Raw genomic sequence first — 56789 nt, forward strand, 5'->3', positions numbered from 1 at the left:
TTCTTCGGCCGCGCCGCCGAGCGGAACACCTCGTTGCCGTTCAGCGTGTCGCGCACCTTGGTGAAGATCGTCTCCAGTCCCGGCGATGCCACCGCCTGAAGGTTGCTCTTGACGTTGCGCGCATAGCGACCGGCGGTGCGCTTTCCATCCTCGTATTCGAGCTTCTCGGCGGCCTCTCGCAAGGCCGCCGTTTCGTGGGTGTCAAGGGCGTTTCCGATGACGATCATCATGGATTCACTCTGCCCCGAGGGAGGCCAGTTCCATTCTTGCCGCTGCCGCGTAGAGAATGGACGGATCCTTTTCGTAATCTCCCTGTCCCTGCAGATCACCGAACGCGGAACCTGCCGCCTCGACCTGTTCCACGATCGCCGCCGCCGCATCCGACGCCTTGGCGTCGTCGCTTGCCGCAAGTTCGCCTGCCTCGGCCTCGATCACCCGCATGAAGCCCCAGGCATCATGGTATTCCTTTACATTCGCCAGTGTTCCGCCTTCGACCGCTATTGCGTATTCGTCGGCCGCGACACGGGTCAGCGCCGCAAAGGATTTCAACTGATCAGCCGCGTCGAAATTCGTCCGGACCTCTTCATGCGTCTGGCGCACCTTGCCGAACATTTCCGCAATCTTCTCATAGGAATCTTCCGCCTCGGCCGCTGCGGCAAGCGCCGAGATCTGTTCCCGCAGATCGCCATATCCCAGTTGGTCAAGCCGCTTGGCGACGGCTTCGTACTTCTCTTCGATCGGATGGCCCATATGCGTCTTTGCCGCCGACAGATCGCCCGCCTCGTACAGCGCAAGCCCCGCGCGCAGATGGCCTTCCATGAAGCCGAGATCGGTCAGAAAGGCGACATCGGGATCGATTGCGGCGCCGCCGCCTTCACCCTCGCCCTCGCCGCCTCCTTCGCCTTCGGAAGCGGCGGCTTCACCCTCGCCCTCGGAAGCGGCAGCTTCACCCTCGCCTTCGGAAGCAGCGGCTTCACCCTCGCCTTCGGCGGCAACCGATCCCCCCTCGCCTTCGCCCTCGGCGCCCTTGCCCTCGCCTTCGGCGGCTGACGCTTCACCCTCGCCCTCGGCATTGACCGGCGCTTCGGCCGCGCCCCCCTCTCCTTCGCCCTCGGCTTGCGCGATGACATAGCTCGAGCGGCCCTCGATCCGCTCTGCCTGGGCCATCAGCGGCGTGCCGATGACCATGGCCGCGGCGCCGCCCAGGGCGACGATCCGCTTGGGGGTGATGCTCCGAAAGGTCCGTTTGTTCACGTCAGGCATATCCGACTCCTTTACTCAACTTTCGACGCGTTATCAGGGAAGTTTCTGAACCTGTCAATGCGCGATGTCGGCGAAGCGGAAAGGCAGCGCCGCCAGCGCCTTGCACGCACCGGCACGCCCTGCCGGGGATCAGGCGCCTTTCCCCTTGCGGGCAAGCTGACGCGACCGGAAAGGGATCGTGCAATCCAAGGCCGGGACAGATCGCAGAGGCAAGGGAAGGCGGCCGCCGAAGCGACGCACCGGCACAGGCGGCGGCTGAAAGGCTAGGCTTTCGGCCTTCGCGGGGCGGCGGGCTTGCGCGCCGGTCTTGCGGCGGAGCCGCGTTTTTTCGTGGCCGCCTTGCCATTGGTGGCGCCAGAGCTTGCCCCGGCCTTCCCGGATGCGGAGTCGCTGGCCAGGGGTTTCGCCGATCCCGGCTTCGCGACGGCTTTTTTCGCGGCGGTTCGGGATGCGGCCGCTTTCCGCCCGGTCGCGGGCCTTGCCGAAGCCGTCTTGCCGGTCGATCCCGCGGCCTCTTTCGCCGCAGCGGACTTCGCCGCGTCCGGCCTTGTCGCCCGCTGGCTGCGGGTCGAGGATTTCCCGGGCGCGGCACTGTCCTGCGCAGTCTTTCCGGAGCCGGATTTCTCGGGTTTCGCCGACCCCGCCCCTTCGGTGATCCACGAAGTCGCCGCCTGCATCGCGTCGCCGGGAAAGACCGCAACCTCGCCCGGCATCAGCGGCGCGAACATTTTCACCGATCGGGTGATCCAGCCGATATCGCTGACCACCGCGACCTTTTCAAAACTGCGCCAATGGGTCAGGCCCAGCCGCGCGTCGTCCCACATCGCGCCGGTCGTATAGGTTTCGAAATCCGGGCCAAGCTGCATCAGCAGCCGCAGCTTTCCATGTTTCCGTTCCATCTTGCGCACCAGCGGGATCAGCCGATCCTCGTAATCGCGCGAGGTGACCTCGCCCACCGCGCGGATGGCGATCACCTCTTCGGGGAATCCCTCCAGCAGAACGTAACCCTCGGGCTCCTTCTCGGACGAGCCGGCCCAGGCGATCGCCTGTTCCTCTTGGCTGACATCGAAATGGCGCACCCGCGCCCGCACGAAAATGTCGGCGATATTGGGCAGCATCGACAGGCCCATGGTGTCGGTGACAAGCGCCACCCGAGGCAGGACGGCGGCATGTTTGCGCACCACGTCGAAATGCGCCCGCAGAGCCGACAGGCCCTGCCATTGCGGCAGGCCGTTCAGCCGCACGACAAGCCCCGGCATCCGGTCGTTTTCGTTGGCGTAATCGTCGATGGCGCGTCCCAGAGCCTCGAAATCCGAGGCCGGGATCGCTCCTTCGGGTCTGGCGGTGACGACATTGCGGCCGGTATCCACGTCGATGTTCAGCATCTTGCGTCCTTCCCTTCGGGGCCGCCCGGCCTTGCTAGAACGGCACGTCCTGTTCGCCCTCGGCGGGCTGCACATAGGCGGCCTTGATATTCCTGAAGCCCGCCGCGAATTGCACCGTCAGCGTATCCTCGGCGATTCCCATGATCCGGCCCTCGCCGAATTTCGCGTGTTGCACCGTATCGCCAACGCTGAACCGCGCCGCCGGTTCGGCGTCGATGGTGACGGGCATCCGATGCACGGGCGGCTTGCGGTCGGCCGCCCGCGCCTGCATCCGCTTCCATCCCGGAGAATTGTAGACGTCGGCGCGGGCCGCGCGGTCATGCATCTCGGTGCCGGCATTGGCCCCGGCAAAGGCCATCGCGGCGCCGTAGCCGCCGCCATAAAGTCCCGGCGGAGTCAGAACCTCGACGTGATCCTCGGGCAGTTCATCGACGAAACGCGAGGGCATCGAGGATTGCCATTGCCCGTAAAGCCGCCGGTTGCCCGCGAAGCTGATCGTGGCCAGCCGCTCGGCGCGGGTGATGCCGACATAGGCCAGCCGCCGTTCCTCCTCCAGCCCCTTGGTGCCCTGCTCGTCCATGGCGCGCTGGTTCGGGAACAGCCCGTCCTCCCATCCCGGCAGAAAGACCAGCGGAAATTCCAGACCTTTCGCGGCGTGCAGGGTCATGATGCTGACTTCTTCGCCAGCCTCGCCGTCGTCGCGATCCATGACCAGTGCGACATGCTCCAGGAATCCCTGAAGATTGTCGAATTCCTCCAGCGCCTTGACCAGTTCCTTCAGGTTGTCCAGCCGCTGCGGCGCATCGGGCGTCTTCTCGTTCTGCCACATCGCGGTATAGCCGGATTCGTCCAGAAGCCGCTCGGCCAGTTCGACATGGCTTGCGGCGCTGTCGATGGCGTCGGCGTGCCAGCGGCCGATGCCGCCCACGAAATCGCGCAGATTGGCCAGCCCCTTGCCGCCCAGCTGCTTTTCCTCGACCACGATCCGCGCGCCTTCCAGCAGGCTGACACCGCTGCGGCGCGCGACCGCCTGGATGGTCTGCACCGCCTTGTCGCCAAGCCCGCGCTTGGGCGTATTGACGATCCGCTCGAAGGCCAGATCGTCCTCGGGGCTGACCACCAGGCGGAAATAGGCCATGGCGTCGCGAATCTCCTGCCGCTCGTAGAAGCGGGGGCCGCCGATCACCCGGTATGGCAGGCCGATCGTCATGAAACGGTCCTCGAAGGCGCGCATCTGGTGAGACGCGCGCACGAGGATCGCGATGTCGTTCAAACCGACGCGGCCGAACGCGGCGCGATGTCCGCCTTGAAAAGCCTCGATCTCCTCGCCGATCCAGCGCGCTTCGGCCTCGCTGTCCCAATGCCCGATCAGGCGCACCTTCTCGCCGTCCTCGGCATCGGTCCACAGGGTCTTGCCCAGCCGCCCGGCATTGGCCGTGATCAGCCCCGAGGCGGCCGCCAGAATCTGCGGCGTGGACCGGTAATTCTGTTCCAGCCGGATCACCCGGGCGCCGGGGAAATCGGCCTCGAAGCGCAGGATATTGCCCACCTCGGCCCCGCGCCAGCCATAGATCGACTGATCGTCATCGCCCACGCAGCAGATGTTGCGATGCCCCTGCGCCAGCAGCCGCAGCCACAGATATTGCGCGACGTTGGTGTCCTGATACTCGTCCACAAGGATATGGCGGAACCGGTCCTGCCACCCTTTCAGCACGTCGGGATGGGCCTGGAACAGCGTCACGCAATGCATCAGCAGATCACCGAAATCGACAGCGTTCAGCGTCAGCAGCCGGTCCTGATAGGCCTGGTACAGCCGCCCGCCCCAGCCGTCGAAGGCCGCCGCCTCGCCGCGCGGCAATTGCGCGGGGGTCAGGCAGCGGTTCTTCCAGCCATCGACCAGCCCGGCCAGCTGCCGCGCCGGCCAGCGTTTCTCGTCCAGATTTTCGGCCTGGATCAACTGCTTCATCAGTCGGATCTGGTCTTCCGTGTCCAGGATCGTGAAGCTGGGCTTCAGATGCAACTCGCCATTGCCGACCAGTTCGGCATGGCGGCGCAGGATCTTGACGCTGATGCTGTGAAAGGTGCCCAGCCAAGGCATTCCCTCGACCACCTCGCCCAGCAGGCGGCCGATCCGCTCCTTCATCTCGCGCGCCGCCTTGTTGGTGAAGGTCACTGCCAGGATCTGTCCCGGCCGGGCCTTGCCCGACATCAGCAGATGCGCGATTCGCGTGGTCAGGGCCCGCGTCTTGCCGGTTCCCGCCCCCGCCAGCATCAGGACGGGTCCGTCCAACGCCTCGACGGCGGTACGCTGCGCCGGGTTCAGACCGTCCAGATAGGGCGCGGGCCGCGCGGCCATCGCCCGCTGTGACAGCGGGACCCCATCGAAATCGTCGGAATCGTCCAGAAGTTGCATCAGGTCAACATAGGGCCGGCGCTGGCACAAGGAAAGCCTTGTTCACCTTGCGTTCCTGAATTTGTCTTGGTGACAATATCCCGCAGGGGGTCCGGGGGACGCGAAGTCCCCGGCCGTCGCGGGACGCAAGCCTAAGCCCGCATTCCCGCGAAGGTCATCGGATCCAGAGAGGATTGGGCGAAGGTCGACCCCTCGACCAGCAGGCTGACCGCATCGTGGGAATGCAGCGATTCCTGATGGCTGGCGACGACCCGGAAATCGCCGATCTGCGGATTGTCCAGCAATCCCTTGGCAAAGGCCCGCACCGCGTCCTCGACGAATATCGGGTTCGCGGCGTTCAGTTCGGCGAAAGCCTGTTCGTCCTCGCGCTTGACCATGACCTGCGTCTCGGTCGGCACGGCGCGGCGACACATGTCGACCATATCCTCGAACCAGACCTTTTCCGGCCCCGTCATCACCGCTGATATCCGCGCGATCGAGCGTTGCGAATGCGGCGTCGCCAGCCTTCCACGCGCCTCGCGCGCATGTTCCGACAATTCCAGCGAACAGGGGCAGGTCGAGGAATAGACATAATCGAAATGCATGATCCGCAGACGCTGACCCCGATGTTCGGCCACTTCCAGGGCGATGTCGTAATACTGCCAGCCGGACAGGCCCGAACGCAGCGAATCGACCCGGATCGGGTAGGAGCAGCGCATCAGGATCCGTGCGTCGAAGGCGTCCAGATCGGTCTTGTAGTCGTCCAGCGCCGCCTCCAGCACCCTGAGGCTGAACAGGTGGCCGGAATGGGCGTAGAAGGACCGCATGATCCGGGACATGTTGATGCCCTTGCGGTCGGCCTCCAGCGAAACGGTGCCGGTCACGCTGGTTTCCAGCACGATCTCGCCGCCGTCGCGGGTCTGATAGGTGATCGGCAGCCGGAAATTCGAGATGCCGACATGCTGGATCGGCGCCCGCGCGCCCACGATCAGGCTGGCCGGGCCGTTCTGAAGATCGGGCATTCCCTGCCTGTAATCGGCATCGGCGCGGAATTCGGCGTCATAGTCACGGCTCAGCGCCGGATAGGCCGGGATCATCGGACGGGCTTCGGTCATGCAGGACATTCCCCTTGAGCAGCCCCGGAAATATGGGGCCGGGCGGTGCCATTCTAAAGGTCCGGATGCGACAAATCAGCCCCGGAACCGGCAACGGCGCGGAATCACCCCTCCAGGGCCTGGACCAGATCCGCGATCAGATCCTGCGGATCCTCCAGCCCGACCGACAGGCGCAGCAAACCGGACGTGATGCCCAGATGCGCACGGGCCTCGTCCGAAAGGCGCTGATGGGTGGTCGTCGCCGGATGGGTGACGATGGATTTCGCATCGCCCAGATTGTTCGAGATCTTCACGATCCGCAGGCGGTTCAGCGCCGCGAAGGCGGCGTCCTTGCCGCCGGCCAGCTCGATCGCGATCATCGTCCCGCCGGATCCCATCTGCGCCATGGCCAGATCATGCTGCGGATGATCGGCAAGGCCCGGATAGATGACCCGTGACAGGGCCGGGTGGCCTTGCAGAGCGCCGGCGATGGTCCCGGCCGCCTCGGCCTGCGCGCGCACGCGCAGGTCCATCGTGGTCAGGCCGTTCAGCATCAGCCAGCTGTGGAACGGGCTGATCGCGCCGCCGGTATGCTTCAGATAGGGCTCGGCCGTTCCCCTGATGAAATCGCGCGTGCCGCAGATCACCCCGGCCAGGGCACGTCCGCCGCCGTCGATATGTTTGGTCGCGGAATAGACCACGATATCGGCGCCCAGTTCGACCGCGCGCGAAAAGACCGGGGTGGCGAAAACATTGTCCACCACGACCTGCGCGCCCGCCGCGTGAGCCAGGTCGGCCACAGCGGCGAGGTCGATCACCTCAAGCCCCGGATTCGAGACCGATTCGAAGAAGACGGCCCTGGTGCCCGGCCGGATCGCGGTTTTCCATTGCTCCAGGTCGGTGCCGTCCACGTAGCTGACCTCGATCCCGAACCTGCGCAGCAGGTCCAGCACGTAAAGGCAGGATCCGAACAGCGCGCGGGCGGCGACCACGTGATCGCCCGGCACGCACAACGAAAACATCGCGCCGTTGACCGCCGCCATGCCGCTGGCCGTGGCAAAGGCATCCTCGGTCCCTTCCAGCGCGGCGATCCGGTCCTCGAACATGCGGCTGGTCGGATTGCCGTAGCGGGCATAGATGAATTCGTCAGGGCCGGATTCGACAAAGCGACCCGCGGCCTGTTCGGCGCTGTCATAGACGAAACCCTGCGTCAGAAAGATCGCCTCGGCCATTTCGCCATACTGGCTGCGGCGGGTGCCGTGATGAACGGCCCTGGTGCGGGGGCGAAACGCGTCCTGGCTCATGATCGTGCTGCCTTTCGATGTCCTCGAGGGGTTAAACCCGCGCGCGGACGATCGCAAGACAAAGGCCCACCAGAGAGCCCGTGCACCCGACAGTTGACCATAAGGACAAGTTGTTCTCCCACCGGATTTGCTGCATTTGCTCAATCACCGTCCGGCGGGTTTGCGGATGGTAGCGTGGGACCGGTTGGTGTTGTCCGTCCCCTTCGGCCCTGTCGGCCGGATCGGGGGAGGATCGTTTGACGAGTATGGTTCGCGCGTCCCTGCAAGATGTGTTTGTGACCCGTGTGCTGTTACCAGCAGGGGAAGGGGAGCTCCGGGGGCGAAGACCGCCCCCGGTTCAAATCCGCCTACAGGTAATCCCCGCGCTGCAAGCCGTATTTGGCCATCTTCTCGTTCAGCGTCCGGCGCGGCAGGCACAATTCGTCCATCACCCCGGCGATGCTGCCCTTGTGGCGGCGCATGGTATTGTCGATCAGCATCTTCTCGAAACTTTCGACATATTCCTTCAGCGGCTTGCCCTCGGTCGTGGTCGCCTGCTGCGTATCCTCGCCATCGGCCATCAGCAGCGAGGCGATGGATCCCGACCCGCGCCGGTTCTGCAGCACCGCCCGTTCGGCCACGTTGATCAGCTGGCGGATATTCCCGGGCCACGGCGCCTGCAGCAATTGCGCGGCTTCCTGGGCGCTGACCTGCGGCGGCTCGCAGCCGTATTCCTCGCTGAACTGTTCGGTCATGCGGGTAAAAAGCTGCAAGATGTCCTCGCCGCGCGCGCGCAGCGGCGGCAGCGCGATCTTCAGCGCCGACAGGCGATAGAACAGGTCGGGACGTAACGAATCCTCGGCCTTGCGGCCCTCGCCTCGGGCGTTCGAGATGGCGATGATGCGGGTCTCGGCCGGCGTTCCCTGTTCGCTGATGAATGCCAGCAGGCGGGCTTGCAACCCTTCGGACAGCGCCTCGACATCCTCGAGGCACAGGGTGCCGCCGCGCGCTTCCTCGACCGCCGGCAGGCCGTCCTCCATCGGACCGAACAGCCGCGCGGCCAACGCCTCGTCGTTATAGGCGGCGCAGGAGACGGGAACGAATTTCTTCGTTGCGCGCGGACCCACCGCGTGCAGGGCATGGGCGACCAGCGTCTTGCCGGTTCCGGTCTCGCCGTCGATCAGGACGTGCCCATCCGCCTGCCCCAGATCCAGGATATCCTCGCGCAGGCGTTCCATGACCGGGCTGGATCCGATCAGCTTGGACATGACCTGCTGGCCCTCCGACAGGTCGCGGCGCAGGGCGCGGTTGTCCAGCGTCATCCGCCGCGCCTGAGTGGCCTTCTTGGCCAGCTGCGTCATCTTGTCGGGATTGAACGGCTTTTCCATGAAGTCCATGGCGCCCAACCGCATCGCCTCGACCGCCATCGGCACATCGCCGTGGCCGGTGATCAGGATCACGGGCAGCGCCGAGTCCAGCCCCATCAGCCGCTTCAGGAACGCGATCCCGTCCATGCCGGGCATGCGGATATCGGACACGACAACGCCCGGCCAGTCCGCCCCGATGACCTTCAGGGCATCTTCGGCACTGGCATAGGTTTCGGTGTCGAATCCCGACAGGACCAGCCACTGGCTGATCGATTCCCGCATGTCGGGTTCGTCGTCAACAATCGCAATCTTCAGCTTGCGGGACATCGGGCATCCTCTCTCTTTGTTCTTATTCGGCGGCCATCGCCTCGCGCGATCGTCCGGGCCGGTGCAGGGGCAACTCGACCTGAAAGACGGCGCCGCCCCCGGTTTCGTTATGTGCGGTCAGGCGCCCCCCGAAATCCGCCACGATGGTAGAGGAAATCGCAAGGCCCAATCCGGTTCCTTCACCGGGCTTCTTCGTCGTCCAGAACGGTTCGAACAGCTTTTCCAGGTCGGAAACACCCGGTCCGTTGTCACGCACGGACACATAGGCGTGAGAGCCGCTCTCGACCGAGATGTCGATCTGCGCCTCGCGGCGGTCCCTGACCGCATCGATCGCGTTCCGCAGCAGGTTGATGATGACCTGTTCCAGCCGGATACGGTCGGCCAGCACCATCACGCGGCCGCGCGGCAGGTTGCGATTGACGCGGATCGTGCGCGCGCGAAGCTGAGGTTCCATCATCGTCAGCGCACTGCTGACCGCGGCGCGCAGATCGACCGGCTCGACCGCCTCGCCGCCCTTGCGGGCGTAGGATTTCAGCTGCCGGGTGATCGCGCCCATCCGCTCGATCAGATCGTCGATGCGCTGGAAGCTGGACAATGCCTCTTCGCCGCGGCCGCGTTGCAGCAGCAGCCGCGCGCCGGCCAGATAGGTCTTCATCGCGGCCAGCGGCTGGTTCAGTTCGTGGCTGACACCGGCCGACATCTCGCCCAGAGCCGCCAGTTTCGAACTTTGCTGGACCGTCTGCTCGGCCACCCGCAGCTCTTTCTGAACCCGTTCGCGTTCCGTGATCTCTCGGGTCAGGCGCAGGTTCAGGGCCCGCAGATCGGCCGATTCGCGCATATAGGCGGCCGATTGCCGCCGCGCCCGACGCGACAGGACGTAGAAGGTGCCCGCCAGCAGGATCGCAAAACCCATGATTTCCAGCGCGAGGACGGCGTTCACACGCTCGCGGATCGAAACATAGGTGGTGAAGCTGACCATCCGCCAGCCCCGGAACGGGATCCGCGATTCGTTGCGCATCACGGCGCGGCCCTGAAGATAGGCGTCGGCGGGGGGGCTGGTCCAGTCGGCCGTGACCTGGAATGCCCGCTGGATCGCTGACGGCGCCGATCGCACCGCCAGCGCCTCGGGCATGGTCAGCCCGCGCCAGCGCGGCTCGGTCGCCAGGATGATCGTGCCTTCGCTGTCGGTCACCGCAACGGCGTCCGAGATCCCCGCCCAGGACCGTTCCAGCCGGGTCAGATCCGCGCCCACCACGATCACGCCCAGCGTCTTGCCATCGGCCACCACCGCGCGCGAATAGGTGAATTCGAAGGCACCGGACCCCTGATTCGAGACCGTGAAGACCGTGTCGCGCGAGCGCAGCGCCTCGACATAATAAGGTGCCAGTGCGTTGTTGCTGCCAAGCTGATAGCGGTCGGTCGAGCCGACCGTGCGCCCGGAAGCGTCCAGAAGCCGGATCGAGGCCGCGCCGATTTCCTTCTGCGCCTCGATCAGCCGTGCCGAGGTCATCGAGAATTCGTTGCCCTGCAGCGACTGGATCAGCGTGGGGTCGCGCGCCAGCAGCAGCGGAACCACCTGATTGCGCTGCAATTCCGACATCAGATTGCCGGTATACAACGCCAGCCGCAATTCCGATCGGACACGGGTATTTTCGGAAAACCGCTCGGTCAGCCAGGTGTTGGTTGTCCAGATGGAAGCCAGCGCCGTCAGGAAGATCAGCGCGATGGCCAGGCGCAGCCACCACGGATTGGCGGGCTGGGGCCGGCCCGCGCGCGCGCCTTCGTCCAAGGCGCCGCTGTCCTGATCCTCGGTCACGGGTTCATCCGGCGAAAATCCTGTAATCGTCGCAATCTAGGCCCAGAAGGACGATCGCTCAAGTCAGGCGTGAACCAGATGGTCCACCAGCGACCGGAACAGCACCGCGCCATCGGTGCCGCCCAGATCGGGATCGGCGGCGCGTTCGGGATGTGGCATCAGCCCCAGAACGCGGCGGTTTTCCGACAGGATCCCCGCAATATCGGCGATCGAACCATTGATGCCCGGCGCATAGGTGAATGCGATCCGGTCCTGGTCGCGCAGTTCGGCCAGCCCGTTGTCGGTGATCTGATAATTGCCGTCGTGATGGGCCACGGGAATGGTGATCTGCTGTCCGGCGGCATAGCCGGCTGTGAAGGCGCTGGCGGTCGTGGCCACGTTCAGCCGCGCCGGATTGCACAGAAAGGTCAGCCCCCGATTGCGCATCAACGCGCCAGGAAGAAGCCCGAGTTCGGTCAGCACCTGAAAGCCGTTGCAGATGCCCAGCACGAAGCCACCCCTTCGGGCGTGGTCGCGAAGCGGCGCGGCGATGGGCGAATGCGCGGCGATGGCTCCGCAGCGCAGGTAGTCGCCATAGGAAAACCCACCCGGCACGCCGACCAGATCGGTGCCTTCGGGCAACGAATCGTCCTTGTGCCAGACCCGTTCCACGCGGGCCCCGGCGCGTTCCAGTGCGATGGCCAGATCGCGGTCGCAATTGGATCCGGGAAAGGTGATGATCGCGGCTTTCATGACGGGCTCCGGAGGGCGGGACGAGACGGGAATGTCCTTGCTGCGCAGGCGATAGCGGATTTCGTCGCCGTTGGAAAGCGGGCCGCTGTCCGCGCCCGCTATGCGCGGCGGGCGGCGGTGGCTGGCCGCGCGGCCCTGCCCCAGCCGATGCGCTGCCACAGACGTTCGTAGCCCGTGTAGAGAACGATTCCCAACGCCGCGTTGATCAGAGCGATAGACCCGCCGGCGCTGGCCGAACCGGTCACCAAAAGGCCCACCACCGTCATCACGACCAGCCCCAGCATCTGCCAGAGAACGGCCTTGGTCAGGGATCGGCGACGGGTTTCCATGTCCTGCTCCTTCTGTTCGGGATTGCGACAGGGCTATCATCCGGCCGACCCGCACAGAATTCCGAACATTGTTAGCATAAAGGCGCAAAGCGTGATAATTGTCACCACATGAAGAATCTTGTGGACAGGCGCGATCTTGCGCGGCAATTGCGGCGCAGGCTTTCGCGGATCATGGCAGAGACCGGCGAAACGCAGTCAGGTCTGGCCCGTGCGATCGGCGTGGATCGGTCGACCGTGTCGCAATTTCTTGCGGATGAGGGCGGGCGGATGCCCGGCGCGCATCTGGTTGCCTCGGCCGCGCGGCATTTCGGGATCAGCACGGACTGGCTGCTGGGTCTCAGCGAACATCAGCAGATGGCAACCGATCTGGTCGATGCCTCGTTGCAGGTGACGGCGGCCACGCGGGCGCTGATCGACGATCAGCTTTACCAATGGCATCAGCAGGCCGCGGGCTACAAGATCCGCCACGTGCCCACTGGCCTTCCCGACATGCTGAAAACCCATGAAATGCTGCGATGGGAATATGCCCGACACCGGACCCGCAGCACGGAACAGGCGATCGAGGCAAGCGAAAGGCGGCTGGACTGGATGCGGCAGACCGCATCGGACCTGGAGATCGCCATGCCGCGGCAAGAACTCGAGGCGCTGGCGCGGGGCGAAGGCTATTACGACGATCTGCCCGGCGCCCTGCGCGATGCCCAGCTTGACCATGTGCATGAGGTGACCGAACAGCTCTATCCCTCGCTGCGGGTCTGTCTTTTCGATGCGCGGGAATTGTTCTCGGCGCCGCTGACGGTGTTCGGGCCGCTGATGGCCGCCATCTACATCGGTCAGAATTACCTGGTTTTCCGGGACAGCGACCGGGTCCGCATCCTGACGACGCATTTCGACCAGCTCGTGCGTCACGCAGAAACAGGCGCGCGCGACCTGCCCGCTTTGCTGACGGGCCTGCGCGAAGCGAAAGGCCGCGCGGAATAATCCGCGCGGCCTTGCGAAGTCGGCACCCCCGCGCCCGGAACGATCGGCGGGATCAGATGGCGCGTGCGGTCAGGCGAGCGCCTTGTTCAGGTATTCATCCACCTTTTCCAGATAGCCCATCGTGGTCAACCATTCCTGATCCGGCCCGACCAGCAGCGCCAGATCCTTGGTCATGAATCCATCCTCGACCGTCTGCACGGTGACCTTCTCCAGCGTCGTGGCGAAGTTCAGCAATGCATCATTGCCGTCCAGCTTGGCACGGTGCTTCAACCCGCCCGTCCAGGCAAAGATCGATGCGATCGAGTTGGTCGAGGTCGCCTTGCCCTGCTGGTGCTGACGGTAATGTCGCGTGACGGTGCCGTGGGCGGCCTCGGATTCGACGATCTTGCCGTCGGGCGTCATCAGCACGCTGGTCATCAGCCCCAGGCTGCCAAATCCCTGCGCAACCGTGTCCGACTGCACGTCACCGTCGTAATTCTTGCAGGCCCAGACATAGCCGCCCGACCACTTCATCGCGCTGGCCACCATGTCGTCGATCAGCCGGTGTTCGTAGGTGATGCCGGCCTTCTTGAAGCGATCTTCGAATTCCTCCTCATAGACCTTCTGGAACAGATCCTTGAAGCGACCGTCATAGGCTTTCAGGATCGTGTTCTTGGTCGACAGATAAACCGGCAAGCCGCGGTTCAGACCGTAGTTCATGCTGGCGCGGGCGAAGTCGAGGATCGAATCGTCGAGGTTGTACATCGCCATCGCGACGCCGGAACCGGGCGACTGGAACACCTCGTGCTCGATCGTCTCGCCGTCGTCGCCGACGAACTTGATGGTCAGCTTGCCCTTGCCGGGAAAGCGGAAATCGGTGGCGCGATACTGGTCGCCGAAGGCGTGGCGACCGACGATGATCGGCTGGGTCCAGCCCGGTACAAGCCGCGGCACATTCTTGCAGATGATCGGTTCGCGAAAGATCACGCCGCCCAGGATGTTGCGGATCGTGCCGTTCGGGCTGCGCCACATCTTCTTGAGGCCGAATTCCTCGACGCGCGCCTCATCCGGGGTGATCGTGGCACATTTGACGCCGGCGCCGTGCTTCTTGATCGCCTCGGCCGCGTCCACGGTGATCTGATCGTCGGTGCGGTCGCGTTCCTCGATGCCCAGATCGTAATATTTCAGGTCGATATCCAGATAGGGCAGGATCAGTTTCTGCTTGATGAAATCCCAGATGATGCGGGTCATCTCGTCGCCATCAAGCTCGACGACGGGGTTCTCTACCTTGATTTTCGACATGATGCCCCCTTTGGCGTTGGATTCGGATTGCCGCGGTCATACCCCGTCCGGTCGCGAAAGGAAAGAATGTATGCGACTGTATGCAATCAGCGTTCCGCGGGCGTTATTTTTAGGTTAACAACCTGATTTTAATAAATTTTCAAACTCAATCCCCATGCGTTTCCAGGTCGGACGTGATAGCCATCGTCGAGTTTTCAGCGTGGATGGTTTCAAAATGATCGAATACCCGACCTACAACATGATCCATCTGGGCCAGTTCGCGGACATCGATCCTGACGAACGCAGCTTTGCCTCGGAAAAAGCGACACGGATCTTTGCCGGGAAATCCTTCGGCAGCGCCGAGGATCCGCTTTACGGCAAGCTGACCGCCGTCACGATGCAGGACGACAACGGCGATGGTCAGTTGCTGACGAACAACTGGCGGGGCGAGCAGGAAAAGATCAGCTATTCGCTGAACGGAACGCAAACCGCCTCGCACGAGATCGATGGCGCCTTCACCGCCACCGAGGTCGCGATCACCCGCCTATTGCCCGATGGCCGGACCGATACGGTCAAAAGCATGGTCCGCATCTTCCAGGACACATCGGGCAACGTCTTCATGATTCCGCCGCCGGTGCAGGACAGCACGCAGGCCGAGGTCGCGGCCGTGACCACCTATCCCATCGTCTCGATCGCGCTGCCGCGGGCGCAGGATTTCAACGTCAATTACAATGCGGCCTATGCCGGGCGCCATGACATGGCCTCGTTCGCGACCGTCACCCCGCCCTGCTTTACCCTGGGCACGATGATCCTCACCGATCGGGGCGAACGGGCTGTCGAGGATCTGGTGCCGGGCGATCTGGTCTGGACCCGCGATCACGGCTTGCAGCCGATCCGCTGGGTCGGACGGCGCCGACTGGATCCGCCGGCGCTGGCGGCGATGCCGCGGATGCGCCCCATCCGCATCCGCGTGGGCGCCCTGGGCGACGGCCTGCCACGTCACGATCTGGTCGTGTCGCCCCAGCACCGGGTTCTGGTCCGCTCACCCATCGCGCAGCGCATGTTCGGCGCATCCGAATTGCTGGTTGCGGCCAAGCAGATGACCGAGATGCCTGGCATCGAGCCGGCCGCGGATCTGGATGAGGTGACCTATCTGCATCTGATGTTCGACCAGCACGAAATCGTGCTGTCGAACGGGGCCGAGACCGAATCACTCTATCCCGGCCCGCAGGCGCTGCTGTCTCTGGGACCGGTCGCCGAGGAAATCTTTACCCTGTTTCCGGATTTGCGCGATCGCAGCGACGCCTTTCCCGCGGCGCGGCCCTTTGCCACCGGCAAGCGTGCACGCCACCTGGTCGATCGCCACAACGCCAATGCCCGCCCGCTGGTGGTCTGAGTGGCTCAGCCGAACCATCCCTTGATCTCGCCATGCAGCCATGACCAAAGGCCGGGTGCCCCGGCGGCAATCCTGGTTCCGACCCGGGTTTCGATATCGCCCAGCGTGACGGCATATTCGCGCCAGCCGTTTCCGCCCGAGCGCAGGTTCTGCACGGCCGGCTGACAGCGATCCAGGGCCTTTGCGAAAACCGCGTCCGGTGTCGCCGCGGCCTCGAACTCGGTCCACAGCGCCAGCAATTCGGCGGCCTGATCCTGCGGCAGAAGTCCGAAAATGCGGCGCGCGGCGCGGGCTTCGGCCGCCTGAATCCGGGGCGATCCGTGGGCCTGACCCTGGGCCGAATGCAGCGGCACGTCGCCCACATCAATCTCGACCAGATCATGAATCAGCAGCATCCGGATCACCCGGCCGATATCGACCGCGCCCTTGGCAAGATCGGCCAGGACCAGCGCGTAAAGCGCCACGTGCCAGCTGTGTTCGCCGCTGTTCTCGCGCCGCGACCCGTCGATCAGCGTATTGGCCCGATAGACCGATTTCAGCCGATCGGCCTCGGCCAGAAAGGCCAGCCGCCGTGCCAGATCGCCGTCGGGCACGGCGCGGCCCCGCATCAGGGCTTCGGCGGCCGCAGCCGCCTCGGGCCAGTCCTGCCGCAATCGCCTGGCGCGGCCGCCATTCAAGTTGGCCTGTACGATCCGGACGTGATCGGGCCGCGGCGTGGCAGCAGAGACGACCTGAAACAACGGATTTGCGTGATCCATGCGCTTGGCAAAGTTCGCGTCGGACGAGGCGGCCGCCTCGAATTCGGCCCAGAGTCCGCGCAAATCGCCTGAATCGCCTGCAAGCCCGAAAATGCGGTCGGCCGCCCTGGCTTCGGCCCGGGCAAGGGCCGCGGCATCGTGATCCAGATGGATCGGTTGATCGCCTGCATCGATCTCGACCAGGTCGTGCAGCAGCAGCATGGCGATGGCGCGGTCCGATCCGCCGAACACCATCGCCCACAGCGCGGCGTGCCAGGAATGTTCGGCGCTGTTCTCGGACCGCGACAGATCCATCAGCACATTCGCGCGGCGGACCGTTTTCAGCCGATCCGCCTCGCACAGAAAGGCGATCTGGCGGGCGATACGATCCGACACGGCCGTCTCAGCGGCTGCTTTCGGTCAGGCGCCGGCGGACATAGTTCTGCACCAGCCCGATCATCGGATTCATATGCGTCTCGTCGTCGCGGAAAAAGTGGTCAGCGCCCTCGATTTCCTCGTGGGTGATGGTGATCCCCTTCTGTTCGCGCAACTTGCCGACCAGTGTGTGGGTGTCCTTGGGCGGCGCCACCCGGTCGGCGGTGCCATTGACGATCAGCCCCGACGAGGGACAGGGCGCGAGAAAGCTGAAATCATACATGTTCGCGGGCGGAGAGACGCTGATGAAGCCGGTGATCTCGGGGCGTCGCATCAAAAGCTGCATCCCGATCCAGGCGCCGAAACTGAACCCCGCCACCCAGCAATGCTTGGAATTCGGGTTCATCGCCTGCAGGTAGTCCAGCGCCGAGGCGGCATCGGACAATTCGCCGATCCCCTGATCGAATTCGCCCTGACTACGCCCGACGCCGCGGAAATTGAACCGCATCACGGTGAAGCCCATGTTATGGAACGCATAATGCAGGTTATAGACCACGCGGTTGTTCATCGTGCCGCCGTATTGGGGATGCGGATGCAGGACGATGGCGATGGGGGCGTCGGGCTTGCCCGGCTGCGGGTGATAGCGGCCCTCGAGGCGGCCTTCGGGGCCGGGAAAAATCAGCTCTGGCATCGTCGTCCTTCACGAACTTGGTGGTTCCTTGACGCCTTCGCGTCCGGCTTCTAGACCGTATCATCTGGGAAGCCGGCACCGATTGCGCAAGAAACGGGCCTCGGCGGCATAACGCAGCCGTGCGACACCCGTCAATGCGGCGTGCACGGCGAGGGGAGAGCGGGCGATGAAACTGTCGACCAAGGGGCGCTATGCCATCATTGCGCTGACCGATCTGGCGATCGCGCGCCAGGACGAGATGACTTCGCTGGCCGAGATTTCGAAACGCCAGGACATCTCGCTGCCCTATCTGGAACAGCTTTTCGTGCGGCTGCGACGCTCGGGTCTGGTGACCTCGGTGCGCGGCCCCGGCGGCGGGTATCGCCTTGCCCGCGCGGCCGAAACGATCCGCATCGCCGAGGTGCTGGAGGCGGTCGACGAAACCGTCAGCGCCATGCATGTCGGCGCCGGGGCCTCGGGCGGGGTGTCGGGATCGCGGGCGCAAACGCTGTCGAACCGGCTGTGGGAAAGCCTGTCGGCGCATGTCTATGTCTTCCTGCACAATCACACGCTGGGCGACGTGGCCAAGAACCAGCTGCTTCCCTGCCCCGCCTTACCGCAGATCCTGAACGTCGTGGATGAATGACAGGAGGCAGCCGGTCGGCGGCAAGATTTCAAGGCAGGTCTCGCCAGATGCAACCAGCGGCGAAGCACTTGATCTGATGAAAGATGGTGGGCGACCCTGGAATCGAACCAGGCATGGGTCTCCCCGGCGGAGTTACAGTCCGCTGCCGCACCTTGCAGCACGTCGCCCGCCGACAGCCTTCGGCGTGGGGGCGTGATTAGCCGCGACGCCCAAGGCCGTCAAGCGGATTTCCCGCCCTCATCGGCCGGGGCTTGCACAGCCCTTCCGGGACGCGCAAGAGGACAGCATGCGAAAGGATCCGCAGATGGCCGACAGACCCGGAAAACCCAGAAAGCCCGCATGGGTGATTGACAAGGAACGCACCCGCCGCGCGGCGGCGGCCGAGACGGTCTGGCTGTTCGGCCTGCACGCGGTCCGCGACGCGCTGGCCAATCCGGCGCGGGAAAAACTGCGTCTGGTGGCCACGCGCAACGCCGTGGACCGGCTGGGCGATCTGTCCGGCATGACGCCCGAAATCACCGATCCGCGCGTCTTCGCCAAGACCGTGCCGCTGTCCCCCGATAGCGTCCATCAAGGTGCCGCGCTGGAGGTGAAGCCGCTGAAATGGGGCAGTCTCAGCGAAGTCGCGCTGCGCCAGGCACCGGGCGAGGCGCGCCCCCTGCTGGTGGCGTTGGACCGGGTCAGCGACCCGCACAATATCGGCGCGGTCCTGCGTTCGGCCGAGGTGTTCGGCGCCCGCGCGGTGATCGCGCCCGCCCGTCATTCCGCGCCCGAGACCGGCGCGCTGGCCAAGACCGCCTCGGGCGCGCTGGAACGGCAGCCCTATCTGCGGGTGCCGAACCTGGCCGAGGCGCTGTCGCAACTGAAGGCGATGGGCTTCGTGCTGATCGGTCTGGATGGCAGCGGCAGCCGGCCCCTGCCCGATCTGCTGAGCGATCTGGACGGCCGCGCGATCTGTCTGGTTCTGGGGGCCGAGGGGCCGGGAATGCGCGATCTGACCACCAGAAGCTGCGATCACGTGGCGCGAATTCCCTTTGCCGCCGATTTCGGGTCGCTGAACGTGTCGAACGCGGCCGCCGTGGCGCTGTATGCGGCGGCACAACGCTGACTTCACTTCCCTGCGACGATTTGCGTGTGGGCGTTGAGAATCGCCGCCGTCCCTGCCAATGAGGACGGGTCCCCAATATTCGTCCGGCCACATGAAACCCCTGATCCTGTCGCTTCTGCTCGTTTTCGCTTCGGTCATTCCGGCCGCCGCGCAGATCTGGGCGCTTGGCGGATACGATGTGGTCAGCTACCAGAAATCGGGGCGGCCGATCCCTGGCCGGACCGATATCGCGACGATGTGGCAGGGCAAGATCTGGCATTTCGCCACCGAAGAGAACCGTGCCCGGTTCGAAGCGGATCCGCGATCCTATGCGCCCGGTTTCGGCGGCCTCTGCCCTGTCTCGCTGGCCGAGGGCACAAAGCAGAAGGGCGATCCGCGCTATTTCGTCATCATCGGCAAGCGGTTGTATCTCTTGCGCTCAGCGGCGGCCGAAAGGCAGCTTCTGTCGGCGCCGCGCGAGGTCATCATGCAGGCCCGGGAAACGCTGTCGCGGATGCGATGATGCACGCAACGCCCTGTTCGCGGGCCGTCACGCATTGCGGAAACGCGAATCACGAATTCGCGAAAGGGGTGGAACTTTTCGCCGCAGATCCCCATTTGTCTGTCAGAACATGGCCCCGGAACGGTCATGTTCGGATCACTGTCCCTCGTTCCGCGACTAGCGCCCGGCCAGAATTCTGGACCGGGCGCCTTTTCTATGCAATGGGTCTACGACCTGCGGTTGAGGAAGGAGGCTCGCCATGGATATCGACCTGGACGACGACAGGGATATTTCCCGGATCGCCCATGACGCGAAGGTCATCGCCGTCGTCGGCCTGTCGGCCGATGAAACCCGGCCAAGCTGGGGCGTCGCACGCTATTTGCAGGCACAGGGTTTCCGGATCATCCCGGTCAATCCCGGCAATGCCGGAGAGGAAATTCTGGGCGAAACCGTCTATGCCAGCCTGTCCGAAATTCCGCCCGACGCGCGGGTGGACATGGTGGACATCTTTCGCCGTTCCTCGGCCGTGCCCGACATCGTGAACGAGGCGCTGGCGGTGCTGCCCGAGCTCAGGGTGATCTGGACGCAGCTTGGCGTACGCCATGACGGAGCCGCCGATCAGGCCCGGTCGCGGGGCATCACGGTGGTGCAGGACCGCTGCCCGAAGATCGAATTTCCGCGCCACCTGTAAAGCATCAGGGTGCGGCCTCGAATGATTGAAGGCCCCGGCGTGACCGGGGCCTTCTCATTGTCTGTGGCGGCGATCACTCGGCCTGGGCGGTCTGCAACAGATCGGTGATGCGGCGCACCGACGCGCGGCGGTTCGCGCGAATATCGCCCTCGGCCCGGACTTTCAGATATTGCTCGCCATAGCCCTGCACGACGAGATTTTCGGGCGGCACATCGAAATATTCCGTCAGTGCCAGGGCGACCGATTCGGCGCGCCGGTCCGACAGCGCCAGGTTCATCGGATCCGAGCCGACGGTATCGGTATATCCCTCGACCATGAAGATCTCGCGCGGGTTCTTGGCGACGGCCTCCTGGATGACATTGCCCAGCGTCGACAATTGCCGCGCCTGGTCGGGCTTGATCGCGGCAGAGCCGGTGTCGAAGGTGATCGCGTCAAGATCGACCGGCGCGACCAGTGCGCGAACCTCGGGAATGTTGCGGATCTGGCTCAGCGTGAAGCGGCGGTCCACATTCGCCTCTTGCTGCAGGGCAGCGCGCAGCGCCGCCTCGTCCATCTGCGTCTCGGGCTGGGTGACGGGCTGGGCCGGCGCCGGCAAGGCCGCGATGTTGACGGGCGCCACCGTCCTGGTGTCGTCGATCAGCCGCGTCGAGCGGCCGTCGGGCGAGATCAGTGTCCTGCGCAGCACCCGCAGATCGGCGTCGCGGATGGTGACGACCTTGCTGCCATCCGGGCGCGTCACGATGGTTCGCGACGAGCCATCGTCGAAATTCTCGGTCGTGATGTCGGATCCGGGCTGGCGCAGCAGCGCCACCTCGTCCTTGATGACCTCTTGCGAGCCATCGGCACGGGTGACGACGACACGGTCGGGCGAGCTGAGCGCCACCTGACGGTTGTTGTTCAGATAGGATCCGACCGCCAGCGCGCCCAGTCCCAGCACCAGAGCCTTGGTCAGATCGTTGTTGTCATTGCCGTCCTTCTTCGCCGCTTGACGGTTGCCGTCTTTCTGCTGCAGCGCATTGAGCAGCGAAGTCTGGAAATCCTGCGACGATTGGCGCGAGTTGTCGCGCGTTACCTTGTCGCGCGTCACCTGACCGGTCAGCCCGTCCAGCAGGGCCTTTGCATCCGAGGCTTTCGTCTCGCGCGCGGCCTGACGGGCGCCTTCGGTCTCGCGGTTGCCTTCCTCGGCCACGCGCCGGACCAGATCGCCCTTGTCATTGGCGCGGAACATTTGCGAATCTGCGGGCGCAAGCCGCAACTGGCCATCATCCGAGCGTTCGACCAGCACGCCCTTCGGCGTGATCATCGCCTCGCGGTCGCCACAGGGATAGCTTCCTCCCGAAAGGCATTTCAGATCGCCATCGCGCAGTCCGCCATCGATCTCGGATGCCAGGACGGCGCCCAGGCCGGGCATGGTGCCGGTGCGCTTGCGCGCCACCTCACCCCTGGCCAGCACCAGCCGCCGGCCAGCATCGGCCTCACGACGCTGCCTGGACTTGGCGTCGGTGATCGCCTTGCCCAGCGTGCCCTGGCCCTGGTCTTTGCGGTCGTCGCGCTCACGGGCACGGTCTGCCTTGTTCTCGTCCCTGACGGCTTCGGCACGGCCCTTGGCGCGGTCGCCATCGTTCCGTTTCTTGTCCTTCGCCGCCCGATCCTGGCGGTCATCCTTGCCGCGCGGCCGCTGTTCCTGCCTGGCGCGATCAGCCTGCGCGGGGCGCTTGGCGTCCTCGGCCTTGCGCGCGGCGGCCTTTTCCTTCGGGCGGGTGCCATCCTTGGCGCGATCGGCCTTGGCGGGTCGCTTGTCTTCCTTGGCCTTGGCCTTGGCCGACCCGGACGCGGCATCTTTCTTCTTGCCGTTTTCCGCCTTGGTCTTGTCAGGCTTCTTTTCGTCGCGCGACTTTTTCTGCGCCTCGGCCTGCTTTTCCTTCTGCGCCCTTTCCCGGGCCTGTTTCTGCTTTTCCGCCTCGATCAGCTTCTTCAGCGTGCCTTCATCCTGCGGCGACACATCGTTTCCTTGCCCTTGCGCCTGCGCCACCCTGTAGGATGGGTTCGGCTGGACGGCTGTTTCGGCGATTGCCGCGCCTGAGGCGAAGATAGACAGGCAGGCGGCTATCGCCGTCGTGTTATGTATGATTCGGCGCATGGCGCAACATCCTCCGTCGGTGTTTCCCGGTTACCGCAATAACAGAGGTTTTTCCGACCGGTTCCAACATGCGCGTGAACCCTTTCGTGATGTGGCGCCATTGCCAGCCTTTCATCCCGCAGGCTAGAGATCGGTCAGGCAGATGCAGGAGAAGACGCGATGGCAGCCAAGGATAGCCCGGTTCCGGTCCGGTTCGACTGGGAAGATCCGTTCCGGCTGGAGGATCAACTGAGCGAAGAGGAACGGATGCTGCGCGACGCGGCCCGGGCCTATGCCCAGGACAAGCTGCAAGGCCGCGTCATCGCCGCCTATCGTGACGAGACGACCGACCCCGACATCTTTCGCGAAATGGGAGAGATGGGGTTGCTGGGCGTCACCATCCCCGAGGAATTCGGCGGCATCGGCGCATCCTACGTGGCCTACGGGCTGATCGCGCGCGAGGTCGAGCGGGTCGATTCGGGCTATCGCAGCATGATGTCGGTGCAATCCTCGCTGGTGATGTATCCGATCCACGCCTATGGCAGCGACGCACAGCGTCGCAGATACCTGCCGAAACTGGCCTCGGGCGAATGGATCGGCTGTTTCGGCCTGACCGAACCCGATGCGGGCTCGGATCCGGGGGGCATGAAGACGGTCGCGAAGAAGACCGATGGCGGCTATGTGCTGTCGGGATCGAAGATGTGGATCTCGAATTCGCCCATCGCCGATGTTTTCGTCGTCTGGGCGAAATCGGACGCCCATGGCGGCAAGATCAGGGGATTCGTGCTGGACAGGGGCATGAAGGGGCTGTCGGCGCCCAGGATCGGCGGCAAGCTGTCCCTGCGCGCCTCGATCACCGGCGAAATCGTGATGGATGGCGTCGAGGTGGGCGAGGACGCGCTGCTGCCCGGCGTCGAGGGTCTGAAGGGGCCGTTCGGCTGCCTGAACCGAGCGCGCTATGGCATATCCTGGGGGGTGATGGGCGCGGCCGAGTTCTGCCTTCACGCGGCGCGCCAATACGGGCTGGACCGTCGGCAATTCGGCAAGCCGCTGGCGCAGACGCAACTGCACCAGTTGAAACTGGCCAACATGATGACCGAGATTTCCCTGGGCCTGCAAGCCAGCCTGCGCGTCGGCCGGCTGCTGGATCAGGCGCAGGCCGCCCCCGAGATGATCTCGATCGTCAAGCGCAACAATTGCGGCAAGGCGCTGGAGATTGCGCGGTGGTCGCGCGACATGCATGGCGGCAACGGGATTTCCGAGGAATATCAGGTCATGCGACACATGGCGAACCTGGAAACGGTGAACACCTACGAGGGCACGCACGACATCCACGCGCTGATCCTTGGCCGCGCGATCACCGGGTTGCAGGCGTTCTTCTGATCCGCGTCCCGCGACGGCCGGGGGACATTCTGTCCCCCGGCCCCCCTTGAGGGTATTTGAGCAACAGAGACGCCGCGGAGGCTGCCCCTCAGACACCGTCGCCGACAAAAGCCTTTTCGACCACGAATTCCTTCGGTTCGGAATTGGCGCCCTCGTGCAGGCCGAAGCCTTCCAGCACCGCCTTCACATCGACGTTGAAGGCCAGGCTGCCACAGATCATCGCGCGATCCGTTCCGGGCGAGATCGGCGGCAGGTTCAGATCCTCGAAGACCTTCCCCGAGGTGATGTTGTCGGTGATCCGGCCCATCCGCGGCGATTCCGCGCGGGTGGTCGTGGGGTAGTAAAGCAGTCGATCGGCGAAATCCTCGCCGTAGATTTCGCCCAGAAGCGGATCATTCCTCAGGTCCCCGACCAGCTCGCGGCCATAGGTCAGTTCCTCCGCCGTGCGGCAGGTATGCATCATCACGACCTGCTCGTAGCGCTCGTAGGTTTCGGGATCGCGCATCAGCGAGGCAAAGGGCGCGACGCCGGTGCCGGTGGCCAGAAACCACAGCCGTCTGCCCGGCAGCAATGCGTCGAGGACCAGCGTCCCCACGGGTTTCGGCCGCAGGATGATCTGATCGCCGGGCCGGATATGTTGCAGCCGCGAAGTCAGCGGGCCGTCGGGCACCTTGATGGAATAGAATTCCAGTTCGTCATCCCAGTTGGGCGAGGCGATGGAATAGGCCCGCAGGATCGGCTTGCCGTTATCGCCCGGAAGCCCGATCATCACGAATTCGCCCGAGCGGAAGCGCAGGCTGGCGGGCCGCGTCACGCGGAACGAGAAAAGGCTGTCCGTCCAGTGTTTCACGGCGGTCACGGTCTGCGCGTCGGCAAGCGTCTTGGCAGGTTTCGGGGCAGCATCGGCCACGGTCAGGTCCAGCGTCATGTCTTCTTTCCTGAATGTCTTAAGGGATTTGGCGTCGCGCCGAAAGGCCGGATCAGCCTGCAAGGCGCGCGCGGTGGTCCCAGTCCTTCCAATCGGCGCGGGCCAGCCATTGTTGGGCCGGCTGGCGGGCTGCGATGTCCGGGGCGATCTGCACCTCGTCAAAGCCCACGCGACGGGCCATGGCGTATTGATCCGCGATCAGGCGGCCGGTCGCACGCAGACGCCCGGTGAACCCTATCTCGCGCAGACGGCGACCCAGCGAGAAGCCGCGCCCATCCGAGAATGTCGGAAAATCGACGGCGATCACGGCCCGATGCAGATGATCGACCAGTTCCTCGGGCGTGGTGTCGGGTGCCAGCGTCACCTCGGCGGCGATGTCCAGCGGGTGAAAGCCGTCATCGCGGACGAGGATTTGTTCGCTGTTCAACTGCTCGGTCATGCCGAAACCTTTCCGCGGACCATGCGCCCGCCAATGAAGTGAATGCCGCATTCGGATTTGTCACGGCCGCGCCAACGGCCGGCGCGGGGATCCTCGCCCGGCCCGACGGGCGAGGTGCAGGGCGCGCAACCGATGGACGGATAACCCTTCGAGACAAGCGGATGACGCGGCAGGTTGTTCTCGATCATGTAGTCCTGCACGTCTTCGGGGCGCCAATGGGCCAGCGGGTTGACGCGCAACCGCGACGGGGCCTCGGGTTCGAAAAAGTCCAGGGCGGAACGCTGACCATTCTGGAACCGCTTTCGGCCGGTGATCCATGCGTCGAAACCGGACAGCGCAGCCTCCAGCGGCAGGGACTTGCGGAAATTGCAGCAGGCATCGGGATCGACCTGGTGCAGGGTGCCGTCGGGATCGTGGCGCGCGACCTCGGCGTCGCTGGCGCCGATCACCCGCACATCGGTCAGACCCAGCCGGGCCGAAACCGCGCGCTGATAGTCCAGCGTTTCCGAAAACAGCATCTGCGTATCGATGAACAGGACGGGCAGGCCGGGCGATACGACGCTGATCATGTGCAGCAGGACCACCGATTCCGCCCCGAAGGACGAAACCAGTGCGACCCGCCCCAGATCGGGGTCGGTGACGGCACGGCGCAGAACCTCGGTCGCGGCATGGTGCCGATACCGGTCGTTCAGCCGCCCCGCACGTGTGTCGAGGCCGTGGTCAAGCATCCGCCGTCTCGGGATAGAGCGCGGCCTTGAACGGCACGGGCCCAAGGCGGCGATAGGCGTCGATGAAACGCTCGGTCTCGTCCTCGCGAAGCTCCAGATAGGCGCGCAGCAGGCGGTCGATGGCAGGCACGACCTCTTCGGCAGGAAAACCCGCGCCGGCACGCTGGCCGATGGCCGGAATGTCATAGGCATCGCCGCCCAGCGTGATCTGGTAATTCTCGACGCCCGCGCGGTCCAGTCCCAGGATGCCGATATGGCCCAGGTGGTGGTGGCCGCAGGCATTGATGCAGCCCGAGATGCGGATGTTCAGGTTGCCGATTTCGTTTTCCAGCCCGGCGGCGCGGAAATGATCCGCGATTTCCTCGGCGATGGGGATCGACCGCGCGGTGGCCAGGGTGCAGTAATCCATTCCGGGGCAGGCGATGATATCGCTGGTCAACCCGGCATTGGCCGTGGCCAGCCCGGCCTGGCGCAGGGCCAGATACAGGTCGGGCAGATCGGATTTGTGGACATGGGGCAGCGCGACGTTCTGGTCGTGCATGACCCGCAGATCGGCATGGCCAAAGCGCTCGGCCAGATCGGCCAGCAGGCGCATCTGTCCGGCCGAGGCGTCGCCCGGCGTCTGGCCCGGCGCCTTGAAGGTGACGATCGCGCTGGCATAGCCGTCGACCTTGTGAGCCTTGACGTTGGTGTCGGTCCAGCTGCGGAAGGCCGGATTTGCCTGACGCTGCGCCTCGTAGCCCGCGACCGGCGCGGTGCGGAAGGCCGGCGCGGCGAAGCGGTCGCGAAAGATCGCCAGCGCCTCGCGATCGGCGCCCAGGAAGGCCTGGCGCCGGCGCGCGAATTCCTCCTCGGTCTCGGCCCTGAACACGTCCAGCCCGCGCTCGGCCACGGTGATCTTGACCCGCGCCTTGTATTTGTTGTCGCGCCGGCCGGACAGGTTATAGGTCGCGATGATCGCCTCGATATAGGGCAACAGTTCTTCTTCCGGCAGGAAGTCGCGGATCACCTGGCCCAGAAGCGGCGTCCGGCCCAGTCCGCCGCCCACCCAGACCTCGAAACCGGTCTGGCCGTCGCGCCGGATCAACCGCAATCCGATGTCGTGAGAGGCCACGATGGCGCGATCCTTGGCGCCGCCGGAAATGGCGATCTTGAACTTGCGCGGCAGGAACTGGAATTCGGCATGGTCGGTGGACCAGCTGCGCAGCAATTCAGCATAGGGACGCGGATCGGTCACCTCGTCCGCGGCGGCGCCGGCGAAGGCGTCGGTCGTGACGTTGCGGATCGTGTTGCCCGAAGTCTGGATGGCGTGCATCCCGACCTCGGCAAGCCGGTCCAGCATGTCCGGAATCTCGACCAGCTTGGGCCAATTGAACTGGATGTTCTGGCGCGTGGTCCAGTGGCCATAGCCCTTGTCATAATCCTGCGCCAGATCGGCCAGGACCCGCATCTGGTCGGGACGGATCGTGCCGTAGGGAATCGCCACGCGCAGCATGTAGGCGTGCAATTGCAGATAGACGCCGTTCATCAGCCGCAGCGGCCTGAATTCGTCTTCGGTCAGGCTGCCATCCAGGCGGCGCGCGACCTGGTCGCGGAACTGCGCCGCGCGGTGGCGAACGTAATCGGTTTCGACGGGGCGGATGTCAAACATGATTGGCTTCCGACTTTCTGGCTTGAATTCCGTGAACATAGTTGGATGGACCGGTCTGGCGGAACGCCTCGCGGAAATGCACGGGCTCGGGGCCGTTGGGGCCGCGTCTGGCCTCGACCAGATAGGGGCCGACGACCCGATCGGACTGGCCGATCGCCTTCAGCAGGGCCAGTTCGGCGATCGCCTCGTCCTCGTACAGGGTCGCCTGCGCCGGATCGGGGGACCAGCCGGCATCGCTCATCCACACGTTGTGACCTTCGCGCAGGTCGTTTGCGGTGATGACGCCTGGCCTCGCGGCGCTTGGGGTAAAGGCTTTGCTCATGGATTCGGCCCTTTCGTTTTCCTCTCACAATATAGAATTTTGTTCTGGATCTTTGCGATAGGCCGGGGAAAATAAGGACATGCTGCCAGAAGGAAGCCCAATGCCAGAAAAAACGCTTGATAAAGGCCCTTCTACCCGAACGTCCGTCCGCCTGGATGATGTGGATCGGAAAATCCTGTCCCTGCTGCAAGAGGATGCCAGCCTGCCGCTGGATCAGATTGCCGAGCGGGTGGGCGCGTCCAAGACCCCTGTCTGGAACCGGATCCGGAAGCTGCGCGAAGCGGGCGTCATCCGCGGGCAGGTGACGCTGCTGGATCCCGAGGCCCTGGGTCTGGAAGCCTGTTTCTTCGTGCTGATCCGCACCAGCGAACATGACAGGGACTGGGCCGCGCGGTTCCTGCGCGCCCTGCGCGAGCGTCCCGAAGTGATCGAGGCGCACCGGCTGGCGGGCGATATCGACTATATCCTCAAGGTGCAGGTGCGCAACGCGCGGGCCTATGACCGGTTCTATCAGTCGCTGATCGGCGAGGTGAAGATTCACAACGTGACCGCGCTGCTGTCGATGGAAGAGATCAAGACGACCACGGCCCTTCCCATCCCCTGACCGCCGGGATAGGTCTTCGCAAACGGCAAGGAAATCCATGTCCGGCATCGACACGATCTGGCATTATCCGCGATGCTCGACCTCGCATTTCATGTTGCGGGCCCTGCGTGGCGCGGGCATCTCGGTCGTGATGCGGGACGATTGCAAGCAACCCTTGTCCAAGGCCGAACTCGCGGCGGCGCTGACTGTTCTGGCTCTGGCTGCGCGCGATCCGGGATCGGGCGATCCGGCGCCGGCCATGGCCGCCAACCCGGCGGGGACCGGGCGTGCGGCTGACTTCGCGCCCGGCCGGGCCCGCCTGCACCGCCCGCAGCAAGCCGTCCTCGATCCTCTGGCTCGAGCCGCCTGATGACCGGGGCCGCGCGTGACCCGGTTCCCGCCCCTGCTTGTGCGGCGACGCCAAATCTGCTGATCGTCGCGCAGGCCGGACGGCTGGAATACGAGGCGATGATCCTGGCCGCCAGCCTGCGCCATTCGGCACCCGGCTGGACCGGCCGCCTGCTGATCGCCGAGCCGCAGCCCGAGGGCGCGTGGGAAGGCCATGAAACCCTGATCGCGCCCGAAACGCGCGAGGTGCTGGACTGGCTGGGCGCCGAAATCCTGCCCTTCACCGCCCGGCACTTCGGCGCCTCCTATCCTCATGGCAACAAGATCGAGGCGCTGAAAGTGCTGCCCGCCGGCGAGCCGTTCCTGTTTCTGGATACCGATACGCTGATCACCGGCCCGCTGGACCGCGTCGCGTTCGATTTCTCGCGCCCCTCGGCCTCGATGCGGCGCGAGGGCACATGGCCGATACCGCCGATCTACGGCCCCGGCTATCACGGTATCTGGAAATCGCTATATGACCGGTTCGGCCTGGACCTGATGCCAAGCCTCGATCTGTCGCAGCCGGACGAACATTGGGAACGCTATCTCTATTTCAACGCGGGCTGGTTCCATGGCGCGGATCCGGTCGAATTCGGCGCGCGGTTCCGCGACTGGGCGCTGGCGGTGCGCGATGAACCGGGAGACGCGCTGGCCTGCCAGAGCCTCGATCCCTGGCTGGACCAGATCGTGCTGCCGCTGGTCATCCACAGTTTCGGCGGCGGCCGTCCGGGCCCGGACCTCGCCGGGCTCGATGGCGCTGTGACCTGCCATTACCGCAACCTGCCGCTGCTTTACGCCAAGCAATCCGACACCGCTGTCGAGGTGCTGGAAGCCGCGGTCGCGCATCGCCGGATCAAGAAGCGTCTGCGCGAATGGACGCCCGCGAAACGGCTGATCTATCAGGGCAAGGGACGCGAAAAGGTGCGGACCATGTTCGACCGGCGGGCCTTGCCCACGAAGGAGCAGCCGATTCGCAACCAGTTGAGGAAGAAGGGCTGGTGGCTGGTCTGAGCCCTATTCCTCGCCCGCCCCTTCCGAGGACCGCGCCCAGATGTTCACGTCGCCGCCCGCCGACAAGTCGTCGATTCGCGCCAACTCGGCCTCGGTGAAGTCGGTGTTCTGCAACGCGCCCACGCAATCCTCGACTTGGGACGGCCGCGATGCGCCGATCAACGCGCTGGTGACGCGCCCGCCGCGCAGAACCCAGGCAACGGCCATCTGCGCCAGCGACTGCCCGCGTTCGGCCGCCAGATCATTCAGGCCGCGCAGGCGGCGGATCATGTCGTCCGACAGCCAGTCCTGCGACAGCGACTTGCCCTGCGCTGCGCGGCTGTCCTGCGGGATGCCGTTCAGATATTTCTTCGTCAGCATTCCCTGCGCCAGCGGCGTGAAGACGATGCTGCCAATGCCCAGATCGTCCAGCGTTTCCAGCAGACCGTCATTCTCGATCCAGCGGTTCAGCATGTTGTAGCTGGGCTGGTGGATCACGCAGGGGGTGCCCAGATCCTTCAGGATCGCCGCCGCCTCGGCCGTGCGCTGGCTGTTATAGCTGGAAATCCCGGCATAGAGCGCCCGGCCCGACCGCACGATATGGTCCAGCGCGCCCATGGTTTCCTCCAGCGGCGTGTCGGGATCGAAGCGGTGCGAATAGAAGATGTCGACGTAATCCAGGCCCATTCGCCTCAGCGACTGGTCGCAGGAAGCGATCAGCGACTTGCGGCTGCCCCAATCGCCATACGGGCCGTCCCACATCGGATAACCGGCCTTGGAACTGACGATCATCTGATCGCGAAGACCCGCGAAATCCTGACGCCGGATCTCGCCGAACGCCTCTTCCGCGCTTCCCGGCGGCGGCCCGTAATTGTTCGCCAGATCGAAATGGGTGATGCCCAGATCGAAAGCCTTGCGACAGATGTCGCGCTTTGTCTGATGCGGTGTGTCATGGCCGAAATTGTGCCAGAGCCCCAGGCTGATCGCGGGCAGTTTCAGACCCGAGCGCCCGCAGCGGCGATAGGTCATCCGGTCGTAGCGGTGGGAATCGGGTTGATACATCTGGTCTCTCTCCTTTGTCTTGCGGCCCGGCCCCTGCATTCCGCCCGGATCGGACCCGCGGCATCCGGACGAACGATCGCGCGGCGGGATCCGCCCGCGACCGCCAATCCGCGCCAGGGCGCGGCTCGCCTTTCGCTCATGCCCCGTCCAGCACCGCGTCGCAGCGCGCGCATACACCCGCATGGTCATGCGTCCCGACATCGGGCAGAATTTTCCAGCAACGCTGGCATTTCTCGCCCTCGGCGCGTTCGAAGACGACGCCCAGGCCGGGCGCCTCGGCCATGCGGAATGCCTCGTTCGGGGCGGGATCGGCGGTCAGGACCATATCCGAGGTGATGCAGATATCGGCGAAATGCACGGATTTCAGCGCCGCCAGCATCTCGGGATCCTCGACATGGACGACCGGGGCGGCCTCCAGACTGGCGCCGATGGTCTTGTCGGCCCGCCTGATCTCCAGCGCGGCGGTCACGACACGGCGGGCGCGGCGCAGGTGATCCCATTTCGCGGCCAGGGGCTCGTTCAGCCAATCGGCCGGCGTCACGGGGAAGTCGTGCAGATGCACGCTGTCGGCCTCGGACGGGAAGCGCGACAACCAGACATCCTCGGTCGTGAAGGGCAGGATCGGCGCCAGCCATGTCACCAGGCGATGATACAGGATGTCCAGCACCGTCCGGGCCGCACGCCGGCGAATGCTGTCCGGCGCGTCGCAATACAGCGCGTCCTTGCGGATGTCGAAATAGAAGGCCGACAGATCGACGGTGCAGAACTGGAACAGGGTCTGGAACACGCCCTGGAAATCATAGGCGTCATAGCCCCGGCGCACGGCGTGATCCAGCTGCGCCAGCCGGTGCAGCACCCATTGCTCAAGCTCGGGCATCTGGGACGGATCGACCTTTTCCGCCTCGTCGAAACCGTCCAGCGCACCCAGCAGGAATCGCAGCGTGTTGCGCAGCCGGCGATAGCTGTCGGCGGTGCCTTTCAGGATCTCGGGGCCGATGCGGCTGTCGGCGGTGTAATCGACCTGTGCCACCCAGAGCCGCAGGATATCGGCGCCATATTGATCGACCACCTCGGCAGGCACGATCGTGTTTCCCAGCGACTTGGACATCTTCATGCCCTTCTCGTCCAGGGTGAAGCCATGCGTCAACACGCCCTTGTAGGGCGCGCGTCCCCTGGTGGCGCTGGCCTGCAACAGCGAGGACTGAAACCAGCCGCGATGCTGGTCGGTGCCTTCCAGATACAGATCGGCGATGCCATCGGGGCTGCCATCGGCGCGGTCGCGTATGACGAAAGCATGGGTCGAGCCGCTGTCGAACCAGACATCCAGCACGTCCATGACCTGATCGTAATCGTCGGGGTCGGCCACGCCGTCCAGCATCCGGGCCTTGAAGCCTTGGCGATACCAGACATCCGCGCCCTCGGCCTCGAACGCGGCCACGATGCGGTCGTTGACGCGGCTGTCGCGCAGCAGGAAATCGGGCGCATCGGGTTTGGCGCCCGTCTTCACGAAACAGGTCAGCGGCACGCCCCAGGCGCGCTGGCGCGACAGCACCCAGTCCGGCCGGTTCTCGACCATGGAATGGATCCGGTTGCGTCCGGTCTGTGGCGTCCAGGTCACCAGCTTGTCGATGCTGGTCAGCGCGCGGGCACGGATCGAGGCGCCGTATTCGCCCATGCCGTCATCCAGCGGCTTGTCGATGGCGGCGAACCATTGCGGCGTGTTGCGATAGATCAACGGGGCCTTGGACCGCCAGCTATGGGGATAGGAATGCTTGATCTTGCCCTTGGCCAGCAGCTTGCCGGCCCAAGCAAGGTTCTTGATGACGCTGACATTTGCCGGCCCGTCCTTGCCGTCGGGCTGGACAATCGCCTCGCCGCCAAAGATCGGCAGATCGGCGCGATAGGTTCCGTCCGGCTCGACATTATAGGTCATCTTCAGCTGCGGGTGCAGATCTCGAAACTTTAGATATAGCTGATAGTCGTCATCGCCATGGCTGGGCGCGGTGTGGACAAAGCCGGTGCCCGCGTCGTCGGTGACGTGATCGCCGGGCAGCATAGGGACAAGATAGTCCCATTCCTTTTCTGCGCCCTCAACTTCGCGAAGAGGGTGGGAAAGCGTTAAACCGTCTAATTCCGCGGACACGACGTCACGAATGCGCGTCCATTTTTGAATCTTGGCAGACGCTTTTACGCTGTTCGCAAGCGCGTCAGCCAGCACAAGCCGTTCGCCACTGCTGGCAGTGGAGTTCTCGGCGAGTTCGTCAACTTGATAAAGTCCATAAGCGATACCTGGATTATAAGCGACAGCACGATTCTGCGGTATCGTCCAAGGTGTTGTGGTCCAAATCACGATTGAAGCGTGCACAAGGTCGCCCAAACCCTCGGGTGCTTGCTGAATGCTAGGCCGAGATGGGTCAACCGCCCCACCTGCACTGTCGGCCAAGATGTTAAACCGCACCCAGATCGTGTGGCTGGTGTGGTCGTGATATTCGACCTCGGCCTCGGCCAGCGCGGTCTTCTCGACCGGCGACCACATCACCGGCTTGCTGCCCTGATAGAGACTGCCATTCATCAGCAGTTTCATGAACTCGGCCGCGATCACCGCCTCGGCGTGGAAATTCATCGTCAGGTAGGGATCGTCCCACTTGCCGGTGATGCCCAGACGCTTGAACTCGTCCCGCTGCACGTCGATCCAGTGATCGGCAAAGCGGCGGCATTCCTGCCGGAACTCGACGATATCGACCTTGTCCTTGTCCTGTCCCTTCTGGCGATATTGTTCCTCGATCTTCCATTCGATCGGCAGGCCGTGGCAATCCCAGCCGGGAACATAGCGTGCATCGCGGCCCATCATCTGCTGGCTGCGGACGATGAAATCCTTCAGCACCTTGTTCAGCGCATGGCCGATATGCAGGTTGCCGTTCGCATAGGGCGGGCCGTCATGCAGGATGAAGGGCGCGCGGCCATCGGACGCCTTTCGCAAGGCGTCGTAGATGCCGATCCGCGCCCAGCGGGCCAGCCATTCGGGTTCGCGGGCGGGCAGGCCCGCCCGCATCGGGAAATCGGTCTGCGGCAGGAAGACGGTATCGCGGTAGTCGGGCGCGTCGGGGGCTTTGGTATCGGCGCTCATCGGCGGACGTTCCTTTGTCGGGCATTCAGGATTCGGCTCAGGGCAATCCCGACGGCGCGATATCTTACGCCGCCGGGCCGCTAATTCGAAAGGAGAAGGCCGCAAAATCCATGCCTGCCTCTATAGGAAGGCGGCAGGCGGGCTGCAAGCGGCTGCCGGTGCGCGCGATTGTCATGGTCGCGTCGGCCGGCGCCGGCTAGAATCGGCCCATGATCCAGTCCGCCGAACGCCTCGCCGCTGTCAGGCGCTTTGTCCGCGCCCGATACGGGCTGCGGGGCACGCTTGCGCTGCATCGCCAGGCGCTTGGCTGGGATCTGCTGCGCGCGCCCGTCAATGTGGCGCTGTCGCCGGTCTTCCTGATCCTGCGGCTGGCTGCCGCGCTGCTCAGCCGTCTCGGTGCAAGGCGGGCGGGCGCCTGGCTGGCGGCGCGGCGCATTTTCCTGACCTCGAACGTCGCGCGACGGATCACGGCCGATCTCCAGGCTTTCGTGGCCGATCTGGATGCGCGGGGAATCGGGCCGGACGCGCCGCCCGACCTGACCCGCGCCCGGATCGAGGCCCATGCCGAGATCCGCAACGCCGTGGCCGAGATCACCACATCGCTGATCGTGCTGGGCGCGGGGCTGCTGCTGTTTCACCGCGCAACGCCCGGTATCATGTCGCTGGCAGGCCCGGTTGCGCGGATGCGGGCCGAGGCCGAGGCCTTGCGCGATTTCACCCTGGGGTCGCGACTGGGCGGGGTCTGGTATTCGGTCTTCCCGGTCGAGCTGTCGCCCTGGCAGGTCGTCGCGACCGGGCTGGCCCTTGCGATCACGGCCTCGCTGGTGACGACCTTCGCCGGGCTGATCGCGGATCCGATCCAGCTTGTCACCGGCACCCATCGCCGCCGCCTGATGCGGATGCTGGACCGCCTGGACCGCGCCGATGCCGCCGGCGGGCTGGAGCGGGAACATCTGATGGCCCGGATCGGCGATCTGTCCGATGCGGCGCTGTCGCTCTGGCGAACCCTGCGCGGCTAGGCCGGACGCCGGGCCGTCAGCAGGTAATTCACCGACAGATCGCGATCCGACAGCGACCAGCCGAATCCGATCGGGTTGAAGACCATGCCCTTGCGGTCCGCGACCTCGAGGCCGCAGGCCGCGGCCATCGCGCCCAGTTCGTCGGGGGTGATGAAGCGTTGCCAGTCATGCGTGCCGCGCGGCAGCCAGCGCATCACCCATTCCGCGCCGATGATCGCGGCACCGAAACTGCGCGCGGTGCGGTTCAGCGTGGACAGGATGACCAGCCCGCCCGGCCTGACCAACGCCTGACAGGTCGCCAGGAAAGCCGCCGGATCGGCGACATGCTCGACGATTTCCAGCGCCAGCACCGCGTCGAAGACCTCGCCGTCCTGGGCCAGGGCCTCGGCCGTGGTGACGTGATAGCTGATGTCCAGCCCCTGCCCCTCGGCGTGAAGCCGCGCCACCTCGATGTTTCCGCTGGCCGCATCCGCACCCGTGACCGAGGCACCCAGCCGTGCCATGGGTTCGGCCACCAGCCCACCGCCGCAGCCGATATCGAGCACCCGCAGATCGCCGAACGGACGCGCCCCGCGCAGATCGCGACCGAACTCGGCCGCGATCTGCGCGGTGAGATAGTCCAGCCGCACCGGATTCATCATGTGCAGCGGCCTGAGCTTGCCCTTCGGATCCCACCATTCGGCGGCCATCGCCTCGAATTTGGCGATCTCGCCCTGATCGATGCTGGTCATCTGGTCCTGTCCTTCTGGCAGCCGGTTGCTTCTGGCCTTATAATGTGGAGATGGACCGATTGGCAGAACAAATCGCCGCATCACGGGACCGCCTGCATCCCTCGGGCGAGCCCTATGACCACCGGATGCTGGATGTCGGCGACGGCCACCGGCTGTATGTGGAACAATACGGCAATCCCGAAGGCCGCCCCGTCATTGTCCTGCATGGCGGTCCGGGCGGCGGTTGCAGCCCTTTCATGCGCCGCTTCTTCGATCCCAGCCACTACCGCGTCGTCCTGTTCGACCAGCGCGGCTGCGGACGCTCGCGCCCCTCGGCCTCGGTTCGGGCGAACACCACGCAGCACCTGATCGCGGATATGGAAATGATCCGCGAGACGCTGGGGCTGGCCGACTGGCTGCTGTTCGGCGGCAGTTGGGGCGCGACGCTGGCTTTGGCCTATGCGCAGGCGCATCCTGACCGGGTGACCGGGCTCGTGCTGCGCGGCGTCTTTCTTGGCCGCCGGACCGAGCTGGATTGGTTCTATGGCGGCGGCGCGGGCCGTTTCTTTCCCGATCTGTGGCGGCGGTTCCAGGACCCGATCCCCGAAGCCGAGCGCGGGAACATGATCGCGGCCTATCACCGCCGCCTGTTTTCCGACGATCAGGGCCGGCAGGGTCGCTACGCCCTGCCCTGGCTGATGTGGGAAAACGCGCTGGCCGGCTTGCAGGCCGCGCCCGTCAGCCACGCGCCCGCCGATTATGCCCGCGCCTTTGCCCGGCTGGAAAACCACTATTTCATGAATGGCTGCTTCCTGAGCGAGAATCAGTTGCTGGAGGATCGGCATCTGATCGAACACCTGCCGGCGGTGATCGTGCAGGGCCGATATGACATGGTCTGCCCGCCGCTTGGCGCGCATGATCTGGCGCAGGGATGGGCGAATTGCGATCTGCGGATCGTTCCAGCCTCGGGGCATGCTTTGTCGGAACCCGGAATCTCGGCCGAATTGCTGCGCGTCATGGATGCGTTGCGCGACCGGAACCAGCGAGAGGATTAGGATGCTGTTCGCGATCTTTCTGATTGCCTGTCTGGCGGCCGCCGCGACAGGCATGGTGTTCAAGCCCGGCGATTGGTACGAAGGATTGGCAAAGCCCGCCTTCACGCCGCCGAAATGGGTCTTTCCCGTCGCCTGGAGCGTGATCTACCTGCTTCTGGCCTGGGCCGCCGCGCGACTGGCCGTTCTGCCCCGAAACGGCATCGTCATGGCGCTGTGGGCCGCGCAGATAGCCCTGAACACGCTGTGGACGCCGGTCTTCTTCGGCGCCCACCGGATGGGGTTCGCGATGGCTGTCATGGCGGTGCTGTGGCTGGTCGTGGCGGCGCTGGTCACGCTGGCTTTCCGGCTGGACGCGGTGGCCGCGGTCATGCTGCTGCCCTATCTTGCCTGGCTATGCGTGGCGGCGGCGCTGAACTGGCGCATCTGGCAGGACAATCCGGGTGCCGGCGGGGTCTGACACGCCCCGCTTGCAATCCCCGCCTCAGGGGTCTATATGCCTGCTTGACAGCGGTGCAGGCTTCCACCCCCTGCCCACCGGACGCTTCTGCTTGGGCCCGCTGCGGGCCCTTTTTTCCATCCGAAGGACGCCATGTCGAACGACCTGATCGCCAAGACCGCCATTGACCGGCGCCTGGCCGAGATCATCACCCCGGTGATCGAGGATCTGGGCTTCGAGCTGGTGCGCGTGCGTCTGCAAGGCGGCAAGACAGCGACCTTGCAGATCATGGCCGACCGGCCGGAAGGCGGCATCAACGTGGAGGATTGCGGCGACATCTCGGTCGCGGTCAGTGCCACGCTGGATGTCGAGGATCCGATCGAGGACGCCTATCACCTGGAGGTCAGCAGCCCCGGAATCGACCGGCCGCTGACCCGGCTGAAGGATTTCGCGACCTTCGAGGGCTATGAGGCCAAGCTGGAGACGAACCAGCCGATCGACGGCCGCAAACGCTGGAAGGGCGTGCTGGCGGGCGTCGAATCGGGCGATGCGGGCGACGAGGTTCTGCTGAACATCGAAGAGGCCGGCGAGATCCAGACGATCGGGCTGAATTTCGACTGGCTCTCGGATGCGAAACTGGTGCTGACGGACGAACTGATCCGCGAAATGCTGCGCCAGAAGAAAGAGGCCGGAATCGCGATCGACAACCTGGACGAAAGCGCCTTTGACGCGGTGGAAACCGAAGACGATGGCGGAACCGACGAAAACGAGGGCGCCGAGCGCGCCGATACCAAGGAGTAAGTGATGGCGATCACCTCTGCCAATCAGCTGGAACTTCTGCAAACCGCCGAGGCGGTCGCGCGCGAGAAGATGATCGAGCCGGAACTGGTCATCGAGGCGATGGAGGACAGCCTCGCCCGCGCCGCCAAGTCGCGCTACGGGTCCGAGATGGACATCCGCGTCAAGATCGACCGCAAGACCGGCAATGCCACCTTCACCCGCGCCCGGACCGTCGTGGACGAGGAAGAGCTTGAGAATTATCAGGCGCAGCTTACCCCGGCGCAGGCCAAACCCTATTTCGAGGCGCCCGGGGACGGGCGCGCCCTCTGGATCCGCGATGGTGCCGCGATCGAGGATTTCTCGGGCGCGCCGCAGCCCGGCGACGTGTTCGAGGAGCAGGTTCCGCCCGTCGATCTGGGCCGCATCGCCGCGCAATCGGCCAAGCAGGTGATCCTGCAACGGGTCCGCGAGGCCGAACGCGACCGCCAATACGAGGAATTCAAGGACCGCGCCGGCACGATCATCAACGGTATCGTCAAGCGCGAGGAATACGGCAACATCATCGTCGACATCGGTCGTGGAGAGGCGATCCTGCGCCGCAACGAAAAGATCGGCCGCGAAAGCTATCGCCCGAACGACCGCATCCGCGCCTATGTCAAGGACGTGCGCCGCGAGACCCGCGGGCCGCAAATCTTCCTGTCGCGCACCGATCCGCAATTCATGGCGGAACTGTTCAAGATGGAGGTGCCGGAAATCTACGATGGCATCATCGAGATCAAGGCCGTGGCCCGCGATCCGGGCAGCCGCGCCAAGATCGCGGTCATCAGCTATGACAACAGCATCGACCCGGTCGGTGCCTGCGTGGGGATGCGTGGCTCTCGCGTGCAGGCCGTGGTCGGCGAATTGCAGGGCGAGAAGATCGACATCATCCCGTGGAACGATGATCAGGCGACATTCCTCGTGAACGCCCTGCAACCGGCCGAGGTCAGCAAGGTCGTCTTCGACGAGGACGCCAACAAGATCGAGGTCGTGGTGCCGGATGAACAGCTCAGCCTCGCCATCGGCCGTCGCGGCCAGAATGTTCGCCTGGCCAGCCAGCTGACCGGTCTGGATATCGACATCCTGACCGAGGAAGAGGAATCGAAGCGCCGTCAGGCCGAGTTCAACGCCCGCACCGCGCTGTTCATGGAGGCGCTGGATCTGGACGAATTCTTCGCGCAGCTTCTGGTCGCCGAAGGCTTCACCGATCTGGAAGAGGTGGCCTATATCGACCAGGACGAGCTGCTGACCATCGACGGCGTGGACCAGGGCACGGCCGAGGAATTGCAGGCGCGCGCCCGCGACGTGCTGGAAGCCCGCGCCAAGGCCGCACTGGAGAATGCCCGCGCCCTGGGTGCCGAGGACAGCCTTATTGACTTCGAGGGGCTCACTCCCCAGATGGTCGAGGCATTGGCAAAGGATGACGTGAAGACGCTGGAAGACTTTGCCACTTGCGCCGATTGGGAACTGGCCGGCGGCTGGACCACGGTCAATGGCCAGCGCGTCAAGGATGAGGGGCTTCTGGAGCCTTTCGAGGTCTCGCTGGAGGAGGCGCAGACGATGGTGATGACGGCCCGCGTCATGCTGGGCTGGGTCGATCCGGACGAACTGGTCGCCGCGTCTGCCAATACGGCCGAAGGCGAAACCGCAGAGGAGGCCGGGGCGTGACGCCCCGGATTGTCCCGCTTGAGCCGCGGTGGTCGCATCAAGGAACGAGATGAGCCCGAAAGGCGCTGCATCGTCACCGGCGAGGTCCAGCCCAAGGCCGGTCTGATCCGTTTCGTTGCCGGTCCCGACGGACAGGTGGTGCCGGATCTGGCCGAAAAGCTTCCGGGCCGCGGCATCTGGGTCACGGCCGACCGCGCCGCCATCGCAAAGGCGGCGGCGAAGGGGCTTTTCTCGCGCGGCGCCAGGGCCCGGGTCGGGGCGCCGGACGGCCTGGCGGACCTGGTCGAGGCCGGTCTGGCGCGGCGCGTCGTGGACCTGATTTCGCTGACCCGCAAATCGGGTCGTGCGGTGGCCGGGTTCGAGAAGGTCAAGGGCTGGCTGGCCGAGGGGCGGGCCAAGGTTCTGCTTCAGGCCAGCGACGGCTCGGAGCGCGGCAAGGGCAAGCTGTGGACGCCGACCGGCGGGCGCTGGTTCGGCTGCCTGACCGCATCAGAATTGGGTTTGTCCTTCGGGCGCGATCATGTCATACACGGCGCGCTTGCGGCGGGTGGCCTGACGGACAAGGTGATCTTGGAAGCCGGCAGACTGACGGGTCTGCGCGGGCATGACGGCGGCAATTCGGCCGTCGGGAAGGAATGAAGACGCAGATGAGCGACAAAGACGGAAAATCGACCCTCGGGCTGGGCGGCAGCGGCCGCTCGGGTCAGGTCAAGCAGAGTTTCAGCCATGGCCGCACCAAGAGCGTGCTGGTGGAAACCAAGCGCAAGCGTGTCGTGGTTCCAAAGACCCCCAACGTGCAGGGCGGCGCTGGCGACAAGCCGAAATCGCCCATCGTCGCGAAACATGCCGGTGATCCGTCCAGACGCCCTGCCGGGATCTCGGAAGCCGAGATGGAGCGCCGCCTGAAGGCCCTTGCCGCCGCCAAGGCGCGCGAGGCCGACGAGGCCGCCGCCCGAGAGGCCGACGAAAAGGCCCGCGAGGAGGAACGCGAACGCCGCCGCGCCGAAATCGAGGCCAAGGAGCGTGAGGATCGCGAACGCGAGGAAGCCCTGAAGGCCAGGGAAGAAGAGGATGCCCGCCGCGCCCGCGAAGCCGAGGAAAAGGCCAGGCGCAAGGACGAACCGAAGAAGGAAAAGGCCCCGGCAACCGCCGCCGCTACGCCCGATCAGGCTGCCATCGAGGCTGCCGCCGCACGCGCCGAGACCAAGGGCGTGTCGGCCGGCGGACCGCGCAAATCCGACCGCGACCGCGCCGACCGCGGCGCTGATCGCGGCGACGCGCGCGGAAAGGGCGGTCGCGACGACAACCGCCGCTCGGGCAAGTTGTCGCTGAACCAGGCGCTGAGCGGTGGCGAAGGTGGCCGCCAGCGATCCATGGCGGCGATGAAGCGCAAGCAGGAACGCGCCCGCCAGAAGGCGATGGGCCAGCAATCCCGCCCCGAAAAGGTGGCGCGCGACGTGCAGTTGCCGGAAACCATCGTGGTGCAGGAACTGGCCAACCGCATGGCCGAACGCGCCGCCGATGTGGTCAAGTCGTTGATGAAGATGGGCATGATGGTGTCCATGAATCAGCCGCTGGACGCCGATACCGCCGAACTGGTGATCGAGGAATTCGGGCACAAGGCCGTCCGCGTCAGCGATTCCGATGTCGAACAGGTCATCGACCAGGTTCAGGACAAGGCCGAGGATCTGCAACCGCGCCCGCCGATCATCACGATCATGGGCCATGTGGACCACGGCAAGACCTCGCTGCTTGACGCGATCCGCCATGCCAACGTCGTCTCGGGCGAGGCCGGCGGCATCACCCAGCATATCGGCGCCTATCAGGTAAAGGCCGATTCGGGCGCGATTCTGACCTTCCTCGACACGCCGGGCCACGCCGCCTTCACCTCGATGCGGGCGCGCGGCGCCAATGTCACCGATATCGTCGTGCTGGTCGTGGCGGCGGATGACGCCGTGATGCCGCAGACCGTCGAGGCAATCAATCACGCCAAGGCGGCCGGCGTCCCCATGATCATCGCGATCAACAAGGTCGACAAGCCCGACGCCGATCCCGACAAGGTGCGCAGCGCGCTGCTGCATCACGAGGTGGTCGTCGAGAAGCTGTCAGGCGATGTGCAGGATGTCGAGGTGTCGGCCAAGACCGGACAGGGCCTGGATCAATTGCTGGAATCCATAGCACTCCAGTCCGAGATCCTGGAACTGGTGGCCAATCCCGACCGCGCCGCACAGGGCGCGGTGATCGAGGCGCAGCTTGACGTGGGACGCGGCCCGGTGGCGACGGTTCTGGTCCAGAACGGCACGCTGAAGCGCGGCGACATCTTCGTCGTGGGCGAGCAATGGGGCAAGGTCCGGGCGCTGATCAACGACAAGGGCGATCGTGTGGAAGAGGCCGGTCCTTCGGTCCCTGTCGAAGTGCTGGGCCTGAACGGCACGCCCGAGGCCGGCGACGTGCTGAACGTGGTCGACACCGAGGCCCAGGCCCGCGAGATCGCCGATTACCGCAGCCAGGCCGCCAAGGACAAGCGCGCCGCCGCCGGTGCCGCGACCACGCTGGAACAGCTGATGGCCAAGGCCAAGGCCGACGAAAGCGTGGCCGAACTGCCGGTGGTCGTGAAGGCCGACGTGCAGGGTTCGGCCGAGGCGATCGTGCAGGCGCTGGAAAAGGTCGGCAACGATGAGGTGCGCGTCCGCGTGCTGCATTACGGCGTCGGCGCGATCACCGAATCCGATATCGGCCTGGCCGAGGCAAGCAATGCCCCCGTGATCGGCTTCAACGTGCGCGCCAACGCGCCCGCCCGCAACGGCGCCAATCAGAAGGGCGTCGAAATCCGCTATTACTCGGTCATCTATGACCTCGTGGATGACATCAAGGCGGCGGCGTCGGGTCTGCTTTCGGCCGAGGTTCGCGAAAACTTCATCGGTTACGCCGAAATTCGCGAGGTCTTCAAGGTGACGGGCGTCGGCAAGGTCGCGGGCTGCCTGGTCACCGAAGGCATTGCCCGCCGCAGTGCCGGGGTGCGTCTGCTGCGCGACAACGTGGTCATTCACGAAGGCACGCTGAAGACGCTGAAACGGTTCAAGGACGAGGTCAAGGAAGTCCAGTCCGGCCAGGAATGCGGCATGGCCTTCGAGAATTACGACGACATCCGTCCGGGCGATGTCATCGAGATTTTCGAGCGGGAAGAGGTCGAGCGCAAGCTGTAGCCTTTCGCGCCTGTGTATGGAAAACGGGAAAAGGGCGGCACCAAGGCCGCCCTTTTCTGACTCGGTCTCTCTGATTGGATCGGCCGGCCTTCACGGTCGCGGGCCGTCAAGCGCCGACCGGCTTGCCCTCATAGGTTCGCGAACCGACCCGAACCACGGCGTTGCCATTCGGCATCATGCGTTCGAACAACCCCTGGATCAGGATATATCCGCCGATCGAGATCGTGCGTATCATGTCAAGTCCTCTGCTGCCTCTGACCCCAAGCTGTCACGAAATGGTTAAGAAAGAAGTAACAACTGCCGAATCTGGCACTTTCGGATGCAGTTTTTCATCGATTTCGGGCGACATGCGGCCTCAAAGCCACGATTGAAGCATCGGAATGAGGGGAATATCGGCCGGAGGCATGGGGTAGCTGCGCAAATCACGCGCCCGCGCCCAGGCCAGCCTCTGCCCCTCCTGGGGGCGGGCGATTCCCTGCCATTTGCGGCAGGCATAAAGCGGCATCAGCAGATGAAAACCGTCATAGGCATGGCTGGCAAAGGTCAGCGGGGCGAGGCAGGAATTCCACGTCTCGATCCCCAGTTCCTCGTGCAATTCGCGAATCAGCGCGGCTTCGGGCGTCTCGCCGGGCTCGACCTTGCCGCCGGGAAATTCCCACATCCCGGCCATCGACTTGCCCTCGGGCCGCTGCGCCAGCAGCACCCGCCCGTCCGGGTCGATCAGCGCGACAGCGGCGACCAGAACGGTCTTCACGACCGGTAATCGGCGTTGATGTCGATATAGCCATGGGTCAGGTCGCAGGTCCAGACGGTGCGCGAACCCTGGCCCAGACCCAGATCGACGCCGATCAGCAAATCCTGGTTCTTCATATAGGCGCTGGTCTTCGCCTCGTCGTAATCGGGCGCGCGCCAGCCGTTTTCGGCCAGAACCATGTCGCCAAAACGGATCGTCAGCCGGTCGCGGTCGGCCTCGGCCCCCGATTTTCCCACGGCCGCGACGATGCGGCCCCAATTGGCGTCCTCGCCGGCGATGGCGGTCTTGACCAGCGGAGAATTGGCAATGGACATCGCGATCGTTCTGGCCTCGGCGTCCGACACCGCGCCGGTGACCCGGATCTCGACGAATTTCGTCGCCCCTTCTCCGTCGCGCACCACCTGATGCGCCAGATCGCGCATCACATCGTGCAGCGCGTTGACAAAGGCGATTCCGGCCACATCCTCCAGCGAGGAGATCGGCGCGGCCGTGCTTTGATTCGTCGCGGCCAGAATCAGCGCGTCCGAGGTCGAGGTATCGCTGTCCACCGTGATCGCGTTGAAGGTCGTCTCCAGCCCCGATGACAGCGCCTGTTGCAACAGATCGGGCGCGATCTTGGCATCGGTGAACAGATAGACCAGCATCGTCGCCATGTCGGGCGCGATCATGCCCGACCCCTTGGCGATCCCGGCGATGCGGATCTCGCCGCCTTCGCCCGGCAGGATGGCCGAGGCCCCCTTGGGAAAGGTATCTGTGGTCATGATCGCGCGCGCGGCATCGGCGATCCCGCGCCGGCTGAGCCCGGCCTTCAGGTTGTCGATGATCGCGAGGATGCGTTCATGCGGCAGCGGCTCGCCGATCACGCCGGTCGAGGATGAAAACACCCGGCTTGCCGGCATGTTCAGCGCGCTTGCCACGGCGCCGGTCACGGCATCGACCGATTCCTGCCCACGCGCGCCGGTGAAGGCATTGGCATTGCCGGAATTGACGATGATCGCCGCGCCATCGGGTGCGTCGCCGCCCGAGGCCAGCTTGGCCTGGTTGTCCAGCACGCAGGCAGCCCGCGTCGAGGACCGGGTAAAGGCCCCGGCGATCGCGGATCCCGGCGCGATGCGGATCAGGGTCACATCCGTGCGACCCTGATACTTGACGCCGGCCGCGCCACTGGCGAATTCGACGCCGGCAATGACCGGCAGATCGGGAAAGCGCGCCGGAGCCAGCGGCGAGACAGGTTGCCCCGCCTTGCCCATCATTGCGCGTCCAGAAGGGCGGTCTCGTTCAGCAGCGCCGGATCCAGCCCTTCGGTCTTTTCAACCTTGGCATCCGAGGTGATCTTTTCGATCGCCGCCTCGACCTTCTGGCGCCGCACCATCTGCACCACCTGATCCCTGACCTCGTCCAGCTTCGGGGCTTCCTTCACGCGGGTGTCGTTCAGCTTGATCACATGCCAGCCGAACTGCGTCTGGACCGGATCCGAGACCTGGCCCTTTTCCAGCCCCTTCACGGCGTCCGAGAATTCCGGCACCATCTGATCGGCGGTGAACCAGCCCAGATCGCCCTTGTTCGGCCCGCTGGGACCGGTCGAATTCTCTTCGGCCAACTTGCCGAAATCGGCGCCCTCATCCAGCTGCTTCTTCAGATCCTTTGCCTTGTCCTCGCTGTCGACAAGGATATGGGCGGCCGAATATTCCGTCTTCGCCTCGGCATTGCCGAACAGCTTGTCATAGGCGGCCTTGACCTCGTCCTCGCCGGGCTGCGGCTCGGCGATCTTGCCGACTGCCTCGGCGGCCAGAACGTTGCGTTTCTGCAACTCGATCTGGGCGCGGACGCCTGCGCTCTCGGTGCCGGTTTCGGCCACGGCGGCCTGACGGATCAACTGGTCCAGCATCATGTCCCAGAGTGCCTGGTCGGGCATGTTCGCGGTCTGCGGATCCTGCTGCATGGTCTGCTTCATCACGATCATCTCGCCCAGCGTGATGTCCTGTCCGTTGACGGTGGCAACGACCGTGTCGGCGGTCTGATCCTGCGCCATGGCAAGGGCGGGAACCATCAGAGGCGCCGCGATGACGGCCGCAAGAATCGAACGTTTCAGCATGGAAGTTCCTTTGCATGTCGCGGCGCGGCCCCATCCCGGGACCGGGCCAGCGTTGACAGTCAGGCGGACGAGGCATAAATCCCCACGGAACGCGGAAGGTGCCGCCGCCGGCTTCGTTCGGCCCCCTGATACGGCAATGCGGAAGGCGGGGGCAAGTGGCCCGCTTCTGACAGCCTTTCCCAACAACGTGATTGCGAAGGTGACATGCTCGGCATTGGTTCTATGGCGAAGAAGGTCTTTGGCACGCCAAACGACCGCAAGGTTAAATCGACCCGGCCGCTGGTTGCCCGGATCAACGCGCTGGAAGAGGATTTCAAGGCGCTGTCCGATGACGGGCTGATCGAGAAGACCCGCGAGTTCCAGAACCGCGTCAGGGACGGCGAAAGCCTTGACGCGATCCTGCCCGAGGTCTTTGCCAATTGCCGCGAGGCGGCGCGCCGCGCGCTTGGCCTGCGCGCCTTCGACGTGCAGCTGATGGGCGGGATCTTCCTGCATCAGGGCAATATCGCCGAAATGAAGACCGGCGAGGGCAAGACCCTGGTTGCCACCTTCCCCGCCTATCTGAACGCGCTGTCCGGCAAGGGCGTCCATATCGTCACCGTCAACGACTACCTGGCCAAGCGCGATGCCGAATGGATGAGCAAGGTCTTTGCCCATCTGGGCATGACCACCGGTGTCGTCTATCCCTTCCAGCCCGAACCCGAAAAGCGCGACGCATACGCCGCCGACGTCACCTATGCGACGAACAACGAACTGGGCTTTGATTATCTGCGCGACAACATGAAGGGCTCTGTCGCGGAAATGGTCCAGCGCGGTCACAATTTCGCCATCGTGGACGAGGTCGATTCGATCCTGATCGACGAGGCGCGGACACCGCTGATCATCTCGGGGCCGTCGCAGGACCGAAGCGAACTGTATCGCGTGCTGGACAAATACATCCCGTTGCTGACCGAGGAACATTACAAGCTGGACGAAAAGACCCGCAATGCGACCTTCACCGAGGAAGGCAACGAATTGCTGGAACAGAAACTGTCGGAAGACGGTGTTCTGCCCGAGGGCCAGACCCTCTATGACCCCGAATCCACCACCATCGTCCACCATGCCAGCCAGGCCCTGCGCGCCCACAAGCTGTTTCTGAAGGACCAGCATTACATGGTTCGCGACGGCGAGGTGATGCTGATCGACGAATTCACCGGCCGGATGATGAAGGGCCGCCGCCTGTCGGACGGGCTGCATCAGGCGATCGAGGCCAAGGAGGGCGTCGAGATTCAGCCCGAGAACGTGACCCTGGCCAGCGTCACCTTCCAGAACTATTTCCGCCTTTATGACAAGCTGGCCGGCATGACCGGCACCGCCAGCACCGAGGCCGACGAATTCGCCGAAATCTACAAGCTGGGCGTGGTCGAGGTGCCCACCAACCGGCCGATCCAGCGCCTCGACGAACATGATCGCGTCTATCGCAGCGCGACCGAGAAATACGGCGCCGTGATCGAGGCGATCAAGGAGGCCCATGACAAGGGCCAGCCGACGCTGGTCGGCACCACAAGCATCGAGAAATCCGAGATGCTGTCGGCGCTGCTGCAAAAGGACGGCATCCCCCACAACGTCCTGAACGCCCGCCAGCACGAGGCCGAGGCGCAGATCGTCGCCGATGCCGGCAAGCCCGGCACCGTCACCATCGCCACCAACATGGCCGGCCGCGGCACCGACATCCAGCTGGGCGGCAATGTCGACATGAAGGTGATGGAGGCGCTGAATGCCGATCCCGACGCCAACCCCGACGAGTTGCGCGCCCGGATCGAGGCCGAACACGCCGCCGACAAGCAGCGCGTCCTGGATGCGGGCGGGCTGTTCGTCCTTGGCACCGAACGCCATGAAAGCCGCCGCATCGACAACCAGTTGCGTGGCCGGTCGGGCCGGCAGGGCGATCCCGGGCGGTCGCTGTTCTTCCTGTCGCTGGACGATGACCTGATGCGGATCTTCGGGTCGGAACGTCTGGACAAGGTGCTGTCCAGCCTGGGCATGAAGGAAGGCGAGGCGATCATCCACCCCTGGGTGAACAAGTCGCTGGAACGCGCCCAGGCCAAGGTCGAGGGCCGAAACTTCGACATCCGCAAGCAATTGCTGAAATTCGATGACGTGATGAACGATCAGCGCCGGGCCATCTTCAGCCAGCGCCGCGAGATCATGGACAGCGACGAGGTCGGCGAGATCGCCGCCGACATGCGCCATCAGGTCATCGAGGACATCGTCGACGAGTTCCTGCCGCCGAAATCCTATGCCGACCAGTGGAATACCGAGGGCCTGAAGGCGGCGGTGCGGGAACGGCTGAACATGAACCTTCCCGTGGACGAATGGGCCGAGGAGGAGGGCGTCGATCAGGAGGCGATGCGCGAGCGGATCGAGCAAGCCACCGACACCTACATGGCCGAGAAGGAACAGGGTTTCGGGCCCGAGAACATGCGCAATATCGAAAAGCAGGTTCTGTTGCAGATGATCGACCAGAAATGGCGCGACCATCTGGTGACGCTGGAACACCTGCGTTCGGTGGTCGGCTTTCGCGGCTACGCGCAGCGCGATCCGTTGTCGGAATACAAGACCGAGGCATTTCAGCTGTTCGAGACGTTGCTGGACGGGCTGCGCTTCGACGTGACCCAGCGTCTGGCCCAGATCCGCCCGCTGACCGATGCAGAGCGCGAGGAAATGCTGCGCCAGATGGTCGAGCAGCAGAAGACGGGACAGGAACATCTGACGATGGAGCACGGCGACGAACATCGGTCGGATGACGATGCCGACAAGCCCGAACCGCTGGTCGAGGGTTTCGACGAAGCCGATCCCGCGACCTGGGGGAATCCCTCGCGCAACGATATCTGTCCCTGCGGTTCGGGAAAGAAGTTCAAGCATTGCCACGGCGCAATCTGAGGCAGCGTCACCGCCTTTTGCGTCCCGCGACGGCGTTCGCGTCCGCCGGGCGGGGGACAAGCCCCCGCCACGATCGGGCGCGAAGGGCGGCGGGCGCCGCCTTCAGCCCAGCCTTTGCGGCAGCGCCCGTCCGCGCAGCATCTCGGGGGCCGGCATCGGGCGCTTGCCAGGACGCTGGGCTTCGAGGATCTCGACGGCCCCCTCGCCGCAGGCGACACGAAATCCCGACAACACCGCGCCCGGCAGGCCCTGTCCGGGCGCCAGCCGCGACCGCAGCAGCTTGACCCGCTCGCCCGCGATTTCGCACCAGGCGCCGGGAAAGGGCGACAGGCCCCGGATCAGACGGTCCACCTCGACGGCCGGCCGGGTCCAGTCGATCCGCGCCTCGGCCTTGTCGATCCTGGCGGCGTAGGTCATGCCCTCCGCGGGCTGCGCGACCGCCGGCAAGGGCAGCCGTCCAAGCACATCGACGATCAGTTCCGCGCCCATCACGGCCAGCCTGTCATGCAGATCGGCGCCGGTCTCCTCGGGCCCTATGGCGGTCCGCGCCTCGGCCAGGACAGCCCCGGTATCCAGCCCGGCCTCCATCTGCATGACCGCGACACCGGTTTCGGCATCGCCCGCCATCACCGCGCGCTGGATCGGGGCGGCCCCGCGCCAGCGTGGCAGCAGCGAGGCATGAATGTTCAGGCAGCCGAATCCCGGCGCATCCAGGATCGGCTGCGGCAGGATCAGCCCATAGGCGACCACGACCGCGACATCCGCCTCGAGCGCGGCAAAGGCCGCCTGCGCCTCGGTATCACGCAACCGCTCGGGCACCCGCACCGCGATCCCCAATTCCCCGGCCACGCGATGCACCGGCGAGGGTCGCGGCTTCTGCCCTCGTCCCGCCGCGCGCGGCGGCTGGGAATAGACTGCCACCACCTCATGGGCAGCCGCCACCGCGCGCAGGGCCGGAACCGAAAACTCCGGCGTTCCCATGAAAATGACGCGCATTCCCGCCTCCTGCTTTGGTCGTCTCATATCCCGCAAGGGGATCCGGAGGGCGCAGTCCCCGGGCTATCCCCGGCGCGCCAGCTTTGCCGATTTCTGAACCAGCATCTTCCGCCTCAGCGGCGACAGATGGTCGACATAGACCTTGCCGTCCAGATGGTCGATCTGATGCTGCACACTGGTCGCCCAGAGGCCGACGAAATCGCGTTCCTCCACAGCGCCATCCGGATTCAGGAACCGCACCGTGACGGCGCGCGGCCTGCTGATCCGGGCAAAGACACCGGGCAGGTTCGGGCTGGCCTCGTCGTGATCGCGCATCTGCACGCTTTCGTGCAGCACTTCGGGATTGGCCATCAGCACCGCCTGCCCGCGTCGGTCCGAAGCATCGACCACCGCCAGCCGCAGCATGATCCCGATCTGCGGCGCGGCAAGGCCCACACCCGGCATTGCCTCCATCGTGTCGACCATGTCGTCCCAGATCATCCGCACCGTCTCGGTCACCGCCCCGATCGGTTCGGCCGCGCGATGCAGGCGCGGATCGGCGTAGGCGATGACGGGCCGCACGCTCATGCCCAGTCCAGGATCAGCCGCCCGTCCAGATGATCCGCCTCGTGCTGTGCGATCCGCGCGGCCCAGCCATTGAATTCGCGGCTTACCAGATTGCCGTCCAGCCGATACCAGCGCATCGTGACCGCGACCGAACGCGGCACGGCGACCGCCCGTCCGGGGATCGACAGGCAGCGCTCCTCGGCCATGTCCTGCTGGTCCGAACGGACCAGGATCTCGGGATCGCAGAGGATCAGGGGTTCCGGCGCGCCGTCCTTCCAGCCGGCATCCATGACCACGATCCGCCGCAGCACCCCGATCTGGGGCGCGGCCAACCCGCGCCCTTCGGCCGCATACATCGTGGCCAGAAGATCGGCGGCCAGTCGGGCAAGCTCGGCCCCGCCCAGATAGCCCGAGGGCTGACAGATCTCGCGCAGCGCCGGGTCGGGATGGCACAGGATCGGCCGCACCACGCCCCCCGCCAGCGGATCGGGCAAGGCGGGCCGCAGCGGGCCGGGCCGGGACACCATGTCAGGCACGGGCGCGCTCGCGTTTCAGCTTGACCATCTTGCGGGTGATCATCTGCCGCTTGACCGCCGACAGGTGGTCGATGAACAGGATCCCGTTCAGGTGGTCCAGTTCGTGCTGGGCGCAGGTCGCCCACAGCCCGTCGAAGTCTTCCTCATGTGTCCCGCCGTCCAGTCCCAGCCAGCGCATCCGCACCTGGGCCGGCCGGGTGACATCGGCATATTGATCCGGAATCGACAGACAGCCCTCGTCATAGGTGTTGAGCGCCTCCGAGGTCCAGGTGATCTCGGGGTTGATCAGCACCATGGGACGTTTCTCGGTCTCCGGCTCCCGGCTCGCATCCATCACGAATAGCCGCACCCCCGCCCCCACCTGCGGCGCGGCCAGGCCGACACCCGGCGCCTCATACATCGTGGCCAGCAGATCGGCCGCCAGCGACTCGATCTCGGGCGTGACGCGGGCGACGGGATCGGCCACCTTCTTCAGGCGGGGATCGGGATGGATCAGGATCGTGCGCAGGCTCATGCCGGTGGATTTAGGCGATGGCTTCACCATAAGCAACAACCCGCGTATGCAGGGCGGAAACGCCCCAGCAGGAAAGCCGCCATGACCCGACCCGATTTCGATCAGATCATCGACCGCGTTGGCACCCGTTGCTCGAAATGGGACGACATGCAGATGACCTATGGCGTGGCGCCGTCGGACGGACTGGCGATGTGGGTCGCCGACATGGATTTCCGCCCGCCCCGGGCGGTGCAGCGGGCCGTCCAGCGCGCCGCCGACCACGGCATCTACGGCTATCCCGGCCGCAATGCGCCCTATCTGGAGGCGATCCGCTGGTGGCATGAAAACCGCCATGGCTGGCAGATCGAGACGCCGTGGATCCTGACCACGGCGGGACTGGTCAATGGCGTCGCCATGGCCATCGACGCCACCACCGAACCCGGCGACGGCGTGATCGTGATGTCGCCCGTCTATCACGCCTTCGCCCGCGTCATTCGCGCCTCGCGTCGCGAACTGGTCGAATTTCCACTGGCCCTGCGCGAAGACCTCTATCGGATGGATTGGGACAACTGGGACAGCCTGTTGACCGGGCGCGAGAAAGTCCTGATCCTCTGCTCGCCGCACAATCCCGGCGGCCGCGTCTGGTCGTACGAGGAATTGCGCCAGGTCGCCGATTTCTGCATCCGCCACGATCTGATCCTGATCTCGGACGATATCCATTGCGACCTGACGATGCCGGGCCAGACCCACAGCATGATCGCCAAGGTCGCGCCCGAACTGCGTGACCGGCTGATCACCCTGACCGCCGCCACCAAGACCTTCAACATCGCCGGCGCCCATATCGGCAATGCCATCATCGCCGACGATACCCTGCGCGAAGGGGTTCGCCGCGCGCTGCTGGCGCGTGGCGTATCGGCCGCCTTCATGGGCGCGGACATGGTCGCCGCCGCCTATTCGCCCGAAGGCGCGGCGTGGGTCGATGCGCTGACCGAATATCTGGATGGCAACCGCCGCCTGTTCGACGAGGGCGTGAACGCGATTCCGGGCCTGCGATCCATGCCGCTGGAAGCCACTTATCTGTCCTGGGTCGATTTCTCGGGCACCGGCATGACGCCCGAGGATTTCACCGCCCGCGTCGAGAAGATCGCCCGCATCGCCGCCAATCATGGCCACACCTTCGGCAAGGGCGGCGACAGCTTTCTGCGTTTCAACATCGCCACCCCCCGCGCCCGCGTGGCCGAGGCCGTATCGCGCCTGCAAGACGCCTTTGCCGATTTGCAGTAGGAAACGGCGCGCCGCCGCCAGTTCCGGCGCCTTGCGGCGGGCAGGCAGTCCGTTCGCCTCGGCCGCGCCAGGAAACGGCAAGACCCCGCCCGGATCCGCAGCCTGCCCAGCGTCCCGCGACCGCCGGGGGACTTTGCGTCCCCCGGACCCCCTGCAAGGTATTTTCCAAGAGGGCGAAGGCCGTCCGTGGCGCTGGACCTTCCTGCGCCTTGGCGCTAGGTGGGCGACACGATCCAGATGCAAGGTCCGCCATGTCCCGTCCCATCGCCCTGAAACGCGCACTGATCTCGGTCTCGGACAAGACCGGACTGATCGATTTCGCCCGCAAGCTGGAGGCGCGCGGGGTCGAGATCCTGTCCACCGGCGGCAGTGCCAAGGCCATGCGCGAGGCCGGGCTGGGCGTCGTCGATGTGGCCGATGTGACGGGTTTTCCCGAGATGATGGACGGTCGCGTGAAGACCCTGCACCCGGCCGTTCACGGCGGCTTGCTGGCGCTGCGCGACAACGAGGAGCATCAGGCCGCGATGCAGGCGCACGGGATCGAGCCGATCGACCTGCTGGTCGTCAACCTCTATCCGTTCGAGGAAACGGTCGCCAAGGGCGCGGATTACAACGATTGCATCGAAAACATCGATATCGGCGGGCCGGCGATGATCCGGGCGGCGGCCAAGAATCACGGCTTTGTCAGCGTCATCGTGGATGTGCAGGATTACGACGCATTGCTGGCGGAACTGGACGCCAATGACGACCATACCACCTGTGCTTTCCGCCAGCGTCAGGCCCAGATCGCCTATGCCCGCACCGCCGCCTACGATGCCGCCGTCAGCACCTGGATGGCAAAGGCCATCGGCGAGGACACGCCGCGCCGCCGCGCCTTCGCGGGCACGCTGGCGCAGGGATTGCGCTATGGCGAGAACCCGCATCAATCGGCTGCGTTCTATGTGACCGGAGAGGCGCGGCCCGGTGTCGCCACCGCGAAGCAATGGCAGGGCAAGGAATTGTCCTACAACAACATCAACGACACCGATGCCGCGTTCGAGCTGGTCGCCGAATTCGACCCTGGCGACGGTCCCGCCTGCGCCATCGTCAAGCACGCCAATCCCTGCGGCGTGGCGCGCGGCGGAACCGCGATCGACGCCTATCGCCGGGCCTTCGATTGCGACCGGACCTCGGCCTTTGGCGGCATCGTGGCGCTGAACCGCCCGCTGGACGGGGCCACCGCCGAGGAGATCGTGAAGATCTTCACCGAGGTCGTCATCGCGCCGGATGCCGACGAGGATGCCAGGCGCGTCTTTGCCGGCAAGAAGAACCTGCGCCTGCTGACCACCGGCGGCCTGCCCGACCCGGGCGAAGGCGGCATGACCTATCGCCAGGTCGCAGGCGGGTTTCTGGTGCAAGGGCGCGACAACGGCCATGTCGGGCGCGACGCGCTGAAGATCGTGACCGACCGCCAGCCGTCCGAGGCCGAGATGGCCGATCTGCTGTTCGCCTGGAATGTCGCCAAGCACGTCAAGTCGAACGCCATCGTCTATGCCAAGGACCAGGCGACCGTCGGCATCGGCGCAGGCCAGATGAGCCGCGTGGACAGCACCCGGATCGGCCGCCGCAAGTCCGAGGACATGGCCCAGGTGCTTGGCCTGCCGCTGCCGCTGACCGTCGGCGCGGCCGTGGCCTCTGACGCGTTCTTCCCCTTTGCCGACGGGATCGAGGCCTTGGCAGAAGCGGGCGCCCGCGCGGTGATCCAGCCCGGCGGCTCGGTCCGCGACGACGAGGTGATCGCGGCGGCGAATGAATTGGGGCTTGCCATGGTTTTCACCGGCCAACGGCATTTCCGGCACTGATGCAAAACGAACTGCCCTTCGAGGCGGAAAGACCGCCCGCCAAACCCGCCCGAAAACCGCGCCGGCCGCGCAAACCGAAACCGCCGCCGCGGGCGGACATGCGGCTGACCGGCCGGCTTGCGACCGTGATCATCGTGCTGGACCAGGCGCTGAAATACTGGGTCCTGCAGCTGCTGAACCTCGACCTTCTGCGCCGGATCGACGTGGCGCCGCCCTGGCTGAACTTGCGGATGGCTTGGAATCAGGGGATGAATTTCGGGCTGATGGCGTCGGACCGGGACCTGACGCGGTGGCTTCTGATCGGAATCGCGGTGGCGATCTGCATCTGGGTCTGGATCTGGCTTCGGCGCAGCAATGCCGGGCTTCTGGCGCGGATCTCGGGCGGTCTGCTGATCGGCGGAGCCATTGGCAACGTGATCGACCGACTGCGCTATGGCGCTGTGGCCGATTTCCTCAACATGTCGCTGCCGGGCTGGGACAACCCGTTCAGCTTCAACATCGCCGATATCAGCATCTTCGCCGGCGCCATCGTGCTGGTTCTGCTGCCGCAGGAAAAAAAGGGCTCGACCTGGACCAAGGCGCGCAAGTCCGCCGCCGCGAAGCGGCCCGGGGCGCGGGGCGACAAGCCGCGTGACGGGGCCGAGAATTCGCGATAGAAGAAGCCAAACGACGAAGGGGCAGGATATGCGGGCTTTTGCGCTGATCATCGGATTTACGGCCTTGGCCGGGCTTTCGGCGTGCAGCGGCGACCCGCGTCTGATGAACATTCGCGCAGGTCAGAGCAGCCCCGACGAATTTGCCGTGCTGCCGTCGAAACCCCTGTCGATGCCGCCTGATCTGGCCGTTCTGCCGGCGCCGACTCCGGGCGGGCCCAACATCACCGATCCGACGCCGCAGGCCGATGCGGTGGCCGCGCTTGGAGGCAATCCTGCGCGGCTGGACGACCGCGGCATCGCCGCTTCGGATCAGGCGCTGGTGGCCTATGCCGGGCGGGCCGGCACGAATCCCGACATACGCCCGGAACTGGCGCAGGCGGATCTTCGCTGGCGGTCGCGCAATGCCCGCCGCCCGCTGGAGGCCCTGTTCGGCACCTCGGTCTATCAGCGCGCCTATCGCAGCATGGCGCTGGATGCCACTGCGGAACAGATCCGCTGGCAGCGCGCCGGCGCGCGGACCTCGACCTCGCCGGCCCCGGCGGCCAAGTAGGCGCGCCATGGTTCCGGGCTTCGATCCGGCCTCGCCGGATTTCGGCCGCGATCCCTGGCCGGTCTATGCCGCGATCCGGGCGCTGCCCGAATTGCCCTGGCTGGCGGGATTCGAGGGCCATGTCGCGGCGCGGTTTCACGATGTAAGCGCCATCGCCTCGGACCGGCGGATGGTGCGGGGCGCCGCCGCCTTTGCCGCGCCCGGCGACAGAGACCGCCTGCGACGGGCCGAGAATTTCCACGACATGCCGTTTCATGAACGCTTCGTGCAGACCTCGATGCTGGAGCTGGACGGCGCCGACCATGACCGGCTGCGCCGTGCGGTCTTTCCCTTCTTCACAAAGACCCGGCTGGAAAGCCTGCGCGATTGGGTTGCGGACCATCTGGGCGCGCGGCTGGACGCGCTGCTGTCCCGCGAACGGATCGACTTCGTGACCGATCTGGCCCATGACCTGCCAGGCCAGGTGATCGGGCACCTGATCGGCACCGACCCGGCGATGGCGCGGCAGATGACGGAATGGTCCGAGGCTGTCGTGACCTATTTCGACGTCAGCAACCGCACCCCCGCGCGCAAGGCGCGGGCCGAGCAGGCGACACGGCTGTTTCACGACCTGTTGCGGGATCTGTGCGCGCAGCGCCGGATCCGGCCGCGCGACGATCTGACCAGCGCCCTGACCCTTGCCGAGGCCCGCGGGCAGATGAGTGGTGACGAGGTGATCTCGACCCTGATGCAGCTTCTGCACGCGGGCCATGGCTCGACCGTGGACGCGATGGGCAACGGCATGGCCGCGCTGCTGGCCCATCCCGACCAGATGGCGCTGCTGCGCGCCGATCGCGCGCTGATGCCGCAGGCGGTGCAAGAGATGTTTCGCCATGCCGCGCCGCTGCCCTTCTTTCACCGCTATGCCTCGGTCGATCTGACGATCTGCGGGCGAGATTGGCCGAGGGGCACGAAGTTCGGCCTGCTCTATGCCAGCGCCAACCGCGATCCCGCGGCGTTCGAGGGACCGGACCGGTTCGACGTGACCCGCAGGCCGAACCTGCATCTGGCCTTCGGCGCCGGTCCGCATGTCTGCCTGGGCAACAATCTGGCGCGGCTGAACATGGAAGTTCTGTTTGACGCCTTGCTGGCGCGGACGACGCGGATCGAGGCCG

At 65.2% G+C, this 56789-nt stretch carries 53 protein-coding genes and 1 tRNA gene (2 of these 54 running past the window's edge); 23 read left to right on the forward strand and 31 right to left on the reverse strand.

What is annotated here, in order from left to right:
* From AC13CR_RS13940 to AC13CR_RS13985, 10 genes are all read right to left on the reverse strand, one after another.
* Positions 1-230 carry the 5' portion of a Fe2+-dependent dioxygenase gene (locus AC13CR_RS13940; protein ID WP_292953381.1) on the reverse strand. Its footprint begins 430 nt before the window's first position, so only the first 230 of its 660 coding nucleotides appear in the window; it begins with the start codon at positions 228-230; the stop codon falls past the left edge of the window.
* Positions 231-234: 4 nt separating this feature from the next.
* Positions 235-1263, reverse strand: a complete 1029-nt coding sequence (locus AC13CR_RS13945) for a hypothetical protein (RefSeq protein WP_292978439.1) — start codon at positions 1261-1263, stop codon at positions 235-237.
* Between the two features lie 263 nt (positions 1264-1526).
* Positions 1527-2648, reverse strand: a complete 1122-nt coding sequence (locus AC13CR_RS13950; protein ID WP_292953390.1) for a SpoIIAA family protein — start codon at positions 2646-2648, stop codon at positions 1527-1529.
* A gap of 34 nt (positions 2649-2682) precedes the next feature.
* Positions 2683-5061, reverse strand: coding sequence for an ATP-dependent helicase (locus tag AC13CR_RS13955; protein WP_292953393.1), 2379 nt, complete (start codon positions 5059-5061; stop codon positions 2683-2685).
* Between the two features lie 131 nt (positions 5062-5192).
* The gene (gene folE2, locus AC13CR_RS13960; RefSeq protein WP_292953396.1) at positions 5193-6155 is read right to left on the reverse strand and encodes a GTP cyclohydrolase FolE2; all 963 of its coding nucleotides are present in this window, start codon (positions 6153-6155) and stop codon (positions 5193-5195) included.
* 104 nt (positions 6156-6259) lie between these two features.
* The gene (metZ, locus tag AC13CR_RS13965; RefSeq protein ID WP_292953399.1) at positions 6260-7438 is read right to left on the reverse strand and encodes an O-succinylhomoserine sulfhydrylase; all 1179 of its coding nucleotides are present in this window, start codon (positions 7436-7438) and stop codon (positions 6260-6262) included.
* Positions 7439-7785: 347 nt separating this feature from the next.
* Complete coding sequence (locus AC13CR_RS13970) at positions 7786-9111, reverse strand: sigma-54-dependent transcriptional regulator (RefSeq protein ID WP_292953402.1); 1326 nt, start codon at positions 9109-9111, stop codon at positions 7786-7788.
* Positions 9112-9133: 22 nt separating this feature from the next.
* Positions 9134-10927: a sensor histidine kinase gene (locus AC13CR_RS13975; protein ID WP_482900891.1), complete on the reverse strand. Its 1794-nt coding sequence runs from the start codon at positions 10925-10927 to the stop codon at positions 9134-9136.
* A gap of 63 nt (positions 10928-10990) precedes the next feature.
* Complete coding sequence (gene purQ, locus AC13CR_RS13980; RefSeq protein WP_292953405.1) at positions 10991-11659, reverse strand: phosphoribosylformylglycinamidine synthase subunit PurQ; 669 nt, start codon at positions 11657-11659, stop codon at positions 10991-10993.
* Positions 11660-11757: 98 nt separating this feature from the next.
* On the reverse strand, positions 11758-11988 hold the full coding sequence (locus AC13CR_RS13985; protein WP_292953408.1) for a DUF2061 domain-containing protein: 231 nt from the start codon (positions 11986-11988) through the stop codon (positions 11758-11760).
* 108 nt (positions 11989-12096) lie between these two features.
* Here AC13CR_RS13985 and AC13CR_RS13990 point away from each other — a divergent pair, with 108 nt between their 5' ends.
* Positions 12097-12966, forward strand: coding sequence for a helix-turn-helix domain-containing protein (locus tag AC13CR_RS13990; RefSeq protein ID WP_292953411.1), 870 nt, complete (start codon positions 12097-12099; stop codon positions 12964-12966).
* A gap of 69 nt (positions 12967-13035) precedes the next feature.
* Here AC13CR_RS13990 and AC13CR_RS13995 read toward each other — a convergent pair whose 3' ends face one another.
* Positions 13036-14247, reverse strand: a complete 1212-nt coding sequence (locus AC13CR_RS13995; RefSeq protein ID WP_292953414.1) for an NADP-dependent isocitrate dehydrogenase — start codon at positions 14245-14247, stop codon at positions 13036-13038.
* A gap of 214 nt (positions 14248-14461) precedes the next feature.
* Here AC13CR_RS13995 and AC13CR_RS14000 point away from each other — a divergent pair, with 214 nt between their 5' ends.
* Positions 14462-15622 carry a Hint domain-containing protein gene (locus AC13CR_RS14000; RefSeq protein WP_446237612.1) on the forward strand — a complete coding sequence of 387 codons (1161 nt, stop codon included), beginning with the start codon at positions 14462-14464 and terminating at the stop codon, positions 15620-15622.
* 5 nt (positions 15623-15627) lie between these two features.
* On the opposite strand, the gene AC13CR_RS14005 is transcribed toward AC13CR_RS14000, so the two are convergent.
* Together AC13CR_RS14005 and AC13CR_RS14010 are read right to left on the reverse strand one after the other, a co-directional pair.
* Positions 15628-16755 (reverse strand): HD domain-containing protein, encoded by a 1128-nt coding sequence (locus tag AC13CR_RS14005; RefSeq protein ID WP_446233764.1) that lies wholly within the window; start codon positions 16753-16755, stop codon positions 15628-15630.
* 7 nt (positions 16756-16762) lie between these two features.
* Positions 16763-17425, reverse strand: a complete 663-nt coding sequence (locus tag AC13CR_RS14010; RefSeq protein ID WP_292953423.1) for an alpha/beta hydrolase — start codon at positions 17423-17425, stop codon at positions 16763-16765.
* A 166-nt stretch (positions 17426-17591) separates the two neighbouring features.
* Here AC13CR_RS14010 and iscR point away from each other — a divergent pair, with 166 nt between their 5' ends.
* Positions 17592-18050 carry a Fe-S cluster assembly transcriptional regulator IscR gene (iscR, locus tag AC13CR_RS14015; RefSeq protein WP_292953426.1) on the forward strand — a complete coding sequence of 153 codons (459 nt, stop codon included), beginning with the start codon at positions 17592-17594 and terminating at the stop codon, positions 18048-18050.
* Between the two features lie 84 nt (positions 18051-18134).
* On the opposite strand, the gene AC13CR_RS14020 is transcribed toward iscR, so the two are convergent.
* Positions 18135-18218: transfer RNA gene (locus tag AC13CR_RS14020), tRNA-Tyr, on the reverse strand.
* A gap of 136 nt (positions 18219-18354) precedes the next feature.
* On the opposite strand from AC13CR_RS14020, the gene AC13CR_RS14025 reads away from it, so the two are divergent.
* From AC13CR_RS14025 to AC13CR_RS14035, 3 genes are all read left to right on the forward strand, one after another.
* Positions 18355-19158, forward strand: coding sequence for a TrmH family RNA methyltransferase (locus AC13CR_RS14025; RefSeq protein ID WP_292953429.1), 804 nt, complete (start codon positions 18355-18357; stop codon positions 19156-19158).
* Between the two features lie 91 nt (positions 19159-19249).
* Positions 19250-19660, forward strand: a complete 411-nt coding sequence (locus tag AC13CR_RS14030; protein WP_292953432.1) for a YHS domain-containing (seleno)protein — start codon at positions 19250-19252, stop codon at positions 19658-19660.
* Between the two features lie 238 nt (positions 19661-19898).
* On the forward strand, positions 19899-20330 hold the full coding sequence (locus tag AC13CR_RS14035; protein WP_292953435.1) for a CoA-binding protein: 432 nt from the start codon (positions 19899-19901) through the stop codon (positions 20328-20330).
* 73 nt (positions 20331-20403) lie between these two features.
* Here the strand turns inward: AC13CR_RS14035 and AC13CR_RS14040 are convergent, their stop codons facing one another.
* The gene (locus AC13CR_RS14040; RefSeq protein ID WP_292953438.1) at positions 20404-22332 is read right to left on the reverse strand and encodes an OmpA family protein; all 1929 of its coding nucleotides are present in this window, start codon (positions 22330-22332) and stop codon (positions 20404-20406) included.
* 297 nt (positions 22333-22629) lie between these two features.
* Between AC13CR_RS14040 and AC13CR_RS14045 the strand changes: the two genes are divergently transcribed.
* Positions 22630-23832 (forward strand): acyl-CoA dehydrogenase, encoded by a 1203-nt coding sequence (locus AC13CR_RS14045; protein ID WP_292953441.1) that lies wholly within the window; start codon positions 22630-22632, stop codon positions 23830-23832.
* An 88-nt stretch (positions 23833-23920) separates the two neighbouring features.
* Here AC13CR_RS14045 and AC13CR_RS14050 read toward each other — a convergent pair whose 3' ends face one another.
* From AC13CR_RS14050 to AC13CR_RS14070, 5 genes are read right to left on the reverse strand one after another with little or no spacing between them, the layout of a single operon-like run.
* On the reverse strand, positions 23921-24760 hold the full coding sequence (locus AC13CR_RS14050; RefSeq protein ID WP_292953444.1) for a ferredoxin--NADP reductase: 840 nt from the start codon (positions 24758-24760) through the stop codon (positions 23921-23923).
* A 52-nt stretch (positions 24761-24812) separates the two neighbouring features.
* Positions 24813-25199: a DUF934 domain-containing protein gene (locus AC13CR_RS14055; protein ID WP_292953447.1), complete on the reverse strand. Its 387-nt coding sequence runs from the start codon at positions 25197-25199 to the stop codon at positions 24813-24815.
* Positions 25196-25927, reverse strand: a complete 732-nt coding sequence (locus AC13CR_RS14060; protein WP_292953450.1) for a phosphoadenylyl-sulfate reductase — start codon at positions 25925-25927, stop codon at positions 25196-25198. The genes AC13CR_RS14055 and AC13CR_RS14060 overlap by 4 nt, the downstream gene beginning before the upstream one ends.
* The gene (locus tag AC13CR_RS14065; protein WP_482900892.1) at positions 25920-27578 is read right to left on the reverse strand and encodes a nitrite/sulfite reductase; all 1659 of its coding nucleotides are present in this window, start codon (positions 27576-27578) and stop codon (positions 25920-25922) included. Before AC13CR_RS14065 ends, AC13CR_RS14060 begins: the two co-directional genes overlap by 8 nt.
* On the reverse strand, positions 27571-27900 hold the full coding sequence (locus AC13CR_RS14070; RefSeq protein ID WP_292953456.1) for a DUF2849 domain-containing protein: 330 nt from the start codon (positions 27898-27900) through the stop codon (positions 27571-27573). Before AC13CR_RS14070 ends, AC13CR_RS14065 begins: the two co-directional genes overlap by 8 nt.
* A 100-nt stretch (positions 27901-28000) precedes the next feature.
* On the opposite strand from AC13CR_RS14070, the gene AC13CR_RS14075 reads away from it, so the two are divergent.
* The 3 genes from AC13CR_RS14075 to AC13CR_RS14085 are packed head-to-tail and all read left to right on the forward strand — an operon-like array spanning position 28001 to position 29881.
* Positions 28001-28504, forward strand: a complete 504-nt coding sequence (locus tag AC13CR_RS14075) for an Lrp/AsnC family transcriptional regulator (protein WP_482900893.1) — start codon at positions 28001-28003, stop codon at positions 28502-28504.
* A gap of 37 nt (positions 28505-28541) precedes the next feature.
* Entirely contained in the window at positions 28542-28853 is a 312-nt protein-coding gene (locus tag AC13CR_RS14080; RefSeq protein ID WP_292953462.1) for a thioredoxin domain-containing protein, read from the forward strand.
* Positions 28853-29881, forward strand: a complete 1029-nt coding sequence (locus AC13CR_RS14085) for a hypothetical protein (protein ID WP_292953465.1) — start codon at positions 28853-28855, stop codon at positions 29879-29881. Before AC13CR_RS14080 ends, AC13CR_RS14085 begins: the two co-directional genes overlap by 1 nt.
* A gap of 3 nt (positions 29882-29884) precedes the next feature.
* Here AC13CR_RS14085 and mgrA read toward each other — a convergent pair whose 3' ends face one another.
* Both mgrA and ileS read right to left on the reverse strand, forming a co-directional pair.
* Complete coding sequence (gene mgrA / locus AC13CR_RS14090; RefSeq protein WP_292953468.1) at positions 29885-30922, reverse strand: L-glyceraldehyde 3-phosphate reductase; 1038 nt, start codon at positions 30920-30922, stop codon at positions 29885-29887.
* A gap of 136 nt (positions 30923-31058) precedes the next feature.
* Positions 31059-34049, reverse strand: a complete 2991-nt coding sequence (gene ileS / locus AC13CR_RS14095; RefSeq protein WP_482900894.1) for an isoleucine--tRNA ligase — start codon at positions 34047-34049, stop codon at positions 31059-31061.
* Between the two features lie 209 nt (positions 34050-34258).
* On the opposite strand from ileS, the gene AC13CR_RS14100 reads away from it, so the two are divergent.
* Entirely contained in the window at positions 34259-35068 is an 810-nt protein-coding gene (locus tag AC13CR_RS14100; RefSeq protein ID WP_292954595.1) for a DUF6635 family protein, read from the forward strand.
* Here the strand turns inward: AC13CR_RS14100 and ubiG are convergent.
* On the reverse strand, positions 35065-35799 hold the full coding sequence (gene ubiG / locus AC13CR_RS14105) for a bifunctional 2-polyprenyl-6-hydroxyphenol methylase/3-demethylubiquinol 3-O-methyltransferase UbiG (RefSeq protein ID WP_292954598.1): 735 nt from the start codon (positions 35797-35799) through the stop codon (positions 35065-35067). The genes AC13CR_RS14100 and ubiG overlap by 4 nt on opposite strands.
* A gap of 50 nt (positions 35800-35849) precedes the next feature.
* Between ubiG and pip the strand changes: the two genes are divergently transcribed.
* The 6 genes from pip to infB all read left to right on the forward strand — a co-directional run bounded on the left by pip (position 35850) and on the right by infB (position 42962).
* Positions 35850-36833, forward strand: a complete 984-nt coding sequence (gene pip / locus AC13CR_RS14110) for a prolyl aminopeptidase (RefSeq protein ID WP_292954601.1) — start codon at positions 35850-35852, stop codon at positions 36831-36833.
* Between the two features lies 1 nt (position 36834).
* Entirely contained in the window at positions 36835-37290 is a 456-nt protein-coding gene (gene tspO / locus AC13CR_RS14115) for a tryptophan-rich sensory protein TspO (RefSeq protein ID WP_292954604.1), read from the forward strand.
* A 132-nt stretch (positions 37291-37422) separates the two neighbouring features.
* Complete coding sequence (gene rimP, locus AC13CR_RS14120; RefSeq protein ID WP_292954607.1) at positions 37423-38070, forward strand: ribosome maturation factor RimP; 648 nt, start codon at positions 37423-37425, stop codon at positions 38068-38070.
* A 3-nt stretch (positions 38071-38073) separates the two neighbouring features.
* A complete protein-coding gene (gene nusA, locus AC13CR_RS14125) occupies positions 38074-39756 on the forward strand; it encodes a transcription termination factor NusA (protein WP_292954610.1) in 1683 nt (560 codons plus the stop codon).
* A gap of 18 nt (positions 39757-39774) precedes the next feature.
* Positions 39775-40395, forward strand: coding sequence for an RNA-binding protein (locus AC13CR_RS14130; RefSeq protein ID WP_292954613.1), 621 nt, complete (start codon positions 39775-39777; stop codon positions 40393-40395).
* An 8-nt stretch (positions 40396-40403) separates the two neighbouring features.
* Entirely contained in the window at positions 40404-42962 is a 2559-nt protein-coding gene (gene infB, locus AC13CR_RS14135) for a translation initiation factor IF-2 (RefSeq protein WP_292954616.1), read from the forward strand.
* A 106-nt stretch (positions 42963-43068) separates the two neighbouring features.
* Here infB and AC13CR_RS14140 read toward each other — a convergent pair whose 3' ends face one another.
* From AC13CR_RS14140 to AC13CR_RS14155, 4 genes are all read right to left on the reverse strand, one after another.
* Complete coding sequence (locus tag AC13CR_RS14140; RefSeq protein WP_292954619.1) at positions 43069-43197, reverse strand: hypothetical protein; 129 nt, start codon at positions 43195-43197, stop codon at positions 43069-43071.
* A gap of 120 nt (positions 43198-43317) precedes the next feature.
* Positions 43318-43716, reverse strand: coding sequence for a (deoxy)nucleoside triphosphate pyrophosphohydrolase (locus AC13CR_RS14145; RefSeq protein WP_292954622.1), 399 nt, complete (start codon positions 43714-43716; stop codon positions 43318-43320).
* Positions 43713-44969, reverse strand: a complete 1257-nt coding sequence (gene argJ / locus AC13CR_RS14150; protein ID WP_414692154.1) for a bifunctional glutamate N-acetyltransferase/amino-acid acetyltransferase ArgJ — start codon at positions 44967-44969, stop codon at positions 43713-43715. Before argJ ends, AC13CR_RS14145 begins: the two co-directional genes overlap by 4 nt.
* Positions 44966-45811, reverse strand: coding sequence for a peptidylprolyl isomerase (locus tag AC13CR_RS14155; protein ID WP_292954625.1), 846 nt, complete (start codon positions 45809-45811; stop codon positions 44966-44968). Before AC13CR_RS14155 ends, argJ begins: the two co-directional genes overlap by 4 nt.
* 204 nt (positions 45812-46015) lie before the next feature.
* On the opposite strand from AC13CR_RS14155, the gene secA reads away from it, so the two are divergent.
* Positions 46016-48733 carry a preprotein translocase subunit SecA gene (gene secA / locus AC13CR_RS14160; RefSeq protein ID WP_446236618.1) on the forward strand — a complete coding sequence of 906 codons (2718 nt, stop codon included), beginning with the start codon at positions 46016-46018 and terminating at the stop codon, positions 48731-48733.
* A gap of 102 nt (positions 48734-48835) precedes the next feature.
* On the opposite strand, the gene fmt is transcribed toward secA, so the two are convergent.
* The 4 genes from fmt to def (AC13CR_RS14180) all read right to left on the reverse strand — a co-directional run bounded on the left by fmt (position 48836) and on the right by def (AC13CR_RS14180) (position 51325).
* Complete coding sequence (gene fmt, locus AC13CR_RS14165; RefSeq protein ID WP_292954631.1) at positions 48836-49729, reverse strand: methionyl-tRNA formyltransferase; 894 nt, start codon at positions 49727-49729, stop codon at positions 48836-48838.
* 63 nt (positions 49730-49792) lie between these two features.
* Positions 49793-50296 carry a peptide deformylase gene (def, locus tag AC13CR_RS14170; protein WP_292954634.1) on the reverse strand — a complete coding sequence of 168 codons (504 nt, stop codon included), beginning with the start codon at positions 50294-50296 and terminating at the stop codon, positions 49793-49795.
* Entirely contained in the window at positions 50293-50802 is a 510-nt protein-coding gene (locus tag AC13CR_RS14175; protein WP_292954637.1) for a peptide deformylase, read from the reverse strand. Before AC13CR_RS14175 ends, def (AC13CR_RS14170) begins: the two co-directional genes overlap by 4 nt.
* Position 50803: 1 nt before the next feature.
* Positions 50804-51325: a peptide deformylase gene (gene def, locus AC13CR_RS14180; protein WP_292954640.1), complete on the reverse strand. Its 522-nt coding sequence runs from the start codon at positions 51323-51325 to the stop codon at positions 50804-50806.
* 81 nt (positions 51326-51406) lie between these two features.
* Here def (AC13CR_RS14180) and AC13CR_RS14185 point away from each other — a divergent pair, with 81 nt between their 5' ends.
* The 5 genes from AC13CR_RS14185 to AC13CR_RS14205 form a co-directional block, all read left to right on the forward strand.
* Complete coding sequence (locus tag AC13CR_RS14185) at positions 51407-52588, forward strand: MalY/PatB family protein (protein ID WP_292954643.1); 1182 nt, start codon at positions 51407-51409, stop codon at positions 52586-52588.
* A gap of 251 nt (positions 52589-52839) precedes the next feature.
* Positions 52840-54429 (forward strand): bifunctional phosphoribosylaminoimidazolecarboxamide formyltransferase/IMP cyclohydrolase, encoded by a 1590-nt coding sequence (gene purH / locus AC13CR_RS14190; RefSeq protein WP_292954646.1) that lies wholly within the window; start codon positions 52840-52842, stop codon positions 54427-54429.
* A gap of 98 nt (positions 54430-54527) precedes the next feature.
* Positions 54528-55085 carry a signal peptidase II gene (lspA, locus tag AC13CR_RS14195; RefSeq protein WP_482919999.1) on the forward strand — a complete coding sequence of 186 codons (558 nt, stop codon included), beginning with the start codon at positions 54528-54530 and terminating at the stop codon, positions 55083-55085.
* 103 nt (positions 55086-55188) lie between these two features.
* Positions 55189-55635, forward strand: a complete 447-nt coding sequence (locus AC13CR_RS14200; protein WP_414692155.1) for a DUF3035 domain-containing protein — start codon at positions 55189-55191, stop codon at positions 55633-55635.
* A gap of 7 nt (positions 55636-55642) precedes the next feature.
* Positions 55643-56789 carry the 5' portion of a cytochrome P450 gene (locus AC13CR_RS14205; protein ID WP_292954651.1) on the forward strand. The gene runs 74 nt beyond the window's last position, so the window shows 1147 of its 1221 coding nt (coding positions 1-1147); its start codon is at positions 55643-55645; the stop codon falls past the right edge of the window.

This window comes from Paracoccus sp. L-17 (assembly GCF_056857655.1).

Coding starts and splice junctions, on each gene's coding strand:
- AC13CR_RS14140 (WP_292954619.1), bottom strand. CDS start 43,197: ATGATACGCACGATCTCGATCGGCGGATATATCCTGATCCAGGGGTTG.
- AC13CR_RS14035 (WP_292953435.1), top strand. CDS start 19,899: ATGGATATCGACCTGGACGACGACAGGGATATTTCCCGGATCGCCCAT.
- lspA (WP_482919999.1), top strand. CDS start 54,528: ATGCGGCTGACCGGCCGGCTTGCGACCGTGATCATCGTGCTGGACCAG.
- AC13CR_RS14030 (WP_292953432.1), top strand. CDS start 19,250: ATGAAACCCCTGATCCTGTCGCTTCTGCTCGTTTTCGCTTCGGTCATT.
- AC13CR_RS13990 (WP_292953411.1), top strand. CDS start 12,097: ATGAAGAATCTTGTGGACAGGCGCGATCTTGCGCGGCAATTGCGGCGC.
- argJ (WP_414692154.1), bottom strand. CDS start 44,969: ATGATGGGCAAGGCGGGGCAACCTGTCTCGCCGCTGGCTCCGGCGCGC.
- iscR (WP_292953426.1), top strand. CDS start 17,592: ATGAAACTGTCGACCAAGGGGCGCTATGCCATCATTGCGCTGACCGAT.
- purQ (WP_292953405.1), bottom strand. CDS start 11,659: ATGAAAGCCGCGATCATCACCTTTCCCGGATCCAATTGCGACCGCGAT.
- AC13CR_RS13950 (WP_292953390.1), bottom strand. CDS start 2,648: ATGCTGAACATCGACGTGGATACCGGCCGCAATGTCGTCACCGCCAGA.
- AC13CR_RS13995 (WP_292953414.1), bottom strand. CDS start 14,247: ATGTCGAAAATCAAGGTAGAGAACCCCGTCGTCGAGCTTGATGGCGAC.
- AC13CR_RS14000 (WP_446237612.1), top strand. CDS start 14,462: ATGATCGAATACCCGACCTACAACATGATCCATCTGGGCCAGTTCGCG.
- infB (WP_292954616.1), top strand. CDS start 40,404: ATGAGCGACAAAGACGGAAAATCGACCCTCGGGCTGGGCGGCAGCGGC.
- rimP (WP_292954607.1), top strand. CDS start 37,423: ATGTCGAACGACCTGATCGCCAAGACCGCCATTGACCGGCGCCTGGCC.
- mgrA (WP_292953468.1), bottom strand. CDS start 30,922: ATGTATCAACCCGATTCCCACCGCTACGACCGGATGACCTATCGCCGC.
- AC13CR_RS13955 (WP_292953393.1), bottom strand. CDS start 5,061: ATGCAACTTCTGGACGATTCCGACGATTTCGATGGGGTCCCGCTGTCA.
- AC13CR_RS13985 (WP_292953408.1), bottom strand. CDS start 11,988: ATGGAAACCCGTCGCCGATCCCTGACCAAGGCCGTTCTCTGGCAGATG.
- ubiG (WP_292954598.1), bottom strand. CDS start 35,799: ATGACCAGCATCGATCAGGGCGAGATCGCCAAATTCGAGGCGATGGCC.
- metZ (WP_292953399.1), bottom strand. CDS start 7,438: ATGAGCCAGGACGCGTTTCGCCCCCGCACCAGGGCCGTTCATCACGGC.
- secA (WP_446236618.1), top strand. CDS start 46,016: ATGCTCGGCATTGGTTCTATGGCGAAGAAGGTCTTTGGCACGCCAAAC.
- folE2 (WP_292953396.1), bottom strand. CDS start 6,155: ATGACCGAAGCCCGTCCGATGATCCCGGCCTATCCGGCGCTGAGCCGT.
- purH (WP_292954646.1), top strand. CDS start 52,840: ATGTCCCGTCCCATCGCCCTGAAACGCGCACTGATCTCGGTCTCGGAC.
- AC13CR_RS14100 (WP_292954595.1), top strand. CDS start 34,259: ATGATCCAGTCCGCCGAACGCCTCGCCGCTGTCAGGCGCTTTGTCCGC.
- AC13CR_RS14080 (WP_292953462.1), top strand. CDS start 28,542: ATGTCCGGCATCGACACGATCTGGCATTATCCGCGATGCTCGACCTCG.
- AC13CR_RS14070 (WP_292953456.1), bottom strand. CDS start 27,900: ATGAGCAAAGCCTTTACCCCAAGCGCCGCGAGGCCAGGCGTCATCACC.
- ileS (WP_482900894.1), bottom strand. CDS start 34,049: ATGAGCGCCGATACCAAAGCCCCCGACGCGCCCGACTACCGCGATACC.
- AC13CR_RS14010 (WP_292953423.1), bottom strand. CDS start 17,425: ATGCCAGAGCTGATTTTTCCCGGCCCCGAAGGCCGCCTCGAGGGCCGC.
- def (WP_292954640.1), bottom strand. CDS start 51,325: ATGAGCCTGCGCACGATCCTGATCCATCCCGATCCCCGCCTGAAGAAG.
- fmt (WP_292954631.1), bottom strand. CDS start 49,729: ATGCGCGTCATTTTCATGGGAACGCCGGAGTTTTCGGTTCCGGCCCTG.
- AC13CR_RS14055 (WP_292953447.1), bottom strand. CDS start 25,199: ATGACCGAGCAGTTGAACAGCGAACAAATCCTCGTCCGCGATGACGGC.
- AC13CR_RS14045 (WP_292953441.1), top strand. CDS start 22,630: ATGGCAGCCAAGGATAGCCCGGTTCCGGTCCGGTTCGACTGGGAAGAT.
- AC13CR_RS14050 (WP_292953444.1), bottom strand. CDS start 24,760: ATGACGCTGGACCTGACCGTGGCCGATGCTGCCCCGAAACCTGCCAAG.
- AC13CR_RS14085 (WP_292953465.1), top strand. CDS start 28,853: ATGACCGGGGCCGCGCGTGACCCGGTTCCCGCCCCTGCTTGTGCGGCG.
- AC13CR_RS14060 (WP_292953450.1), bottom strand. CDS start 25,927: ATGCTTGACCACGGCCTCGACACACGTGCGGGGCGGCTGAACGACCGG.
- AC13CR_RS14065 (WP_482900892.1), bottom strand. CDS start 27,578: ATGTTTGACATCCGCCCCGTCGAAACCGATTACGTTCGCCACCGCGCG.
- pip (WP_292954601.1), top strand. CDS start 35,850: ATGGACCGATTGGCAGAACAAATCGCCGCATCACGGGACCGCCTGCAT.
- AC13CR_RS14200 (WP_414692155.1), top strand. CDS start 55,189: ATGAACATTCGCGCAGGTCAGAGCAGCCCCGACGAATTTGCCGTGCTG.
- def (WP_292954634.1), bottom strand. CDS start 50,296: ATGAGCGTGCGGCCCGTCATCGCCTACGCCGATCCGCGCCTGCATCGC.
- AC13CR_RS14185 (WP_292954643.1), top strand. CDS start 51,407: ATGACCCGACCCGATTTCGATCAGATCATCGACCGCGTTGGCACCCGT.
- tspO (WP_292954604.1), top strand. CDS start 36,835: ATGCTGTTCGCGATCTTTCTGATTGCCTGTCTGGCGGCCGCCGCGACA.
- AC13CR_RS14175 (WP_292954637.1), bottom strand. CDS start 50,802: ATGGTGTCCCGGCCCGGCCCGCTGCGGCCCGCCTTGCCCGATCCGCTG.
- AC13CR_RS13945 (WP_292978439.1), bottom strand. CDS start 1,263: ATGCCTGACGTGAACAAACGGACCTTTCGGAGCATCACCCCCAAGCGG.
- AC13CR_RS14025 (WP_292953429.1), top strand. CDS start 18,355: ATGGCCGACAGACCCGGAAAACCCAGAAAGCCCGCATGGGTGATTGAC.
- AC13CR_RS14075 (WP_482900893.1), top strand. CDS start 28,001: ATGCCAGAAAAAACGCTTGATAAAGGCCCTTCTACCCGAACGTCCGTC.
- AC13CR_RS14155 (WP_292954625.1), bottom strand. CDS start 45,811: ATGCTGAAACGTTCGATTCTTGCGGCCGTCATCGCGGCGCCTCTGATG.
- AC13CR_RS13970 (WP_292953402.1), bottom strand. CDS start 9,111: ATGTCCCGCAAGCTGAAGATTGCGATTGTTGACGACGAACCCGACATG.
- nusA (WP_292954610.1), top strand. CDS start 38,074: ATGGCGATCACCTCTGCCAATCAGCTGGAACTTCTGCAAACCGCCGAG.